55 protein-coding genes (1 of these 55 cut by a window edge) are annotated in these 55,344 nt (G+C 73.3%); 22 read left to right on the top strand and 33 right to left on the bottom strand.

What is annotated here, in order from left to right; translation table 11 throughout:
- Both ACZ56L_RS21445 and ACZ56L_RS21440 read left to right on the top strand, forming a co-directional pair.
- Nucleotides 1-790: the 3' portion of an alpha/beta hydrolase gene (locus tag ACZ56L_RS21445; RefSeq protein ID WP_468691513.1), read on the top strand. It extends 767 nt beyond the left edge of the window; only the last 790 of its 1,557 coding nucleotides appear in the window; its start codon lies off the left edge, out of view; its stop codon occupies nucleotides 788-790.
- Between the two features lie 155 nt (nucleotides 791-945).
- Nucleotides 946-2,577: an alpha/beta hydrolase gene (locus tag ACZ56L_RS21440; RefSeq protein ID WP_471065625.1), complete on the top strand. Its 1,632-nt coding sequence runs from the start codon at nucleotides 946-948 to the stop codon at nucleotides 2,575-2,577.
- Nucleotides 2,578-2,665: 88 nt separating this feature from the next.
- Here ACZ56L_RS21440 and moeZ read toward each other — a convergent pair whose 3' ends face one another.
- The 7 genes from moeZ to ACZ56L_RS21405 all read right to left on the bottom strand — a co-directional run bounded on the left by moeZ (nucleotide 2,666) and on the right by ACZ56L_RS21405 (nucleotide 11,934).
- On the bottom strand, nucleotides 2,666-3,844 hold the full coding sequence (gene moeZ, locus ACZ56L_RS21435; protein WP_471065623.1) for an adenylyltransferase/sulfurtransferase MoeZ: 1,179 nt from the start codon (nucleotides 3,842-3,844) through the stop codon (nucleotides 2,666-2,668).
- Between the two features lie 63 nt (nucleotides 3,845-3,907).
- On the bottom strand, nucleotides 3,908-4,717 hold the full coding sequence (locus tag ACZ56L_RS21430; RefSeq protein ID WP_471065621.1) for a spherulation-specific family 4 protein: 810 nt from the start codon (nucleotides 4,715-4,717) through the stop codon (nucleotides 3,908-3,910).
- A complete protein-coding gene (locus ACZ56L_RS21425) occupies nucleotides 4,705-5,712 on the bottom strand; it encodes an NAD-dependent epimerase/dehydratase family protein (RefSeq protein ID WP_189820696.1) in 1,008 nt (335 codons plus the stop codon). Before ACZ56L_RS21425 ends, ACZ56L_RS21430 begins: the two co-directional genes overlap by 13 nt.
- Nucleotides 5,713-6,003: 291 nt before the next feature.
- Nucleotides 6,004-7,248, bottom strand: a complete 1,245-nt coding sequence (locus ACZ56L_RS21420) for a hypothetical protein (RefSeq protein ID WP_471065619.1) — start codon at nucleotides 7,246-7,248, stop codon at nucleotides 6,004-6,006.
- A complete protein-coding gene (locus ACZ56L_RS21415) occupies nucleotides 7,245-9,062 on the bottom strand; it encodes a DUF3492 domain-containing protein (RefSeq protein ID WP_471065722.1) in 1,818 nt (605 codons plus the stop codon). The genes ACZ56L_RS21420 and ACZ56L_RS21415 overlap by 4 nt, the downstream gene beginning before the upstream one ends.
- Before the next feature lie 215 nt (nucleotides 9,063-9,277).
- Nucleotides 9,278-10,699: a DUF3152 domain-containing protein gene (locus tag ACZ56L_RS21410; protein ID WP_471065617.1), complete on the bottom strand. Its 1,422-nt coding sequence runs from the start codon at nucleotides 10,697-10,699 to the stop codon at nucleotides 9,278-9,280.
- A 155-nt stretch (nucleotides 10,700-10,854) separates the two neighbouring features.
- A complete protein-coding gene (locus ACZ56L_RS21405; protein WP_471065615.1) occupies nucleotides 10,855-11,934 on the bottom strand; it encodes an alpha/beta fold hydrolase in 1,080 nt (359 codons plus the stop codon).
- 202 nt (nucleotides 11,935-12,136) lie between these two features.
- Here ACZ56L_RS21405 and ACZ56L_RS21400 point away from each other — a divergent pair, with 202 nt between their 5' ends.
- From ACZ56L_RS21400 to ACZ56L_RS21385, 4 genes are all read left to right on the top strand, one after another.
- Entirely contained in the window at nucleotides 12,137-12,358 is a 222-nt protein-coding gene (locus tag ACZ56L_RS21400) for a hypothetical protein (protein WP_345228557.1), read from the top strand.
- A gap of 245 nt (nucleotides 12,359-12,603) precedes the next feature.
- Nucleotides 12,604-13,245, top strand: a complete 642-nt coding sequence (locus ACZ56L_RS21395) for a TetR/AcrR family transcriptional regulator (RefSeq protein WP_345228558.1) — start codon at nucleotides 12,604-12,606, stop codon at nucleotides 13,243-13,245.
- Between the two features lie 147 nt (nucleotides 13,246-13,392).
- Entirely contained in the window at nucleotides 13,393-13,620 is a 228-nt protein-coding gene (locus ACZ56L_RS21390) for a DUF3107 domain-containing protein (RefSeq protein ID WP_345228559.1), read from the top strand.
- Nucleotides 13,621-13,801: 181 nt separating this feature from the next.
- Complete coding sequence (locus tag ACZ56L_RS21385) at nucleotides 13,802-14,071, top strand: hypothetical protein (RefSeq protein ID WP_345228560.1); 270 nt, start codon at nucleotides 13,802-13,804, stop codon at nucleotides 14,069-14,071.
- 82 nt (nucleotides 14,072-14,153) lie between these two features.
- On the opposite strand, the gene ACZ56L_RS21380 is transcribed toward ACZ56L_RS21385, so the two are convergent.
- Entirely contained in the window at nucleotides 14,154-14,903 is a 750-nt protein-coding gene (locus ACZ56L_RS21380) for a ferritin-like fold-containing protein (protein WP_345228561.1), read from the bottom strand.
- Nucleotides 14,904-15,429: 526 nt separating this feature from the next.
- Here ACZ56L_RS21380 and ACZ56L_RS21375 point away from each other — a divergent pair.
- Nucleotides 15,430-17,367, top strand: coding sequence for a DEAD/DEAH box helicase (locus tag ACZ56L_RS21375; RefSeq protein WP_471065611.1), 1,938 nt, complete (start codon nucleotides 15,430-15,432; stop codon nucleotides 17,365-17,367).
- An 82-nt stretch (nucleotides 17,368-17,449) separates the two neighbouring features.
- On the opposite strand, the gene ACZ56L_RS21370 is transcribed toward ACZ56L_RS21375, so the two are convergent.
- Both ACZ56L_RS21370 and ACZ56L_RS21365 read right to left on the bottom strand, forming a co-directional pair.
- Nucleotides 17,450-18,331, bottom strand: coding sequence for an alpha/beta fold hydrolase (locus tag ACZ56L_RS21370; protein WP_345228563.1), 882 nt, complete (start codon nucleotides 18,329-18,331; stop codon nucleotides 17,450-17,452).
- 97 nt (nucleotides 18,332-18,428) lie between these two features.
- A complete protein-coding gene (locus ACZ56L_RS21365; protein WP_345228564.1) occupies nucleotides 18,429-19,355 on the bottom strand; it encodes an NYN domain-containing protein in 927 nt (308 codons plus the stop codon).
- A 223-nt stretch (nucleotides 19,356-19,578) separates the two neighbouring features.
- Here ACZ56L_RS21365 and ACZ56L_RS21360 point away from each other — a divergent pair, with 223 nt between their 5' ends.
- A complete protein-coding gene (locus ACZ56L_RS21360; protein ID WP_345228565.1) occupies nucleotides 19,579-19,731 on the top strand; it encodes a hypothetical protein in 153 nt (50 codons plus the stop codon).
- A 117-nt stretch (nucleotides 19,732-19,848) separates the two neighbouring features.
- On the opposite strand, the gene ACZ56L_RS21355 is transcribed toward ACZ56L_RS21360, so the two are convergent.
- From ACZ56L_RS21355 to ACZ56L_RS21345, 3 genes are all read right to left on the bottom strand, one after another.
- Nucleotides 19,849-20,454, bottom strand: a complete 606-nt coding sequence (locus tag ACZ56L_RS21355) for a MarC family protein (RefSeq protein WP_345228566.1) — start codon at nucleotides 20,452-20,454, stop codon at nucleotides 19,849-19,851.
- A gap of 183 nt (nucleotides 20,455-20,637) precedes the next feature.
- Entirely contained in the window at nucleotides 20,638-21,504 is an 867-nt protein-coding gene (locus ACZ56L_RS21350) for a PHP domain-containing protein (protein WP_468686171.1), read from the bottom strand.
- A 266-nt stretch (nucleotides 21,505-21,770) separates the two neighbouring features.
- Entirely contained in the window at nucleotides 21,771-22,409 is a 639-nt protein-coding gene (locus tag ACZ56L_RS21345) for a DUF6758 family protein (RefSeq protein ID WP_345228568.1), read from the bottom strand.
- A gap of 203 nt (nucleotides 22,410-22,612) precedes the next feature.
- On the opposite strand from ACZ56L_RS21345, the gene ACZ56L_RS21340 reads away from it, so the two are divergent.
- A complete protein-coding gene (locus ACZ56L_RS21340; RefSeq protein WP_401756198.1) occupies nucleotides 22,613-23,881 on the top strand; it encodes an MFS transporter in 1,269 nt (422 codons plus the stop codon).
- 136 nt (nucleotides 23,882-24,017) lie between these two features.
- A complete protein-coding gene (locus ACZ56L_RS21335) occupies nucleotides 24,018-24,371 on the top strand; it encodes a peptidoglycan-binding domain-containing protein (RefSeq protein WP_471065606.1) in 354 nt (117 codons plus the stop codon).
- A gap of 199 nt (nucleotides 24,372-24,570) precedes the next feature.
- Here ACZ56L_RS21335 and ACZ56L_RS21330 read toward each other — a convergent pair whose 3' ends face one another.
- A complete protein-coding gene (locus ACZ56L_RS21330; protein ID WP_345228571.1) occupies nucleotides 24,571-25,155 on the bottom strand; it encodes a suppressor of fused domain protein in 585 nt (194 codons plus the stop codon).
- A gap of 542 nt (nucleotides 25,156-25,697) precedes the next feature.
- On the opposite strand from ACZ56L_RS21330, the gene ACZ56L_RS21325 reads away from it, so the two are divergent.
- Nucleotides 25,698-26,810 carry a magnesium and cobalt transport protein CorA gene (locus tag ACZ56L_RS21325; RefSeq protein WP_401756204.1) on the top strand — a complete coding sequence of 371 codons (1,113 nt, stop codon included), beginning with the start codon at nucleotides 25,698-25,700 and terminating at the stop codon, nucleotides 26,808-26,810.
- A 35-nt stretch (nucleotides 26,811-26,845) separates the two neighbouring features.
- Nucleotides 26,846-27,388 (top strand): hypothetical protein, encoded by a 543-nt coding sequence (locus tag ACZ56L_RS21320; protein ID WP_471065603.1) that lies wholly within the window; start codon nucleotides 26,846-26,848, stop codon nucleotides 27,386-27,388.
- On the opposite strand, the gene ACZ56L_RS21315 is transcribed toward ACZ56L_RS21320, so the two are convergent.
- Nucleotides 27,385-28,152, bottom strand: a complete 768-nt coding sequence (locus ACZ56L_RS21315; protein WP_401756210.1) for a hypothetical protein — start codon at nucleotides 28,150-28,152, stop codon at nucleotides 27,385-27,387. The genes ACZ56L_RS21320 and ACZ56L_RS21315 overlap by 4 nt on opposite strands.
- A 208-nt stretch (nucleotides 28,153-28,360) precedes the next feature.
- Between ACZ56L_RS21315 and ACZ56L_RS21310 the strand changes: the two genes are divergently transcribed.
- From ACZ56L_RS21310 to ACZ56L_RS21300, 3 genes are read left to right on the top strand one after another with little or no spacing between them, the layout of a single operon-like run.
- Nucleotides 28,361-29,632, top strand: coding sequence for a magnesium transporter MgtE N-terminal domain-containing protein (locus ACZ56L_RS21310; RefSeq protein WP_345229160.1), 1,272 nt, complete (start codon nucleotides 28,361-28,363; stop codon nucleotides 29,630-29,632).
- Entirely contained in the window at nucleotides 29,622-30,233 is a 612-nt protein-coding gene (locus tag ACZ56L_RS21305) for a DUF1003 domain-containing protein (protein ID WP_345228575.1), read from the top strand. The genes ACZ56L_RS21310 and ACZ56L_RS21305 overlap by 11 nt, the downstream gene beginning before the upstream one ends.
- Nucleotides 30,234-30,276: 43 nt before the next feature.
- Nucleotides 30,277-31,410, top strand: coding sequence for an Mrp/NBP35 family ATP-binding protein (locus ACZ56L_RS21300; RefSeq protein ID WP_401756216.1), 1,134 nt, complete (start codon nucleotides 30,277-30,279; stop codon nucleotides 31,408-31,410).
- A gap of 118 nt (nucleotides 31,411-31,528) precedes the next feature.
- On the opposite strand, the gene ACZ56L_RS21295 is transcribed toward ACZ56L_RS21300, so the two are convergent.
- The 5 genes from ACZ56L_RS21295 to sigE all read right to left on the bottom strand — a co-directional run bounded on the left by ACZ56L_RS21295 (nucleotide 31,529) and on the right by sigE (nucleotide 36,788).
- Nucleotides 31,529-32,206: a hypothetical protein gene (locus tag ACZ56L_RS21295; protein WP_345228577.1), complete on the bottom strand. Its 678-nt coding sequence runs from the start codon at nucleotides 32,204-32,206 to the stop codon at nucleotides 31,529-31,531.
- Between the two features lie 243 nt (nucleotides 32,207-32,449).
- Entirely contained in the window at nucleotides 32,450-32,920 is a 471-nt protein-coding gene (locus tag ACZ56L_RS21290) for a sec-independent translocase (protein WP_345228578.1), read from the bottom strand.
- 150 nt (nucleotides 32,921-33,070) lie between these two features.
- Nucleotides 33,071-34,834, bottom strand: a complete 1,764-nt coding sequence (locus ACZ56L_RS21285) for a S1C family serine protease (RefSeq protein ID WP_471065600.1) — start codon at nucleotides 34,832-34,834, stop codon at nucleotides 33,071-33,073.
- A 122-nt stretch (nucleotides 34,835-34,956) separates the two neighbouring features.
- A complete protein-coding gene (locus ACZ56L_RS21280) occupies nucleotides 34,957-35,997 on the bottom strand; it encodes an anti-sigma factor family protein (RefSeq protein WP_471065598.1) in 1,041 nt (346 codons plus the stop codon).
- Nucleotides 35,994-36,788, bottom strand: a complete 795-nt coding sequence (gene sigE / locus ACZ56L_RS21275) for an RNA polymerase sigma factor SigE (RefSeq protein WP_345228581.1) — start codon at nucleotides 36,786-36,788, stop codon at nucleotides 35,994-35,996. The genes ACZ56L_RS21280 and sigE overlap by 4 nt, the downstream gene beginning before the upstream one ends.
- Before the next feature lie 151 nt (nucleotides 36,789-36,939).
- On the opposite strand from sigE, the gene ACZ56L_RS21270 reads away from it, so the two are divergent.
- On the top strand, nucleotides 36,940-37,605 hold the full coding sequence (locus tag ACZ56L_RS21270; protein WP_345228582.1) for an O-methyltransferase: 666 nt from the start codon (nucleotides 36,940-36,942) through the stop codon (nucleotides 37,603-37,605).
- A gap of 147 nt (nucleotides 37,606-37,752) precedes the next feature.
- Here ACZ56L_RS21270 and ACZ56L_RS21265 read toward each other — a convergent pair whose 3' ends face one another.
- Nucleotides 37,753-37,920 (bottom strand): DUF3117 domain-containing protein, encoded by a 168-nt coding sequence (locus tag ACZ56L_RS21265; protein ID WP_003966491.1) that lies wholly within the window; start codon nucleotides 37,918-37,920, stop codon nucleotides 37,753-37,755.
- Between the two features lie 112 nt (nucleotides 37,921-38,032).
- On the bottom strand, nucleotides 38,033-38,176 hold the full coding sequence (locus ACZ56L_RS21260; RefSeq protein ID WP_401756229.1) for a hypothetical protein: 144 nt from the start codon (nucleotides 38,174-38,176) through the stop codon (nucleotides 38,033-38,035).
- A gap of 77 nt (nucleotides 38,177-38,253) precedes the next feature.
- Between ACZ56L_RS21260 and chcB the strand changes: the two genes are divergently transcribed.
- Nucleotides 38,254-39,054: a 2-cyclohexenylcarbonyl CoA isomerase gene (gene chcB / locus ACZ56L_RS21255; RefSeq protein ID WP_401756232.1), complete on the top strand. Its 801-nt coding sequence runs from the start codon at nucleotides 38,254-38,256 to the stop codon at nucleotides 39,052-39,054.
- Nucleotides 39,055-39,106: 52 nt separating this feature from the next.
- Here the strand turns inward: chcB and ACZ56L_RS21250 are convergent, their stop codons facing one another.
- Nucleotides 39,107-39,691 (bottom strand): DNA-3-methyladenine glycosylase I, encoded by a 585-nt coding sequence (locus ACZ56L_RS21250; protein ID WP_468686179.1) that lies wholly within the window; start codon nucleotides 39,689-39,691, stop codon nucleotides 39,107-39,109.
- On the bottom strand, nucleotides 39,688-40,182 hold the full coding sequence (locus tag ACZ56L_RS21245; RefSeq protein WP_468686180.1) for a DivIVA domain-containing protein: 495 nt from the start codon (nucleotides 40,180-40,182) through the stop codon (nucleotides 39,688-39,690). The genes ACZ56L_RS21250 and ACZ56L_RS21245 overlap by 4 nt, the downstream gene beginning before the upstream one ends.
- Nucleotides 40,183-40,342: 160 nt before the next feature.
- On the opposite strand from ACZ56L_RS21245, the gene folP reads away from it, so the two are divergent.
- A complete protein-coding gene (gene folP, locus ACZ56L_RS21240; RefSeq protein ID WP_471065595.1) occupies nucleotides 40,343-41,203 on the top strand; it encodes a dihydropteroate synthase in 861 nt (286 codons plus the stop codon).
- A 118-nt stretch (nucleotides 41,204-41,321) separates the two neighbouring features.
- On the opposite strand, the gene ACZ56L_RS21235 is transcribed toward folP, so the two are convergent.
- Nucleotides 41,322-42,083: an LOG family protein gene (locus ACZ56L_RS21235; RefSeq protein ID WP_345228587.1), complete on the bottom strand. Its 762-nt coding sequence runs from the start codon at nucleotides 42,081-42,083 to the stop codon at nucleotides 41,322-41,324.
- 69 nt (nucleotides 42,084-42,152) lie between these two features.
- Nucleotides 42,153-43,232 (bottom strand): succinyl-diaminopimelate desuccinylase, encoded by a 1,080-nt coding sequence (dapE, locus tag ACZ56L_RS21230; RefSeq protein ID WP_345228588.1) that lies wholly within the window; start codon nucleotides 43,230-43,232, stop codon nucleotides 42,153-42,155.
- A 650-nt stretch (nucleotides 43,233-43,882) separates the two neighbouring features.
- On the opposite strand from dapE, the gene ACZ56L_RS21225 reads away from it, so the two are divergent.
- Together ACZ56L_RS21225 and ACZ56L_RS21220 are read left to right on the top strand one after the other, a co-directional pair.
- On the top strand, nucleotides 43,883-44,827 hold the full coding sequence (locus ACZ56L_RS21225) for a hypothetical protein (RefSeq protein ID WP_468686181.1): 945 nt from the start codon (nucleotides 43,883-43,885) through the stop codon (nucleotides 44,825-44,827).
- Nucleotides 44,828-45,249: 422 nt separating this feature from the next.
- Entirely contained in the window at nucleotides 45,250-45,711 is a 462-nt protein-coding gene (locus ACZ56L_RS21220) for an ATP-binding protein (protein WP_345228590.1), read from the top strand.
- 90 nt (nucleotides 45,712-45,801) lie between these two features.
- Here the strand turns inward: ACZ56L_RS21220 and dapC are convergent, their stop codons facing one another.
- Nucleotides 45,802-46,902, bottom strand: coding sequence for a succinyldiaminopimelate transaminase (gene dapC / locus ACZ56L_RS21215; RefSeq protein WP_345228591.1), 1,101 nt, complete (start codon nucleotides 46,900-46,902; stop codon nucleotides 45,802-45,804).
- A gap of 111 nt (nucleotides 46,903-47,013) precedes the next feature.
- Nucleotides 47,014-47,334, bottom strand: a complete 321-nt coding sequence (fdxA, locus tag ACZ56L_RS21210) for a ferredoxin (RefSeq protein ID WP_018956287.1) — start codon at nucleotides 47,332-47,334, stop codon at nucleotides 47,014-47,016.
- Between the two features lie 144 nt (nucleotides 47,335-47,478).
- On the opposite strand from fdxA, the gene ACZ56L_RS21205 reads away from it, so the two are divergent.
- A complete protein-coding gene (locus ACZ56L_RS21205; RefSeq protein WP_471065592.1) occupies nucleotides 47,479-48,483 on the top strand; it encodes a GNAT family N-acetyltransferase in 1,005 nt (334 codons plus the stop codon).
- 54 nt (nucleotides 48,484-48,537) lie between these two features.
- Nucleotides 48,538-49,392 (top strand): transglutaminase family protein, encoded by an 855-nt coding sequence (locus ACZ56L_RS21200; protein ID WP_468686183.1) that lies wholly within the window; start codon nucleotides 48,538-48,540, stop codon nucleotides 49,390-49,392.
- A gap of 212 nt (nucleotides 49,393-49,604) precedes the next feature.
- Here ACZ56L_RS21200 and ACZ56L_RS21195 read toward each other — a convergent pair whose 3' ends face one another.
- The 5 genes from ACZ56L_RS21195 to ACZ56L_RS21175 all read right to left on the bottom strand — a co-directional run bounded on the left by ACZ56L_RS21195 (nucleotide 49,605) and on the right by ACZ56L_RS21175 (nucleotide 55,174).
- The gene (locus ACZ56L_RS21195) at nucleotides 49,605-51,863 is read right to left on the bottom strand and encodes a peptidoglycan binding domain-containing protein (RefSeq protein ID WP_471065589.1); all 2,259 of its coding nucleotides are present in this window, start codon (nucleotides 51,861-51,863) and stop codon (nucleotides 49,605-49,607) included.
- Between the two features lie 229 nt (nucleotides 51,864-52,092).
- Nucleotides 52,093-52,671 carry a DUF6113 family protein gene (locus tag ACZ56L_RS21190; protein WP_471065587.1) on the bottom strand — a complete coding sequence of 193 codons (579 nt, stop codon included), beginning with the start codon at nucleotides 52,669-52,671 and terminating at the stop codon, nucleotides 52,093-52,095.
- Entirely contained in the window at nucleotides 52,668-53,558 is an 891-nt protein-coding gene (gene mshB / locus ACZ56L_RS21185) for an N-acetyl-1-D-myo-inositol-2-amino-2-deoxy-alpha-D-glucopyranoside deacetylase (RefSeq protein ID WP_471065585.1), read from the bottom strand. The genes ACZ56L_RS21190 and mshB overlap by 4 nt, the downstream gene beginning before the upstream one ends.
- Before the next feature lie 123 nt (nucleotides 53,559-53,681).
- Nucleotides 53,682-53,876, bottom strand: a complete 195-nt coding sequence (locus tag ACZ56L_RS21180) for a DUF2304 family protein (RefSeq protein ID WP_345228597.1) — start codon at nucleotides 53,874-53,876, stop codon at nucleotides 53,682-53,684.
- A 233-nt stretch (nucleotides 53,877-54,109) separates the two neighbouring features.
- On the bottom strand, nucleotides 54,110-55,174 hold the full coding sequence (locus tag ACZ56L_RS21175) for a hypothetical protein (protein WP_471065583.1): 1,065 nt from the start codon (nucleotides 55,172-55,174) through the stop codon (nucleotides 54,110-54,112).
- Between the last annotated feature and the right edge of the window lie 170 nt (nucleotides 55,175-55,344).

Here is a 55,344-nt window from a genome sequence, read left to right as displayed (position 1 = left end):
GGACCCCACCCAGAAGACCGAGCAGAGCTCCCTGGGCCAGGCCAAGGGCTTCCAGCTCGCGCTGAACAACTTCGCCAAGGACTGCGTGGCGCGCGGCGACGAGTGCAAGCTCCAGGGCAGCACGCCGCGGGAGATCGAGGACGACATCGTCGCCCTCCTCCAGCGCCTCGACAAGAAGCCGATCCCGGGCACGCCCGGCCGTGAGCTGACGCAGAGCCAGGCCACCAACGGCATCGTCCAGACCTTGTACTCCAAGGAGTTCTGGCCCTACCTGGAGCAGGGCCTCGACGAGGCGGACGGCGGCGACGGCGCGCTGCTGCTGGTCCTCGCCGACTCCATGAACGGCCGCAACGAGGACGGTACGTACAGCAACATCGGGGCGGCCAACGCCGCGATCAACTGCGTGGACTCCAAGGAGCGCTACGACCTGGCGTACGCCAAGTCGAAGGTCGCCGAGTTCAGGGCCGCCTCCCCCGTGTTCGGCGACTTCCTCGCCTGGGGCCTGTCCGGCTGCGCGTCGTGGCCGGTGCCCGGCCAGTGGGAGACGCCGGACGTGAGCGCGCCGGGCGCGGCGCCGATCGTCGTGATCGGCAACACCGGTGACCCGGCGACGCCTTACGAGGGCGCGCGGAAGATGGCCGAGCAGTTGGGCAAGGGCGTCGGCGTGGAGCTGACGTACAAGGGCGAGGGCCACGGCGCGTACAACGGCGGCAGCACGTGCGTGAAGTCGGCCGTGGACGACTACCTGCTGGAGGGGAAGGTCCCGGCGGCCGGCAAGGTCTGCGAGTAGGACCGCGCGGAGGGCCGCCGGACCGGTGACGGCCGGTCACCGCAAGGGATTTCCGTGACTGTCAGTGGTCGACCCTAGGATGTTGGCACCTGCTTTCGACATCGGGGCAGGTGTCGGACGAATGCGTTACGACGCGCGGCGGGGGGGGATCGGCCATGGCACGGCGGGGAGCGGGACGGCGGGCGGGACACACCAGGGCGGGGGCGAGGGCAAGTGCCCTGGCGGTGGCGGCGGTTCTGGCCGCCGCCACCGTCGGCGGATGCGCCTCGAACACGGAGCCGGACCGGCCGGAAACGGGCGGGACCGGCTCGGCCGCCGGGCCCACGGGCAGTGCCCGGCCGCCCGCCCCCGATCCGAAGTCCGGGCTGCCGGCGGCCCTGACCGGCCAGAAGCTGGTCTGGAAGGAGTGCGCCCCGCCCACGAAGGCGCAGGGCAACGAGGCGCAGCGGCCCGGCCGGGAGTGGCAGTGCGCCACCGCCGAGGTCCCGCTGGACTACGCCGCCCCGAAGGGCGAGACCCTCCACGTCGCACTGGTCCGGGCGCGCGCGACGGGCGGCGACGACAAGCGGATCGGCTCGCTCCTGTTCAACTTCGGCGGGCCCGGCGGGTCGGGGGTGGCGTCGCTGCCGCAGATGGGAGACCTGTTCGCCGCCCTGCGCGAGCGGTACGACCTGGTGGGCTTCGACCCCCGGGGCGTGGCGGAGAGCTCGGAGGTGGTGTGCCGGGACGACAAGGAGACCGACGTCTCGCTGGCCCTGGACTCCACCCCGGACACCCCGGCCGAGGAACGGGCCTACTTCGCGGACGCCAAGGCGTTCGGCGAGGGCTGCGCGAAGCGCTCCGGGAAGATCCTCCCGCACGTCGGCACGGACGACGCCGCGCGCGACCTGGACGTCCTGCGCCAGGTCCTGGGCGACCGGAGACTGCACTACTTCGGCTTCTCCTACGGCACCGAACTGGGCGGCGTCTACGCCCACTTGTTCCCGGGGAAGGTGGGGCGACTGGTGATGGACGCGGTCGTCGACCCGTCCGCGGACGGCGTGGCCGGAGCCCGCAACCAGGCACTCGGCTTCCAGCGGGCCCTGGACAACTACTCCAGGAGCAGCGGAGCGAGCGCCGAGGCGGGCACCGACCGGGTGCGGCGCCTGCTGGACCGCCTGGACCGGAAGCCGCTCCCGGCGTCCGGAGGGCGCGAACTCACCCAGAGCCTCGCCCTGATCGGCATCATCGCCCCGCTCTACAGCAAGGAGAGCTGGCCCGCCCTCACCCGGGCCCTGAAGGCGGCGGAGGACGGCGACGGCACCCTGCTGCTCCTGCTCGCCGACTCCTACAACGACCGCGACTCGCAGGGGCACTACAGCACCGCACATCACTCGCAGCGCGCCATCTCCTGCGCCGACACCGCCGCCCGGCCGACCGCCGAGCAGGTCCGCGCCACGCACCTGGCGGACTTCCGGGAGGTCTCCCCGGTCTTCGGCCCGTTCCTGGCCTGGGACCTGGCGGGCTGGTGCGCCTCCTGGCCGGTGCGGGGCGCGCACACCGACACGGACGTCTCGGCCCCCGGCTCGGCACCGGTTCTGGTGGTCGGCGGCACCGGGGACCCCGCGACACCCTTCGAGGGCTCGCAGCGGATGGCGGAGGAGCTGGGCAAGGGCGTCGGCGTGCACGTCACGTTCAGGGGCGAGGGCCACGGGGCCTACCCGACGGGCAACGCCTGTGTGGTGCGGACCGTCAACGCGTATCTGCTGGACGGGAGAATACCGGCGGCGGGCACCGTCTGCTCGTAGTGGCCGCCCCGCCCGCTCGCCCGTTCGGGACAAGCCGGAGGGGCCGGGCAGCCCCTGGCCGCCCGGCCCCTCGGCACATCCGGCCGGCCTAGTAGACCGGCTTCTCCGGCTCGATCTGGTGGACCCAGCCGATCACGCCGCCGCCGACGTGCACGGCGTCGGCGAAGCCCGCCGACTTCAGCACGGCGAGGACTTCCGCACTGCGGACACCCGTCTTGCAGTGCAGGACGATCTTCTTGTCCTGCGGCAGGCTCTCCAGGGCGGTGCCCATCAGGAACTCGCCCTTGGGGATCAGCTTCGCGCCGGGGATCGAGACGATCTCGTACTCGTTCGGCTCGCGGACGTCGATGATCTCGATCTTCTCGTCGGTGTCGATCCACTCCTTGAGCTGCCGGGGAGTGATCGTGGAGCCGGCGGCGGCCTCCTGGGCCTCCTCGGACACGACGCCGCAGAAGGCCTCGTAGTCGATGAGCTCGGTCACGGTCGCGTTCGGGCCGCAGACCGCGCAGTCGGGGTCCTTGCGGACCTTGACCTGGCGGTACTGCATCTCCAAGGCGTCGTAGATCATCAGGCGGCCGACCAGCGGGTCGCCCACGCCGGTGAGGAGCTTGATGGCCTCGGTGACCTGGATGGAGCCGATGGACGCGCAGAGCACGCCGAGCACGCCGCCCTCGGCGCAGCTCGGCACCATGCCCGGCGGCGGGGGCTCCGGGTACAGGCAGCGGTAGCAGGGACCGTGCTCGGACCAGAAGACCGAGGCCTGGCCGTCGAAGCGGTAGATGGAGCCCCATACGTACGGCTTGTTCAGCAGCACGCACGCGTCGTTGACCAGGTAGCGCGTCGCGAAGTTGTCGGTGCCGTCGACGATCAGGTCGTACTGGGAGAAGATCTCCATCACGTTCTCGGCTTCGAGCCGCTCTTCGTGCAGGACGACGTTCACGTACGGGTTGATGCCGAGGACCGAGTCCCTCGCGGACTCCGCCTTCGAGCGGCCGATGTCGGCCTGGCTGTGGATGATCTGGCGCTGCAGGTTCGATTCGTCGACCTCGTCGAACTCGACGATGCCGAGCGTGCCGACTCCGGCGGCGGCCAGGTACATCAGAGCGGGGGACCCGAGGCCGCCGGCGCCCACAGCGAGCACCTTGGCGTTCTTCAGGCGCTTCTGCCCGTCCATCCCGACGTCCGGGATGATCAGGTGGCGGGAGTACCGACGGACCTCGTCGACGGTGAGCTCGGCAGCGGGCTCGACCAGGGGTGGCAGCGACACGGGAACTCCGGTGGTCGGTCAATCAATACGGTTGTTCGTCGTGTAACACTGCCACGCCCCTTCTCATTCCGAGACACCCGGTCCGATGCGCGAGACGATTTCGTCCCAGTACCCGGGCAGGGCCTCCCAGGGGCTGCCGGCCGGGTCGTCGGCGCCCGCCCGCTCGGTCCGGTCGGTGAACCAGATGGTGCCCGCCCCCTGCCAGCGGGCGATGCGCAGCGCCTCGTCCAGATGGGTGCGCGGCACGCCGTGCACCAGGTGGCAGAAGCGGGAGGCCGGGTGGGCGGCCGTCCACGGGGCCGCCTGCGACCAGCGGTAGTCCGTCCACGGCCCGGAGAAGGTCACCAACTGGTCGGCGGTCTCCGCGTATCCGGCATACGGGTGGGTGCCGTGGCCGAGGACCAGCCGGCCGCCGTCCGGGGCGTGCGTGCCCGCCAGCATCGACCGCAGGGCGGCGGTGAGCCGCCGGATTTCGGACAGTTCGTCCCGCCCTGTGGGACAGCAGTCCAGATAGAAGCCGTCGACCCGGTACCAGTCCAGGAAGCGCTGCGCGTCCGCGACCAGCTCGCCGAACGCCCGCACCCCGTAGGTCAGGTCCAGGTGCCCCAGCACCCGCAGCCCCGCGTTGCGCAGCCGCCCGGAGGCGTCGAGGCAGTGCGGGTCGGGGCGTGCGCCGGGCCCGTCGGCGACGTTCAGCACCGTCCAGTGCAGGGGCGCCGCGCGGCCCGGCCCGGCGTGCACCCGGGAGAAGCGCAGGAGTTCGGCCCACTCGACCGGCGCGAGCAGCGGGTGGGCGTAGCCCGGTACGCCGATCCCGAGCCGGTCCGCCCCGATCGCGGGGCGGACGGCGGGGGAGGTGCTCAGATGCGGCACGCCGCCTCCATCCAGATGTCCGCGAGCGATTCCTCCAGGTTGATCCGGGGCCGCCAGCCCAGCCGGTCGCGGGCGGTGCGCACGTCGGCCTGCTGCCAGCTCCCGCAGCCGTCGGGGTACGGGTACGGGGCCGCCCCGAGGTGCTCGGTGAGGGCGTCGCCGGAGCGGGGGGCGCCGATGGTCGGCACGCCTCCGTTGCGCACGGCGGCGCTGGCCGCAGCCGAGCTGGAGTACCCGCTGGGGGCGTCCAGTTCGTGCAGGGCGCCGCCGTATCCGGCGACCCGGGCGAGCACGGCGGCGGCGTCGCGCAGCCGCACCGCGCGGCCGGTGCCGATGTTCACGACGCCCTGGGCGGCGGACAGGGACGCGGCGTGCACGGCGCGCGCCACGTCCCGGACGTCGACGAAGTCGCGCTGCACGCCGAGACCGGAGAGCTTGAGCTCGCCGTCCCCGGACTGCATGGCCCGGCGCATCGCCTCGGCGAGCCGGCCGAGCGGCGATCCGGCGGGCGTGCCGGGGCCGACCGGCGAGAAGACCCGCAGCACGACGGCGTCCAGGCCCGAGCCGAGCACCAGCTCGGTGGCCGCCAGCTTGCTGACGCCGTACGGCCCGCCGGGGCGCGGCACCGCGTCCTCGGCGGTGGAGGAGCCCGGCTGGGACGGCCCGTACTCGGCGGCGCAGCCGAGCTGGACCAGGCGCGCCCCGCAGCCGCTGCGGCGCAGCGCCTCGCAGACGGTGGCGACGGCGACGGTGTTGTGCCGGGTGAGGTCGCGGGCGCCGCCCCGGGTGGCGCCGGCGCAGTTGACCACGACGCCGGGGTGCACGGCGTCCAGGAACCGGGTCAGGGCGCCGGGGCTGCCGGTGGCGAGGTCGAACCGCACGTCGGCGTCGTCGCCCCGGCCGAGTGCGGTGAGCTGGACGGCGGGGTCGGCGAGGAGCCGGTCCGCGACGAAGCGGCCGAGGTATCCGTTGGCGCCGAGCAGGAGGACCCTCATCGCGCCTCCTCCCCTCGGTGCCGACGGGCGTGCACGGACTGCACGGACAGGGGGGGTGGGGGGGTCATGTGACGTTCTCCTTGAGGGTGTTTGTGCGGGCACTGCGGGTGGGACGGGTGGTGCGGCGGCTGCCTCGGCGTCGGCTCCGGGGCTGCCAGGAAGGTGGCTCGGTCGGGTCGTACGACTGCGGGGGCCGTACGTCGGAGGGGCGGGCCGGCACGGCGACCGCGCGGCCGGCGGGCGCGCGCGGGGCCCACCGGGGGCGTGCCCGCGCGCTGTCGCGCCGGCCGGTCAGGCGCGCCGCCCGGCGTGGGCGGAGGCCCGTGACAGGGCGACGGCGGCGTGGGCGAGGAGCCCGAGGGCGGCGGCTCCGCAGGCGAGAGCCGGGACGGCGCCCGCGCCCCACTCCCGTACGGCGGCGCGCACGGGTGCCGCCAGGACCTCGCAGCCGGGGACCCGGGACGCCAGCGGCGCGGCGAGGGCGAGGGCTTCGACGACGCAGGCAGCGGTGAGTCCGGCCGCGCCCGCCCGGGGCATGCCGTGCACGGCGAGCAGTCTGGCCAGGAAGAGCAGGGACCCCACCGCGAGCGCGGACACCGCGAAGGCGCCGCCGAAGCCGAGTCCGGCCGCCCCGTACAGCAGCGCCGCCAGGGTCGCCGCGTACAGGCCGAACACCCCGAGGAGCAGCGGCCGCACGGCCGCCCCGAAGTCCTCCGTGCCGCGGCTCGCGCTGAGCCGGCGGCGCGCCTGCACGGACAGCAGCCGGGCGCACCAGGCGGCGGGCGCGAGGGCCGCGGCGAGCCCGACGAGGGTGGCCGGTTCCGGCGCCCAGAGGGGGCCCTCGCCGAGGAGGCGGGACAGCAGGCCGTCGCCCAGGACGGCGTACAGCAGCAGCCAGCAGGTACGCGTCCACGGCGCGTAGCCGTCGGCCCGCAGCGGTCCGCGCCGCAGGCACAGGGCGACGGCGGCGAGCGTCGCGACCGCCCCGGCGACGGTGACCGCGATCCCGGGCCCGCCGGTCAGGAGGTCCCCGGCGAGCAGGGTGAGGGCGCACAGGACGCCGGGCAGGAGGGCGTACGCCGCCCAGGCGGCCGGCAGCGGATCAGTGTGCGCCGGGGCGTGCGCCGGGGCGTCCTGCTCGTCGGCGCGCGGCACCCGCGCGTAGAGCTCCTCGGCGAGGGAGAAGACGTCCCGGTGCCGGAAGCGGGCGGCGGTGCGGTCGGTGACGCCGTGCGCTTCGAGGCCCGCGGCGATCTCCAGGGGGTCCACGGCCCGTTCGCAGAGTTCGCGGTGGCGGTGCATGAGCACCCTGACCGGATCGACGGGCCCGCCCCGGGAGGCGCCCGCTCCGGCGCCGTTGCCGGCGTCCGGCGCCGAGGCGGCCCCCGGCCGCGGGGGCCGCGCGGGCTGGACGAACCGCCCCCGCCCCGCCGGCCGCACCGGGACCGGTGCCGTCGTGGGCCGCACCGCGGACACGTCCGTGCCGCGGGCGGGGGTCTCCGCCCTGCCCGCCGGGTCTGCCGTCTGCGTGGTCATGGGCGTGCCTCCCGTACGGGGTCGGTGGGGTCGGACAGGTGCTCCGCGCGCGGCGGGCCGGGTTCGGCCAGGAGGGCCACGGCGGCACACGGCTCCCGGGGCGGCGGCTCGGACGCGGCCCGGCCCGGCGCGCGCCCGGTGTCGAGCGGCGCACCGCCCCGCCAGGCGCCCGGTACGTACGCCTCCGCCGGGAACGCGAACGGCAGCGGGTCGGCGTCCCGCGTCTCCCGGCGCACCGGGGAGTGCGACACCAGTTCCAGGTAAATGCCGCGAAATGCCGCGAGGTTCTGCTCGACGGTGAACAGTTCGAGTGCCCGCGCGCGCCCCGCCGCTCCCAGCCGCGCCCTGCGCTCCGGGTCCCGCAGCAGTGCGAGGCAGGCGTCCGCGAGGGCGCGGGGGTCGCGCGGCGGCACCACCAGGCCCGTGCCGCCGATGACTTCGACCACCGCGCCGACGTCCGTGGAGACGGTGGCCCGGCCGCAGAACATCGCCTCGACGAGGCTGATCGGGAAGCCCTCCACGACGCTGGAGAGCACGACCGCGGAACCCGCCGCGTACGCGTCCTCCAGGTTCGGGACGCCGGGGCCGCCGATCTCCTCGAAGGCGACCGGACACCCGCCCTCCGGGTGCGCGTCGGCGGCCCCGTCGGGGAAGAGCCGGGCGGCCAGCGCCCGGCAGTGCGCGAGGTAGCCGCGTCCGGTGCGGTCGTCGTCGGCGACCGGCGCGGCGACGATCCGCAGCCGGGCGCCGGGCTCGGCCGCGCGCACCGCCGCGAAGGCGTGCAGCAGCGTCACCAGGTCCTTGGCGGGGTCCACCCGGCCCACCCACACCAGCGTCCCGTCCGCGCGGTCCCGGTCCGCCCCCGCGCGCTTCCGGTCCGCGGCCTCTCCGACGGCCGTGAACCGCTCGGCCTCCATCCCCGGGTACACCGTGCGCAGCTTGGCCCGGTCCGCGCCGCAGCGCTCCTGCCAGCGCCGGGCGTGCGCGTTGCCGGGGGTGATCACGGCGGCCTGCGCGTACACCTCGGCGGCCAGCAGCCCCTGGAAGGAGGCGAGCAGCGTCCGTACCGAAGCGCTCAACTCGGCCTCCTGCGCGGCCAGGTAGTGCGCCCGCAGCCGCACCCCGTACTCGGTCACCAGCAGCGGCACCCCGAAGAAGCGCTTGGCCAGCAGCCCCGGCAGCGCCGCCGGGCCGCCGGACGCCGCGTGGCAGAGGTCGACGGCCCCCAGGCCGCCCTCCCCCGCCTCGTACCAGTCGAGCGACAGCGGGCGCAGGGCGCGCTCCAGGAGGTCGGCGAAGGCCAGGTAGTCGGGCACCTTCGCGATCTGCACGACCCGGGGCGCGCCCGGCGCGCGACAGGCGCGCTCCAGGGCGCGCACGGCGCGTTCGGAGCGCAGCGCGGCGTGCAGCCCGCCCTTCTCGCGGGCGAGTTCGGCCAGCCCGTACAGCCCTGTGGAGAAACGCTCCGCCACTGTCGGGTCCGCACCGGCGGTCTCCCCCGCGCAGACCGCCGAGACCAGTGCGCCGAAGTGCTCGTCGAAGCGGCGTCGTTCGCGCCGGCCGTGGGCGCGGGCGCCGAGGCGGCCGTGCGAGATCCCGAAGTCGGCCTCCGAGGTCCACAGCGGGGCCGTGCGCACCCGCTGCACCTGCGGCGGCAGTTCCAGCCAGCCCTGTTCCTCCTGGTCCGCGCTGCGGCTCAGGGCGTAGAGGTCGAACGCGTGCCGCGCGAGTCCGCGCACGAGCCGGTCGCACCAGAACCTGGATTCACCGGTCGCATACGGGTAGCCACCCTCCGTAAGCAGTCCGATCCGCACGCGCACACCCCCGATCTCCCTTGTGGACAGCCGCCGTTGGTCCGGCGACTCGCAGCGGGACCGACCGTATGCGGACATGCCGGTGGCGCGATGGACGGTTGTCCATCGCACCACCGGAAGGGGTGAAGAGTCGTAACTTTCCTGCGCGGTCGGCGTTTGGTCGCGCTAGAGAGGTGTGCGCGTGTGCCGCACGGGGCACCGGCCGGCGGCCCCGATCAGTTCTCGGGATGCACCCACGGGTTGGGCCTGCACACCCTGTCGCCGGTCTTCAGCGTCTTCGTCTGCTGCATCATCACGGGCGCGAGCGCGCCGTCCTTGGCGCAGTACTCGTGGTTGCGCCCGAGCCGGTGGCCGACCTCGTGGTTGATGAGCATCTGCCGGTACGGCAGGAGCAGCGAGTCCCCGAAGGTCGGTGAGCCCCCGGCCCACCGGAAGGCGTTGATCATCACGCGTTCGGTCCGCGCGGAGTCGCAGGAGACGTTCCCGGAGAGCGTCTCCAGGTCCGACTTCAGGCACCAGATGCTCGTGGTGACCGGGGAAGCGAGCGTGACCACGAAGTCGGCGCGCCCTTCGGACACCCGCTCGAACGTCATGTCGCCCTTCCCGGCCCAGCTCCGTTTGTCGTTCAGCGTCCGCTGCACGGCCTCGGCGAAGAACTTCCCGTCGAGACCGAGGTCCTTCTCGACCTCCACGCGATACGTCTTCTTGGTCCCCTTGCCGGGCGCGGGGTCCTCGCCCGGCACGACGTCGAAGGCGTTGGGCCCCTTCGCGTCGGCGTCCATCGGCAGCTTCTGCGCCATGCGCTGCTCGTACGTCAGCGGGGCGGCCGGGGCCTTCCCGGGCTCGCTGCCCTGCGGCGAGGTGCGGTCCTGGTCGCGCGAGGAGCCGCCGGCGAGGTCGCGGCCGGCGACGCCGGGACCGGTGGCCCCGCCCGTGCGCCCGGACTGCGACTGCGGGCCGGCCACCATCACCGCGAGGGCGGCGGTCACCGCGGCCGCGGACACGCCGATCACGGTACGGGCCGGCCACCGCGCGGAGCGGGGCGCGGTGCCCTCGGGGCCGTCCGCGTCCGGGCGGCGGGCCCTGGCGTCGTCCCGGTCGGTAACGGTGTCGTACGGATCGCGGGGCCCGGCCCCGGCCCCGGCTCCATGCGACTGCGGCTGCGGCTGCTCGAAGGCTTCGACGAAGTCCGGACGCGGCCCGTCCGGGCGCTGCCGCTGCCCCGGGCGGCCCGGCCCCCGCTGTACGGGAACGCGCGCGCCGAGACCGACGCCGGTGGACGACTGCTGCGTCCTGGCCTCCGGCTGCCGGGGCCGCTGCCGCGGGCCCGACGGCTGCTGCGGCACGAAGGCCGCCGTGTCGCGCGCCGCCCCGACCCAGTCGCCGTAACGCCCGGCGCCGGTGTCGGTGACCGCACGGCGATTGGAGCCGGTGTCGGCGACCGCACGGCGGCCGGAGCCGGTGTCCGTGATCCCGTGGCGCCCGGCGCCGGTGTCTCCCCAGCCGCCTCCGGGCTCCCGCTGTTCGGGATGCCCGCCCCGCACCTGGGCCTGGGCCCGGACCGGGTTCTGCGGTCCCCCCGCAAGGTGGCGCGGCTGGAAACGCGGTCCCGCTCCGGTGTCCTGAACGCGCGGCACAGCTCCGGTGTCACCGCGGCGACGCCGCCCGGTACCGGGTGCGGCGGGCTCGCCCGCGGCGCCTCGGGGGGTGGCGTCGCCGCCGGGTATGCCAGGTGTCTCATCGGCACCCTCCGGTGCGGCACCTCGGCGACTGTGACGTCCCACGCGGCGGATCAGCTCCTTGTTTCCGTGTGCGTGTGCGCTTCCGTGTTCGATTCCGTACGCGTTTCAGTGTGCGGGTCCGCGTGCGCCGCCGTCCGCCCGGGGGCGTGCTGCTCCCCGGACGTCCGCGCCGGTGCGGGCCGGTGCTCCCGTACGAGATCGAGGAAGGCCTCCGCGACCGCCTCGGGGTACTCCATCATCGCCACGTGCCCGGCGTCCGGAAGGGCCAGGAGCCGGGAATCGCGGAAAGCGGCCGAGGCCCTGCGGGCCATGCGGAAGGACACCAGTTGGTCGCGCCCGCCGTACACCAGCAGGGTGGGGGCGAGCACCCGCTCCGCCTGTTTCCACAGTCCGTGCTGGCCGCCGAGGGTGTACGCGTCCACGATGCCCCGCGCGGAACGGGTCATCGCCTCCCAGAAGTACGGCAACTGGAGCCGCCGTTCCATCTCGTCGACGGCGGCACGGAAGCCCTCCTCAGTGACCTGGGCGGGGTCTCCGTAACACAGGCCCGTCACGCTGCGCGTGCGCTGTTCGGCCGTCCAGTCGCGGCTGAGCTTCGCGAAGAGCCCGGCGACGCCCGGGATGGCGAGCAGCCCGGTGGGGATGGCGGCCCGCTGCACCCGGAGTTCCGGCAGCGCGGGCGACACCAGGGTGAGCGTGCGCACCAGGTCGGGGCGGACGGCGGCGACACGGGTGGAGACCGCGCCGCCGAGCGAGTTGCCGAAGAGGTGGACCGGGCCCCGGCCGGCGGCGTCGAGATGACGGATGACGGCCCGCGCGTGCCCGGTGATCGAGTAGTTGCCGTCCTCGGGCGGCGGGGAGTCGCCGAATCCCGGCAGGTCGACGGCCTCGCCGGCGACGACGCCGTCGAGCAGCGGCATCAGCGCCGACCAGTTCTGCGAGGAGCCGCCGAGCCCGTGGACGTACAGGGCGGGCGGCAGGTCCTGCTGCGCCGGGGGCCTGGAGCGCACGTTCAGCGTCAGCCCGGGCAGGGAGACGGTCCGCAGTTCCTCCCCCTCGGCGACCCTGACGGTACTGACCATCGGCAGCGGGGCGGCCGCGGTGGATTCCGGCAGATCGGTCGAAGACATGGCGCCAATGTTACGAGACGATCACGCAGCGGCTCCTGTGTCCGCGGTCACAGACCGTCCATCGCCCACCGCGCGCCCGGACCGCACGGCACACGGCACCGTCCGCCCCGGACCGCATGGCGCACGCCACCGTCCGCTCCTACGCTCGAAAGAGGGCGCGCGTCCGCACATGACGGGCCGCGTGCCGGAAAGGCGGAAGACCATGACTGTGGATCCCACCGAACCGGACGACTTCACCGCGGGCCCCGACGAGACGCCGGAGCTCACTCCCGAGACCCCCGAGGCGGACGCCGCCGAGCAGCACACCGACGTACGGCCGGAGACGGACGACCCCTTGCCGAGCACGGAATCCGGCTCCGCCGACCCCGCAGACCTCGCGGAGCAGACGCGCGTGGTGACCCTGGACGAGGACGACTACCGCTGAGCGGTGCGAGCACCGCGGGGAGGAGTCCCCTGAACGGGCCGACGAGGGCGGTCACCGCCGAGCGGACCCACTTCTCCGCATTTCGGCCGCCGCCCGCCCCTCCCGCGGTGTCCGCTCCGTGAAATTGTCCGTCCGCACCGCGCACAGGGGGGTTACCCAAAAGTACGATGGGCGACCGCGGCGCACATCACACGGAACAGCCGTGCGGTGAGAAGTCCGTGTAATGGAAAGACATGGGAGGCGGCGTGACAGCCACCGAGCAGACAGAGGCGGCACGTCCGCGGGGCACCCGCCTGCCACGCCGAGCCCGACGCAACCAGCTCCTGGGCGCGGCCCAGGAGGTCTTCGTCGCGCAGGGCTACCACGCGGCGGCGATGGACGACATCGCCGAGCGCGCCGGGGTCAGCAAGCCGGTGCTCTACCAGCACTTCCCCGGCAAGCTCGACCTGTACCTGGCGCTGCTGGACCAGCACTGCGAGTCGCTGCTCCAGGCGGTCCGCACCGCTCTCGCCTCGACCTCGGACAACAAGCTGCGCGTCGCGGCGACCATGGACGCCTACTTCGCGTACGTCCAGGACGAGGGCGGGGCCTTCCGCCTGGTCTTCGAGTCGGACCTGACGAACGAGCCCGCCGTGCGCGAGCGCGTGGACCGGGTCTCGCTCCAGTGCGCCGAGGCGATCAGCGAGGTGATCGCCGAGGACACCGGCCTGTCGAAGGACGAGTCGATGCTGCTGGCCGTGGGCCTGGGCGGGGTCTCGCAGGTGGTGGCCCGCTACTGGCTGTCCAGCGGCAGCACCATTCCGCGCGAGACGGCGGTCCAGTTGCTGACCTCGCTGGCCTGGCGCGGCATCGCGGGTTTCCCGCTGCACGGCTCCGAGCAGCACTGACGCACCGCACGGCCGACGGCGCCCGGAGCGGGCGTGTTCGCTCCCGGCGTTGCCCGGAAAGCGAATGACGTGCCCGCTCCGGGCTAATGTGTCTGGACGTACGGCGCGGTGGACCGCGCCGACCCGGATCGTCGGAGGGACATAGCCGTGGAGGTCAAGATCGGCGTGCAGCACGCACCCCGGGAGATCGTTCTGGAGAGCGGGCAGTCTGCCGAGGAGGTCGAGCGCGCCGTGGCCGACGCGCTGGCCGGCAAGGCACAGCTGCTCAGCCTGAACGACGAAAAGGGCCGCAGGGTCCTGGTGCCGGCGGACCGCATCGCCTACGTGGAGATCGGCGAGCAGGCGCAGCGTCGCGTGGGCTTCGGCGCCCTCTAGCAGTCGCACCGGTTACGTGCGCGGGGCCCGGCGGGATCAACCCGCCGGGCCCCGCGCACGTCTGCACTCCTGCCGGGCCGTTCAGGGTCCCGGGCGCTGAGGAGGGTTGCATTCCGCACCCTCCGGGTAAGACGGGCTACGACCCATTTGCCCACGTAGCAGTGCACAGGAGGGAACCGCGTTGATCTTGGAAGCTCTCGGCTCCGTCGTCCTGGGACTCGCCCTCGCCTGGGCCGCCCTCGCGCGGCTGCCCGAACGCCTGCCGTCCCGTCCGCTGGTCCTCACGGCGGGCCTCTTCGGCTCCCTGTTCGGCGCCTGGGTGGCCCACACGTCCGTCGGCCCGGGGCACCCCTTCGCCACCCTCGTCGGGGCGGCCGCGGTGGGAGCGGTGGCGCTCTCGCTGCTGCTGCGCCCCTCCGGACGCATCCGCCGCCGGTCCGCCGCGGCGTAGCGGACGACGGGGCCCGGCCTTTCGGCCGGGCCCCGTACCGTCGCGCCGCCGGCCTCGGCCCGGCGGTTCCGGCGCGCGAGGGTCAGGCCGCCAGCCCCAGCGCCGCCATCCGCTTGGTGTGCGCCTCGGTGATCCGGGAGAACATCCGGCCGACCTCCGCGAGGTCGAAGCCGTCCGCCACCCCGCCCACCAGCATGGTCGACAGCGAGTCGCGCTCGGCGACCACGCGCTGCGCCTGCGACAGCGCCTCGCCCATCAGCCGCCGCGCCCACAGCGCGAGCCGCCCGCCGACCCGCGGGTCGGCCTCGATGGCGGCGCGCACCTTCTCGACGGCGAAGTTGCCGTGCCCGGTGTCGTCCAGGACGGCGAGCACCAGCGAGCGGGTGTCGGTGTCCAGGCGGGCGGCGACCTCCCGGTAGAAGTCACTGGCGATCGAGTCGCCGACGTACGCCTTGACCAGGCCCTCCAGCCAGTCGGACGGGGCGGTCAGGAGGTGGAAGTCGTCCAGGGGCTTGGCGAAGGGCTCCATGGCGGCGGTGGGCTCGGCGTCGATGGCCGCCAGGCGGTCGCGCAGGCGCTCGAAGTGGTGGAACTCGGCGGAGGCCATCTTCGCCAGTTCCGCCTTGTCGCCCAGCGTCGGTGCCAGCTTGGCGTCCTCGGCGAGCCGCTCGAAGGCCGCCAGCTCTCCGTACGCGAGGGCGCCGAGCAGGTCGATCACCGCGTTGCGGTAGGTCGGCTCCACACTGGCCGTGGCCCAGTCCTGGGCGGCGATTCCGGTGGGTGCGGGGGCTTCGGTAGCGGCGGGTTCGGCGGGGGTGTCAGGCGTCTCCATGAACCGCACAATAGCCCGCGCGCAGGGGGAGGTAAGGGCCTGGTCAGTGCGGTGGGCACGGAACGCGCCCCGGGACACGTCCGCACCGCCGCCCCACTATTCCTACGAATTCACCCAACACACATGCGCGAATCCGGGGTACAGTGGTAATGCGCCTGCTGAGCATTCCCCGCGTACGCACCCCTGGTGCGCGCGCTCTGTGCAGGCCATCCGCATGAGGATGCCCGGTCGGTGGCCCGATCGGCTCCGACCCGACAGCCCTCCGTGCGATCGGTGCACAAGCACCACCGCAGACGAGGGAACCCTCAGCGACACGAGCGCTAGAGCAACGGCAGTGGTCCCGCGCCACCCGGTCCTCCCAAGGCCGGATGAGACCCAGGCACGGTACGACCCCCGTTGTTCGCCCCGAGTCGCGTCTCACAGAAGAGGCAGCACCCTGACTACGTTCCGTGACCTCGGCATTCTTTCCGAGACGGCCGAAGCCCTCGAGGCAGTCGGCATCACGTCCCCCTTCCCCATCCAGGAGATGACGCTTCCCGTCGCCCTCTCGGGCAGCGACGTCATCGGCCAGGCCAAGACCGGTACGGGCAAGACCCTCGGTTTCGGTCTCCCGCTCCTCGAGCGCGTCACCGTCCCCGCGGACGTCGAGGCGGGCCGGGCCAAGCCCGAGAAGCTCACCGACGCCCCGCAGGCCCTGGTCGTCGTCCCCACCCGCGAGCTGTGCCAGCAGGTCACCAACGACCTGCTGACCGCCGGCAAGGTGCGCAACGTCCGGGTCCTCGCGATCTACGGCGGCCGGGCGTACGAGCCCCAGGTGGAGGCGCTCAAGAAGGGCGTCGACATCATCGTCGGCACCCCGGGCCGTCTGCTCGACCTGGCGGGACAGAAGAAGCTCGACCTGTCCCACATCCGCGCGCTCGTCCTGGACGAGGCCGACGAGATGCTGGACCTGGGCTTCCTGCCGGACGTCGAGCGGATCATGAACATGCTGCCGGCCAAGCGGCAGACCATGCTCTTCTCCGCGACCATGCCCGGCGCCGTCATCGGCCTGGCCCGTCGCTACATGTCGCAGCCCACGCACATCAGCGCCACCTCGCCGGACGACGAGGGCGCGACCGTCAAGAACATCGCGCAGCACGTCTTCCGCGCCCACAACATGGACAAGCCGGAGCTGGTCTCCCGCATCCTCCAGGCCGAGGGCCGCGGCCTCGCGATGATCTTCTGCCGTACCAAGCGGACCGCCGCCGACATCGCCGAGCAGCTGGAGAAGCGCGGCTTCGCGTCCGGCGCCGTGCACGGCGACCTCGGCCAGGGCGCCCGCGAGCAGGCGCTGCGCGCCTTCCGCAACGGCAAGGTCGACGTGCTGGTCTGCACCGACGTGGCCGCCCGCGGCATCGACGTCGAGGGCGTGACGCACGTCATCAACTACCAGACGCCCGAGGACGAGAAGACCTACCTGCACCGCGTGGGCCGCACCGGCCGCGCGGGCAACAAGGGCATCGCCGTCACCCTGGTCGACTGGGACGACATCCCGCGCTGGAAGCTCATCAACAAGGCGCTGGACCTCCCGTTCGACGAGCCGGAGGAGACGTACTCCACGTCCCCGCACCTGTACGAGATCCTCTCCATCCCCGCGGGCACGAAGGGCATACTGCCTCGGGCCGAGCGGACCCGTGCGGGTCTGCGCGCGGAAGAGGTCGAGGACCTGGGCGAGACGGGCGGCCGCGGCCGCAAGTCCGCGCCCGCCGCCGCTGCCGCCGCCGTGGTCGAGGACCGTCCGGCCCGCACGCGCACCCCGCGCCAGCGTCGCCGTACGCGTGGCGGCTCGGAGCTGGGACCGGAGACGACCGCGGCCCCCGTGACCCCCGCCGCTGAGGCCACCGAGGCCGCCGAGGCCCCGGAGGCGTCGGAGCCGCGCACGCCGCGCCGCCGCCGTCGCACCCGGGCCGCCGTACCCGCGGTGGCGGAGGCTCCCGTGGCCGAGGCCGCCGAGCCCGTGGCCGTCGCGCAGACCCCCGTCGCGCAGACTCCCGTCGCCGAGGCCCCCGTCGAGGAGGCCCCGGCCAAGAAGACCGTCCGCAAGCGGACCGTGAAGGTCACCGCGCCCGCGCCGGAGGCCGACGAGGTCCCGGTCAAGCGCGCTCCCCGGGCCCGGGCGCCGCGTGCCAAGGCCACGCCGGCCGTGGAGGCGGCGCAGGCGGTCGAGGCTCCGGTACGTCCGCGGCTGAAGCGCCCGGTGCGTGCGCGGGTCTCGGCGGAGCCGGAGGTCGACTTCCAGATGGCCCCGATGCCGGAGCCCGAGCCGACGCAGCCGCGCCGCCGCACGTCGACGCGGGCGTCCTCCGCCGCGTCCGCCTCGAAGCCGAGTTCGGAGAAGCCGAAGTCCGTGGAGTCGGCCGCGGAGGGCGAGGCCAAGCCGCGCCGCCGCCGCACGACCCGCAAGCCGGCCCAGCAGGAGAGCTGATCCCCGGCACGACGCCCTGACGCCGACGGCCCCGCTCCCCCTCACCGGGGGGCGGGGCCGTCGGCGTGAGCGGGGCCGTCGGTCAGGCGAAACGGTTCCAGAAGGCGACGAGGGCCTCGGCCGTGTCGTGCGGGTTGTCCGTGTTGGGCGAGTGGCCGGCGTCCTTGACGACCGTGCGGTGCGCGTCCAGGCGCACCGCCATGTCGTCGAGGAGCGGCACGGGCCAGGTGTCGTCCTGCGTCCCGGAGACCACGTGCACCGGCAGCCCGGTGGCCCGCACCTCGGCGACCCGGTCCGGCTCCACCCTGAGCGCGCGCGCCGTCGCGATGAGCTGGGCGGGGCTGTGCAGCAGCCAGCGGCGGCGCAGGGCGGCCTCCAGGGCCGGGTCCTCCGTCGTGCGCGCCGCCTCCCCGGGCTCCTCCGGGGCGGGGGTCTCCAGGGCCTGCACGGCGTCCCAGACCTCGCCCATGGTCATGAACCCGAGGGCCTGGGACAGCAGCGCGGCCTTCTCCTGCTGCGCGGGGTCGATCTCGGCGGGTCCCGAGGACATGAGGGTCAGGGTGCGGAAGGGCGCCGGGTCGAGAATCGCGGCGGCCCGGGCGATCTGGCCGCCGAGGGAGTGACCGAGGAGGTGGAGCGGGCCCGCGCCGTCGAGCGCCTGCGCCTGGGCGAGGACGTCCGACGCCAACTCGCCCTGCGCGTAGGGCGCTTGGTCCTCCTTCGGCCCCGGCGACTCGTACTGTCCCCGCCCGTCCACCGCGACCGCGCGGTACCCGGCGTCGGCGAGGGGGCGCAGGACGGTGATGAAGTCCTCCTTGCTGCCGGTGAAGCCGGGGAGGAGGAGGGCGGTGCCCCGGGGCGTCCCGTCCGGTCTCGCGTCGAGTACGGCGAAGGCGCCGCGCTCCGTGCGGAGGGGAGCGGCGTGGACGCCGGGGGGCGGGGTAAAGGTGGGCGGCCTGCTCATGCGGTCGAGGCTACCGGTGGGTTCGCGGCAGGCGGCGCTCCCCGGCACGCCGGGCGCCGCGCGCCCGCGCCGCCCGGCGACGGGCCCCGGCCCCGCGCTAGTACTGCGACTGCAAGTGCTGCCAGAACCCGTCCCGCAGCGACCTGCGCAGGTCCGAGTGCCCCCGCAGCGACCGCTGGAGCATCCGCTCCGCCTCCACCAGGAGTTCCTGGTCCACCGGCCCCGGCAGGTACGGCCGTCCCGGCAGCAGCTCGCCCAGCTCCTGCCGCCCGCGCTCGGCGAGCCACTTCGCGGCGATCTGCGCGCCCAGGAAGCGCACCTCCTCGCGCTTGGGCGTCGGCCCGTTCTCCTGCTCGTAGGTGGTCACCGGACGGCGGGTGACGTACGGCTTGCAGAAGTCGAGGTCGAAGGTGCGCTGGCTGTCGACCTCCCAGAGCAGCGGCTCGGCCTGGTTGCGGCCGTCGCCCGCCTCGATGCCCCAGAGGTGGACGCGCGCCCCGTAGCCCTGTGCCGCCTCGACCGCCGAGACGAGGTCCTCGTCGCCGCCGACCAGGGCCGCGTCGCTGATCGCGCGGTGCCGGGCGAGGGACTCCAGGTCCGTGCGGATCAGGGAGTCGACGCCCTTCTGCTGGTTGTTGGCGTTGAGGTTGCCGAGGCGGACCTTGACGTCGGGGAGTTCCGCGATGGACTGCTGCTCGGTGGTGTGGATGCGGCGCCGGGCGCCGTCGTACCAGTACACCCGGAGCAGCCGGCTGTCGGCGAAGATCGTGCGGGCCTTGTCGATGAAGGCCTCGATCAGGCCCTCCGCGTCCAGGTCGAAGGAGCGCCGGTCCTCGGTGCCGGTGACCAGGAGGCCGGCCGCCGCGTAGACGTAGCCCGCGTCCACGAAGATCGCGTGGGTGGAGGGGGTCTTGGCGACCTCCGCGAGCACGCGCGTGAGGAGTTCGTTGGTGCGGTCCAGCCGGGCGGAGATCCTGGCGAGGTCGGTGGGGTCGGAGAGGCCCGAAGGCTGTGCGTCGTCCATACGGGTCCCATTGTCCGGGGCGCCGAGACCGGCGCACAACCGGCGCTCCCCGCGCCCTCTACCGGAGGGTAGTTAGCCTGGCGAAAATTTTCTTTAGTGTAGGGAATGTTTTTCGGGGGAGACTGGTTGTACCCCTTGGAACGCAACGGCAACCCCGCCCACGCGTGCCCCTTACATTCACCCCCAGTTCTCCAGCAGGAGGATCAGACGAAGGGAGAAGCGCATGCGCTTCGAAATCATGCGCCTGGACGATGTGGACGGCACCGCCGTCGACAGCACCGTCGTGGACGCCGCCTCCGTCAACCGGATCGTGCAGCAGGCCGCCGCTGTCGGCCAGCGCATCTACATCCGCCCGGCCGTCACCACGGCCTCGTAATACGTAAGACGACGCAAGACGACGCAGTGGACAGACATGAAGAGGAACGCCCCCGTGCACGAACGGCACGGGGGCGTTTTCCGTGGCCGCGGCCACACGGCCGGGCCGCCTTGGAGCTCAGCTCCCCTGGATCACCTGCGTGACCCCGTTGATGATCTGCTGCACGGCCAGCGCGGAGAGCATCATGCCCGCGAGCCGCGTCACGAGCACCACACCGCCCTCCTTGATCACACGGATGATCACCAGCGAGAAGCGCATCGCCAGCCACAGCACCAGGTGCATCGCGATGATGGCCGCCCACACCGAGATCTGACCGGTGAGGCCGTCGTTGTGCTGCACCGCGAGGATCACCGAGACGATCGCGCCGGGCCCGGCGAGCAGCGGCATGCCCAGCGGCACGAGGGCGATGTTGACGTCCTTGGTCTGCGTGGGCTCCTCGTTCTTGCCGGTGAGCAGGTCCAGCGCGATCAGCAGCAGGAGCAGCCCGCCCGCGATCATCAGCGCGGGGACGGAGATGTGCAGGTAGTCGAGGATCTGCTGGCCGATGATCCCGAAGACGGTGATCACGCCGAAGGCGACGGCCACCGCCTGCCAGGCCATCCTGCGCTGCACCTTGGCGGGGCGGCCCGAGGTCAGTCCGAGGAAGATCGGGGTGATCCCCGGGGGGTCCATGATCACGAAGAGGGTGAGGAACAGGGAGCCGAAGACGGCGAAGTCGAGCACAGGAGAGCCTTGCGGTCAGGGCCGTGCGGGCGGGCGCGGGCGCACGCGGACACGGCTCCGTACGGAACATGAGGGGGGTGGGGGTTTTGTCGTACGACACCGGGGAGCCCGGCGTCGGCAGGCGCGCCCGGGGCGAACGGGTGCCCGGGACGTGCGCGGCGCACAGGCCGCGCCGAACGCGCCCTACGCGCGCGGGCGTCCGCCCGCGCCCGGCACCGGGAAGGCGCCGGTCGCACGGCGGGTGATCTCGCCGTAGACGTCGGGGTGGGTGGTGTAGTCCCCGAGCCGGACGGTCTTGCGGGAGCCGTGGTAGTCGCTGGAGCCGGTGACCAGGAGGTCGTGCTCGGCGGCGAACGCACGCAGGCGGGCCCGGTCGGACTCGTCGTGGTCCATGTGGTCGACCTCGATGCCGTCGAGACCGGCGGCGGCCAGCTCGGCGATCGAGGTCAGCGGCACCGTGTCGCCGCGCTTGGCGGCGCCGGGGTGCGCGAAGACGGTGACGCCGCCGGCGGCCTTGACCAGGCGGACGGCGGTGAAGGGGTCCAGCTCGTGCTTGTCGACGTACGCGCGCCCGTCGTTGGCCAGCCACTCGGAGGTGAAGGCGGCCGAGACGTCCCGGACGACGCCGAGTTCCACGAGGGCCTCGGCGATGTGCGGGCGGCCGAGGGAGGCGTCGCCCGCGATCCGGGCGACCTGCTCCCAGGTGATCGGCACGCCGAGGTCCTGGAGCTTGGCGACCATGCCCCGGGCGCGCGGCACCCGGTCGTCCCGGACGAGCTCGCGCTCGCGGGCGAACTCGGGCTCCTCGGGGTCGAAGAGGTACGCCAGCATGTGCAGGCCCGTGCCGTCGAGGCGGCAGGACAGCTCGGCGCCGGTGACCAGGGTCAGACCGGCGGGGAGGTGGGCGATCGCCTCGGCGTGACCGCGCACCGAGTCGTGGTCGGTGAGGGCGACGACGTCGAGCCCGGCGGCCGCCGCGTTGCGGACCAGTTCGGCGGGGGTGTCCGTGCCGTCGGACGCCGTGGAGTGGGTGTGCAGGTCGATACGCACGCGCTTGGCTCCAGGGGGGCGGGACGGACAGAGGGGACGTTCAAGGGTAACTGGGATTCGAACACCCCAGATCAAACCCCCGGCCACCCTCGGCGCAAGCTCCCGGCCGTCCTCGGCGCAAGCCGCCGACCGCCCTCGGCCCAAGCCCCGGCCACCCTCCGCGCAAGCCGCCGACCGCCCTCTGCCCAAGCCCCCGGCCGCCCTCGGCCCAAGCTCCCGGCCGCCCCGGCCGAACCCCTGCGTCTCCAGCAGAAGCCTCGGCCCGTCTACAGCAGAAGCCTCGGCGACAGCGCCCCGCACGGCAGCAGTTCGACCTCCGCCCCCGCGTCCCGCAGATCGGTGAGCACCAGCTCGTCGTACATCAGCAGCCCCGACTGCTCCGGCCACACGACGGCCCACAGCCACAGCCCGCGCGCCTCCCCCGCGAACACCGCGCGGTCGGCGGGCGTGCCGGAGACGTGCCAGAGCGGGGTGGGGCGGCCGGCCGCGAGGAGCTTGGTGTGCGGCGGCTTCTCCATGGCGATGTGCGGCCCGGGGTCGGGGCCGTCGATGCCCGCGTACCTCGCGCCGAGTCCGACCCCCAGCTCCTCGGCCACCAGCAGGAGTTCGCCGAATCCGCCGAGCGGTCCGGGGCCCGAGCAGGCCACCGCCGTGGCGCGTCCGCCGCTGCGGTCGTCGCCCGCGTACGCGATCCCGCTGAACAGCCAGCCCACCGGCAGCGGCCATGGCATCCACACGGGCACCCGCGCCCGGTTCACCGCGACCGAGAGCGCTTCGACGCTGGGCGGCAGCACCGGCTGGAGCGGATTGACCGCCCCGTGAACGCCGCACTGCCAGGTATCGGCGAAGAGACCGGGCGCCCTGACCCGGCCTCCGCACTTCGGGCAACTGGGTTCGCCCCTCATAGCGCCCAACAGTCCTCCCCGGTCGACGCCGCGTCAAGGACGATCACCCGTCCGGCGCGCACCGCCTTCCGGCACGCCCTGCCGCGCTCCCCCGATGTCTCCCCCACCCCTTGCCGCCCAAAACTAGATGTAGCTTGCATTCATTAGCCGACCTAACTTATTGTTTGTATATCGCAACGATCTAGTGGAGAGCGAGAGAAGCCATGCAGCACGGTGCGGGCAAGCCAGGAGCTCCCGAAACCGCCCCCAGCGACTCGTTGGCCGAGGGCGCGGGCAGCATCCTGCGCCAGCCGAAGGCGGTCTGGGCGACGGCCGGCGCGTCCGTCGTCGCCTTCATGGGCATCGGGCTCGTCGACCCGATCCTGCCGTCCATCGCCAAGGGCCTGGCCGCGTCCCCCAGCCAGGTGTCGCTGCTCTTCACCTCGTACTTCCTGATCACCGCCGTCGCGATGCTGGTCACCGGCTTCGTCTCCAGCCGGATCGGCGGCCGCAGGACGCTGCTCGCCGGACTCGCGCTGGTCGTCGTCTTCGCCGCGCTCTCCGGCACCTCGGGTTCGGTCGGCGAGCTGGTCGGCTTCCGGGCGGGCTGGGGCCTGGGCAACGCGCTCTTCGTCTCCACCTCGCTCGCCGTGATCGTGGGCGCCGCGGCCGGCGGCAGCGCCGCCGCGATCCTGCTGTACGAGTCGGCGCTCGGCCTCGGCATGGCGTGCGGCCCGCTGCTCGGCGCGGCCCTCGGCAACGCGAGCTGGCGCTACCCGTTCTTCGGCACCGCGGCCCTGATGGCCGTCGGCTTCGTGTGCATCACCGCGTTCCTGAGGGAACAGCCGAAGCCCGCCCGCAAGACCTCGCTGCTCGACCCGCTCAAGGCCCTCGGCCACGGCGGACTCGCCTCGGTCGCCGCCTCCGCGTTCTTCTACAACTACGCGTTCTTCACCATCCTGGCCTTCACCCCGTTCGTCCTGAACATGACGCCGTACAAGTCCGGCGCGGTCTTCTTCGCCTGGGGCCTGCTGCTCGCGGTCTTCTCGGTGCTGGTCGCCCCGCGGATGCAGCAGCGGTTCGGCTCGCTGAAGGTGCTGGGCGCCTCACTGGTCCTGCTCGCCGTCGACCTGCTGGTCCTGGGCTTCGGCAGCCACTCGACCGCCGTCGTGGCGACGATCGTCTCCGGTGCGTTCATCGGCGTGAACAACACCGTCTACACGGAACTGGCGCTCGGCGTCTCGGACGCCCCCCGGCCGGTGGCCAGCGCGGGCTACAACTTCGTCCGCTGGTTCGCGGCGGCCGCCGCCCCCTTCCTCGCCCCGAAGATCGAGGAGTGGAGCAACGTCCACGTCCCGTTCGTGGTCGCCGCGGTCACGGCGGTGCTCGGCGCGGCGGTCGTCCTGGTCCGCCGGAAGGCCCTCGCCCAGGAGGCCGAGGAACTCCAGCCGGCGCACGCCACCGAGGACGGCGTGAGCGTCTTCGCCGGCTGACCACCGCCGCCGCGCGCCCCGGGTTTCCCCGTGCGTTGCCCGTTTCCCGTTCCGGTGGGCGACGCCCGGGGGCTGGCCAGGCATACCGTCCGCGGCCCACGGTCGTAGCGCAGAACTCCGTACGAAGGGGAAGCGCATGAAGAAGCTGTTCACCGCCCTGGCCTCGGCCGTCCTGGTCCTCGGGCTGGGCGTCGGCGCCGCCGGCACCGCGGGGGCCGTCGCACCCGCCGCCGCACCGCAGGTCGTGGCCAGAAGCTGCGGGTACTACAACGGCACCCAGCTCACCGTCCGGGGCCACACCGGAGACCGGGTCCGCGAGGTGCAGTGCCTGCTGGTGCACGTGTGGGGCATCGGCGTCGGCCCGCAGGGCGTCGACGGGAAGTTCGGGGCGAACACCGAGGGCGCGGTGCGCCAGTTCCAGCAGTGGTACGGCGGACTCGCCGTCGACGGGAAGGTGGGCGTGAACACCTGGGCGGCGCTGCGCAGTTAGCGGCAGCCGTACGAACGCGGGGCCCGGCCGGCAGGACCACCGGCCGGGCCCCTTCGCGCGATGCACCCGCCTTCCGTTCAACAGGCTTCCGCGACACGCCCGCCTTCCGCGCGGCACGCCTCCCGCTCCCGCGACACGCCCGACGACGTACCGCGGTCGAACCCGACAGCGAATTCCGGCCGGTTCCCACCGCCCGGAATCAGTCCAGCGGGACGCCCGCGCGCAGCGGGTCGCGAAGGTCCGTGCCGTGCGCGAGCCAGCGCTCCTGGAGTTCCTGCGCGCCCTTCACGCGCTTCCACGCCGCCTCGTTCTGCGTCATCGGCAGCAGGGGCAGGAAGCGGACCGGGTCCATCGGGTCGTCCAGTTCCAGGTCCTCCACCAGCCCGCCGCCCTCCGCCACCAGTACGGAGCTGAAGGGCGCCCCCGGCCACAGCGGCCCGCCCACGTCAAGGGACGCCCCTGGCGCCACGATCAGGCCCTCCACCTGCGGGGACGCGGCCAGGACGGCGAGCGGCCGCAGCACCTTGTCGGTGTCGGCGAGCCCGGCCCGCACCGACAGGACCAGCTCGGCGCGCGGGCCCTTGACGGGGTCGGCGAGGGCGGCCGTCGGGTCGGTCATCGGGGCGGCCGACATGCCGAGGGTGGCGTACCGGACGAGGTCGCCGTCCAGGAAACGCAGCACCTCGATCCGGTCCGTGCCGAGGAACGTGACGGCCGCGCGCGCGTCCGGTTCGCCCAAGGCCGTCCGCAGTCGGGCTTCCACCAGCGCAAGAACATCTCCCATGGTCCGCGAGCATAGGCGGCGTATGGAACGGGCAAAGGAGAGCCGTGGCGGGGCTTGACACCGAGGACGGCTGGTAACCTGGGCCGCTGAATCGGGGCAGCTCGCAGAAGCGTTGCTTTCCAGCCCCGTGGGCCTGAAGGAATCGTCGTCCCTCACGGGGGACCGGCCGGAGGAGGTGGGACTGCGGTGGACCGAAGTCGGCCCGGTAGTACCAACCGCTCTTCCGTACCCCCTCTGCCCCACGCGGCCTGAAGCGTCGCACGCGGTCCGAGGTTTCGTACCCGGCCCTTCGAGCACGGAAACATCCGCGCTCCTCGGGACGCACGCAGGGCTCCGCGCCCGACGGGCACGACGGAAGAGCACATCGATCTCACCTGATTTGCCTGATCCGTGTCTGAGCGAACGCCGTCACCGCGACCTCGCGGTGCCGCCCGCTTTGCCGACGTGCACGCTGGAACGCCACGACGCCGTGGCGCCGCACGTCTCCATTCCGGGCAGTGCCACGCGACCCGCCCGACGGCTTCTCCGTGAAGGAGCCCGCCATGTCGATGATCCGTGACCTGCGCGCAGTGGTCCGTCCGTCCCTGCGCAAGAGCCCCACCGTCTACACCAACTACGACGCCACCCGCGACCACTCCGCGAGCAGTGCCGTCGTGGACTGCGCCGTCTACCGCGACGGCCGCCGCATGAAGGAGTGCACGACCCCGCACGAGGCGATGATCCGCGTACGGGAGTCCGGCGAGGGCTTCGCGTGGATCGGCCTGCACGAGCCGACCGAGGCGGAGTTCGCGGGCATCGCGGCCGAGTTCGGGCTGCACCCGCTGGCCGTGGAGGACGCGGTGCACGCGCACCAGCGGCCCAAGCTGGAGCGGTACGACGACACCCTGTTCACCGTCTTCAAGACCATCCACTACGTCGAGCACACCGAACTGACCGCGACCAGCCAGGTCGTGGAGACCGGCGAGGTGATGTGCTTCACCGGCCGGGACTTCGTGATCACCGTCCGGCACGGCGGCAAGGGCTCGCTGCGGACGCTGCGCCACCGCCTCCAGGACGACCCGGAACTCCTCTCCAAGGGGCCCTCCGCCGTTCTGCACTCGATCGCCGACCACGTGGTCGACGGGTACATCGCGGTCGCCAACGCCGTGCAGGACGACATCGACGAGGTGGAGATCGATGTCTTCTCCGCCCCGGCCAAGGGCAGCTCGCGGGGTGCGGACGCGGGCCGGATCTACCAGCTCAAGCGCGAGGTCCTGGAGTTCAAGCGGGCGGTCGCCCCGCTCCTGCGCCCCATGCAGCAGCTCAGCGAGCGGCCGATGCGGCTGATCGACCCGGACATCCAGAAGTACTTCCGGGACGTGGCCGACCACCTGGCCCGGGTCCACGAGCAGGTCGTGGGCTTCGACGAACTCCTCAACTCGATCCTCCAGGCCAACCTCGCGCAGGCGACGGTCGCCCAGAACGAGGACATGCGCAAGATCACCTCCTGGGCGGCGATCGTCGCCGTGCCGACGATGATCTGCGGCGTCTACGGCATGAACTTCGACCACATGCCGGAACTCCACTGGAAGTACGGCTACCCGATGGTGCTGGGCGGCATCGCGCTGGTGTGCCTGGGCATCCACCGCGCCCTCAAGCGCAACGGCTGGCTGTAGGGGGCGGGTGGCGGAGAGCTGAGTAGGGTGACCCCATGTCGCAGCCCCCGGCCCCCCGCCAGAACCTCCTCGACCAGGCCCTGCTCGACCAGGCCCTCGTCGAGGAGGCCACCAAGAAGTCCGGGCTCGTCTGGGTCCGGGGAACCGGGCCCGCCCGGGCCCTGTGGCACGTCTGGCTCGACGGGGCCCTGCACCTCGTCGGGGACGGGCCGGGCGAGCAGCCGTTCCCCGGCCTCGACGACGGCTCGGTCGCGCAGGTGACCGTACGCAGCAAGGACAAGGGCGGGCGGCTCGTCGCCTGGACCGCCCTGGTCAAGGAGCTGACCGCCGGCACCGAGGAGTGGGACGCCGCCGTCGCGGAGCTGAAGGGCAAGCGCCTGAACGCCCCCGACGCCGAGCGGATGACCGACCGCTGGGCCCGTGAGTGCCGCGTCCTGCGCCTCACCCCGCAGCCCGGCCTCCAGCCGCTGCCCGAGGGCGATCTGGCCGCCGCCCCGCTCCCGTCGTCCGCGACGACCCGCCGCCCCGTCCCGGCCGGCCTGCCGAAGCTGCTCCTGAAGCGGAAGCGGAAGCGCTAGTCGCGGGCCTTGGGGAGCTGGCGGCCGTAGTCGACCGTCAGGTCCTTCGGGGGCGGGGTCAGAGGGAAGTCCTTGTCCCAGTCGGCGAGCTGGACCACGCCCGCGCCGCCCGCGCGGGCCAGGCGCAGCGGATAGGGCTTCTTTTCGAGGGACACGGCCAGGGCGCCGCCCTGGCCGTCCTCGCCGCCGACGACCTTGATGGTGCGCATGCCGGTGATCGTCTCGCGGTCGCCCTTGGTGGGGGTGCCGTTGAGGCCGAGGAGACCGTCGAGCAGCACGGCCTTGTCGGTGAAGCCGCGGAACTGTTCGTACGCCGGGTCGCCCTTGGGCACCTTGACGTACTTGTCCTCCAGCTTGTCCGCCGCCTCCTCGTCCTCCTTCTTGAAGGTCGCGCCGGGCTTGGTGGCGTCGTGCCGCCAGAAGTCGGCGCCCGCCTTCATGAAGAGTTCGTCCCGGATGCGGAGCAGCTCGAAGGTGGAGTCCTTGGTGGTGACGGAGCCGGTGCCGCCGGTGTCCTTCAGCCGCATGTTCAGCTTGTACGTGCCGCCCTTGCTGATGAACGTGCCGGTCAGGCGTACCGCGGTGGCCGCCTTCGCCGTCGCGCGGGCCTTGCCCTCGATCTCGGCGGCGCTCAGCCTGCCGACCCCGTTGGTTCCCTCGTCCAGGTCCTCACCGCACCCCGCGAGCCCCGCCGCGAGACCGGCGCACACCGCACCGGCGAGTACGGCCCTGCGTGCGCGGGCTGCCGGGGGGAATGCGGTCACGGTCGGCACTGCCTCTCCTCAAGGGGTCCGGTGGTCCGGTTTGGCAGAGGGCAGCGTACCCGGGCCGTCCCCGTCGGCAGGCAGGCAGCCGTACGGGCCGCCCGGCAGAGCGGCAGTGATCGTCACGGGCTAGCCTGAAGCCGGTGTCCGGCGTATTTGCAGACAAATGCGCGAGCGTGTGAAGGATGAGGACGAGGAGGCGGTCGGTATGGCGGCAGGGGCGCCCCGCGTCTTTGTCTCGCACCTGGCCGGGGTGCCGGTCTTCGACCCCAACGGCGACCAGGTGGGGCGGGTGCGCGACCTGGTGGCCATGCTGCGGGTGGGGCGCAGGCCCCCGAGGCTGCTGGGGCTGGTGGTGGAGGTGGTGAGCCGGCGGAGGATCTTCCTGCCGATGACCCGGGTGACCGGTGTCGAGTCCGGCCAGGTCATCACCACCGGCGTCGTCAACATGCGGCGCTTCGAGCAGCGGCCCACCGAGCGCCTGGTGCTGGGCGAGCTGCTCGACCGGCGGGTGCGGCTGGTGGAGGACGGCGAGGAGGTCACCGTCCTGGACGTGGCCATCGCGCAGTTGCCGGCCCGCCGGGACTGGGAGATCGACAAGGTCTTCGTCCGGAAGGGCAAGATCGGCGCGCTGCGGAGGAAGGGCGAGACCCTGACGGTGGAGTGGTCGGCCGTCACCGGGTTCTCGCTGGAGGAGCACGGGCAGGGCGCGGAGAACCTGCTCGCCGCGTACGAGCGGCTGCGCCCCACCGACCTGGCCAACGCCCTGCACCACCTCACCCCCAAGCGGCGTGCCGAGGTGGCCTCGGCGCTCGACGACGACCGGCTGGCGGACGTGCTGGAGGAGCTGCCGGAGGACGACTCGATCGAGATCCTCGGCAAGCTCAAGGAGGAGCGGGCCGCCGACGTCCTGGAGGCGATGGACCCGGACGACGCCGCCGACCTGCTCTCCGAGCTGCCCGAGGAGGACAAGGAGCGGCTGCTGACGCTGATGCGGCCGGACGACGCGGCCGATGTGCGCAGGCTCCTGTCGTACGAGGAGCGGACGGCCGGCGGTCTGATGACCACCGAGCCGATCGTGCTGCGGCCCGACGCGACGGTCGCGGACGCGCTCGCCCGCGTACGGCAGCAGGACCTCTCCCCCGCGCTGGCGGCGCAGGTGTACGTGTGCCGGCCGCCGGACGAGACGCCCACGGGCAAGTACCTGGGCACCGTGCACTTCCAGCGGCTGCTGCGGGAGCCACCGGGGACCCTGGTCAGCTCGGTGGTGGAGTCCGACCTTCCGCCGCTGTCGCCGGACACCCCGCTGCCCGCCGTGACCAGCTATCTCGCCGCGTACAACATGGTCGCCGCCCCCGTCGTGGACGAGGGCGGGGCGCTGCTGGGCGCGGTGACGGTGGACGACGTACTGGACCACCTGCTGCCGGAGGACTGGCGGGAGACCGAGTTCAACCCGGGGGGTGTCGTCGGTGGCCGCTAAGCCAAACAGGCAGGGGGGCGAGCCCCGGGGTGGTGAGGGCAGGGAGCGCACGCGTCCCCAGACCGGCGCGAGCGCGCTTCCGCGCGCCTCCCGCGTACGACTGGATCAGCCGAAAGCGCCCCGTACCCGCCTGCTGCCCGAGTGGGACCCGGAGGCGTTCGGCCGTTTCTCGGAGCGCATCGCCCGCTTCCTCGGGACGGGCCGGTTCATCGTCTGGATGACCGCGGTCATCATCGTCTGGGTGCTGTGGAACGTCTTCGCGCCGAAGGACCTGCGCTTCGACGAGTTCCCCTTCATCTTCCTGACGCTGGCGCTCTCCCTCCAGGCGTCGTACGCGGCCCCCTTGATCCTCCTCGCGCAGAACCGCCAGGACGACCGGGACCGGGTCACGCACGAACAGGACCGCAAGCAGAACGAGCGCTCGATCGCCGACACCGAATACCTCACACGGGAGATCGCGGCGCTGCGGATGGGCCTCGGCGAGGTCGCCACCCGCGACTGGATCCGCTCCGAACTCCAGGACCTGGTCAAGGAGTTGGAGGAGCGGCGGACCGTATTCCCGGCGGAGGCGGTGCACCGGAGTGACGAACCCGACCGTTGACCGGGCTTCCCGCTCCCCGGCCGGGCCGCCGTAGTATCGGAGCATGGTTACGGAAGACGCGGTGCGCGAAGCACTGGCGACGGTGAACGACCCCGAGATCCACCGGCCGATCACTGAACTCGGCATGGTGAAATCGGTCGAGATCGGTGCGGACGGAACGGTCGCCGTCGCGGTCTATCTGACCGTCTCCGGCTGCCCGATGCGCGAGACGATCACCACCAACGTCCGTGCGGCCGTCGAGCGGGTCGAGGGCGTCACCGCCGTCACCGTCGAGCTCGACGTGATGAGCGACGAGCAGCGCAAGGAACTCGCGGGCGCGCTGCGCGGCGGCACCGCCGAGCGCGAGGTCCCCTTCGCCCAGCCCGGCTCGCTGACCCGGGTGTACGCGGTGGCCTCCGGCAAGGGCGGCGTCGGGAAGTCCTCGGTGACCGTCAACCTGGCCGCCGCGATGGCCGCCGACGGGCTCAAGGTCGGCGTCGTGGACGCGGACATCTACGGCCACAGCGTGCCCCGCATGCTGGGCGTGGAAGGCCGCCCCACCCAGGTCGAGAACATGATCATGCCGCCGTCGGCGAACGGCGTGAAGGTCATCTCCATCGGGATGTTCACCCCGGGCAACGCGCCGGTCGTGTGGCGCGGCCCGATGCTGCACCGCGCGCTCCAGCAGTTCCTGGCGGACGTGTACTGGGGCGACCTGGACGTCCTGCTGCTCGACCTGCCGCCGGGCACCGGTGACATCGCCATCTCCGTGGCGCAGCTCGTCCCGAACGCCGAGATCCTCGTCGTCACCACCCCGCAGCAGGCCGCCGCCGAGGTCGCCGAGCGCGCCGGGTCCATCGCCGTGCAGACGCACCAGAAGATCGTCGGCGTGGTCGAGAACATGTCGGGCATGCCGTGCCCGCACTGCGACGAGATCGTCGACGTGTTCGGCACGGGCGGCGGCGAGCGCGTCGCCGAGGGGCTGACCAGGACCACCGGTGCGACCGTCCCCGTCCTGGGCTCCATTCCGATCGACGTGCGCCTGCGCGAGGGCGGCGACGACGGCCGTCCCGTCGTGCTGACCGACCCGGACTCCCCGGCCGGTTCCGCGCTGCGGGCCATCGCGGGCAAGCTGGGCGGCCGGGCGCGCGGGCTGTCGGGGATGTCGCTGGGCATCACGCCGCGCAACAAGTTCTGACCCGCTCGCGGGTACGTGGGTAAGGGGCGGCCTCCGGGAGGCCGCCCCTTACGCGTGTCCGCTCAGCCCTCGTACGTCACGCGGACCTGTTCAGTCCTCGTACGTCACGCGTGCGTGCTCAGCTCTCGTACGTCGTGATGTCCTTGACCACCGAGAAGCCGAGCCCGTACGCGCTCATGCCGCGGCCGTACGCCCCGATGTGGACGCCGGACCCCGTGGACCCGGCGAGCACCCAGCCGTACTCGGACTCGCGGTAGTGGAAGGGCGTCGGCACCCCGTCGACCGGCAGCGACAGCGCCGACCAGTCGGGGCCCTCCAGGTCGTCGGCCAGCTCGAAGGAGACCTCGGTCTGCTGGTCCAGCCAGTTGTCCCGCATCGAGTGGTCGAGCTGCGCGGGCCAGGTCTGCGAGAGCAGCCCGGCCCCGGCCAGCCAGGCGGCGGAGGACACCGTGGTGGCCTCCAGGGTGCCCGTGCCGTCACCGCTGCGGCGTACCGGGGAGGCGGCGACGGTCACCACGACCGCGAAGCGCTCCTTCTCGGGCCCCTCCTCGCCTGAGGTCTTTATCGTCGGCTCGTCGCCGTGGCCCATCGCGCCGTGCTGGACGGTGCCGTCGGCCGCGGTGCCGACCTGCATCAGCCAGCGGCGGCCGATGAAGGCCTCGTCCAGTCCGTACCAGGGGAAGGGGGCGCGCAGATAGCCGTCGACCGTACGCCGGGCCGCCGGAACCCCTTCCGTGGTGGATCCACCGGGCGCACCGGAATTCTCCTGCGCCCCTGCCCGACTCGTCGTCTCCATCTGCCCGGCCGCCTCCTCGATCGTCGAGTCCGGTGCGGCCCGCCCCCCTCGGGCGTCCTGCTACCGGAACAGATGGAGAATAGCCAACCCTCCGCCGACACCTCCGCCGACGGGCCGTCAGCACCCCGAACCCGAGGGGCGGGAGGGGCACGCCCCTTCCGCTGCCGGCCCGCTGCCGGGAGTCCCCGGGCAGCAGAAAGGGGCCGTGCGCCTCGGCGCCGGCCCCCGGGTCCCCGTGCCCCCTCAGGTCGTGTCGGGGTCGAACACCGGCCGTTCCTCCTTGCGGAGGTTCGCCGGGGCCGCCGGCCCGTCCTTCTTCGTCAGATCCGCCCTGGGCGCCTCGGTCCCGGGGTCGTCGGACGGCGTGCGCGCGGCGGGCCGCGACTTCCCGTTCACCACGTCCGTGACTTCCTGCAGCTCTCCGCGCAGGTCGAAGCTCTCCCGGATCTCCTTGAGCCCGAGGTCGTCGCCGCCGTGCTCGGCGAGCTGCTTGCGCACGAAGGTCTTCGGGTTCAGGTCCTCGAACTCGAAGTCCTTGAACTCCGGTCCCAGCTCACTGCGGATGTCCTGCTTCGCGCTCTCCGAGAACTCCCGGATCTTGCGGATGGTCCGCGTGGCGTCCTGGATCAGCTTCGGCAGCTTGTCCGGGCCGAAGATGAGCACGGCGAGCACCGCGAGCGTCAACAGCTCCAGTCCGCCTATGTCTGTGAACACCTTGCAGCTCCTTGGATTCTCCGGGCTCGTTCCACGGTACCCGCCCGAGCTGTCCGGACGGTACCTCCAGGTGACGCCCGGCTGCCGCCCGCAGGGCCGTTCGGCGTCGTCCGGCCCCGTCCCGGCGGTGTGCGCCGGATGCGGCAAAGGTCAGGAATCTCCTGCCGATCCGAGCACCAGGGCCACCATCCGCTCCTTGCCGTCCCGCACCAGGGTCAGGCCCATCCGCTCCCCCGGACGCTTTGACCTGATCTTGACGATCAGCTCCTCGCCGCTGTGCACCCGCTGCCCGTCGACCTTGGTGATGACGTCGCCGGGCTTGATGCCCGCCTTGGCGCCGGGGCCGCCCGGGGTGACCGCCGGGGTGTCGTTGGCACCCTTCGCGCCGACCTTGGCGCCGTCGCCGGTGAACTTCATGTCGAGGGAGACGCCGATCACCGGGTGGGTGGCCCTGCCGGTGCTGATCAGTTCCTCGGCGACCCGCTTGGCCTGGTTGATCGGGATGGCGAAACCGAGGCCGATGCTGCCCGCCTGGCCGCTGTCGAGGCCGCCGGTGTCGGGGCCGCGGATGGCGCTGTTGACGCCGATCACCCGGGCCTGGGAGTCGACGAGCGGTCCGCCGGAGTTGCCGGGGTTGATCGGGGCGTCGGTCTGGAGGGCGTCGACGTAGCTGACGTCACTGCCGTCGCCCTTCTCGCCGCCCGCGGTGATCGGACGCTGCTTGGCGCTGATGATGCCCGCGGTGACGGTGTTCTGGAGGTCGAAGGGGGCGCCGATGGCGACCACCGGATCGCCGACGCGGACGTTGTCGGAGTTGCCGAGCGGCAGCGGCTTCATCCCGGAGACGCCGGTGACCTTCACCACGGCGAGGTCGTAACCGCTGTCCTTGCCGACCAGCTTGGCGCGGGCGCTCTCGCCGCCGCTGAAGGTGAGGGAGATGACACCGCTCTTGCCGGCCGGCTCCACCACGTGGTTGTTGGTGAGGATGTGGCCCTTGTCGTCGAGGACGAACCCGGTGCCGGTGCCCTTGCCGCTGCTGCCGCTGACGTGGAAGGTGACGACGCTGGGCAGGGCGCTGGCGGCGATGCCCGCGACGGTGTCGGGCGCGCGGTCGGCGGGCGCCTTCCCGGCCTGCGGCAGGCGTACGGAGTCGCCGCCGAAGCCGTCGTTGCGCTCGATGTACGCGCCGACGCCGCCGCCGACGCCGCCCGCGACCAGCGCGATCACCAGGGCCCCGGCGAACAGTCCGCCGCGCCGCCGCTTCCTGGACGGCTCCCCGCCGTACGTCAGGGCCTGCGGAGGGGCCGCGCTCCACGGGTCGTACTGGAGCCACTGGGACGGCGGGTGGCCCTGCGGGCCGGTGCCGTGCGGGGGGTGGGGGGTCTGCCGGTGTTCCGGCCCCCGCTCGCCGGCGAGCTGCGCCGGCGGTACGGGGGCGTCCTGGGCCGGGGCCGGGCGCTGCACCGGAGGCGCGGGGGCCCAGGGTCCGGGCTCGCCGTAGGGCGGTGTGCCGTACGGGTCGGGATCGTGCAGGGGCCTGCCCCCGCCGCCGGGCCCGGGGACCGGAGCACTGCCGGCGGGCTCGCCCGCCGGAACCTCGCCGTGGCCCGGGACCTGCCCGGCGGCCGAGTGGCCGGTGGCGCGCCGCGCCGGTATCGCCTCCTGGGACACGCCCGCCGGGGGCACGTCATGGCGGAGCGCGGCGTCCGCCGGGGGCCGCGCCGCGTCCGGGACCTGGTCTGGGCCTTGGCCCTGCCCCTGGCCCGGAGCGTTCCCGTTCGCGGAGGACGCCGCGTCCGGCCGTGCGTCCGGAGCCCGCTCCGGTGCCGGCGGGGTCGTCCCGTCCGTGGGCTTCCCCGGCGCGGGGCGGCTCCACCACTTCGCCCGTGGTCCGCCGGGCCTGCCCTCGTCCATGCTCTCCCCCGCAACTGGCCTGGGCCCCAGCCCAAGGCGGCGGGAACCGGTCTGCGCGCCCGTTGGCGGGCACCCCTGCCCTGGATTCAACCAGGTTTGCGACGGCGCGCGCAGAGTGCGGGTCAGCGACTGCGGGAAACGGAGAGCTCGGACGCGGGCGGCGCGGCCAGGTGCCCCGGCGCCGACGGTGTCGCCGTGGGTGCGGGCGTGGGCCCGCGGCCCTTCAGCGGCAGGGCGTACGAGGTGTCCGCGAGGGGGGCGGGGAGGGAGACGGGGAACATCCGCAGCCCCCGGTCCCAGCGGCCCTGACCGCGCAGCAGCCCGTGCGGCGGCCCCTGCTGGGCCCCGGACGAACGCGCCGTCAGTCCGGCGGCGTACGGAACGGGAGGCGCGGCGGCCGTGCCCGCCCGGTTGCCGGACGTGGCCGACAGAAGCGTCGCTCCGCCGGCGTTCGCCGTACCGAGTCCGGCCCCGCCGACACTGGCCGCACCGCCCTGACGGCGGCTGCTGTCGGTGCCGCCGGCCGGGGTCGCGGCCCGGGTCGGCACGAGGCCGCCCGCCCGCTCGCCCCTGGCGGTGGGGTTGCCGGAGGTCTCCGCGGGCAGTGCGCCGCCGAGCGCGATCGCGGCCAGGGACACCGCGCTCGCCGCGGCGAACGCGAACCTGCGCGGCCTGCGCCCGCCGGACCGCTCGCTCTCGGGCCTGCCGACCTCGTGGATGCGGAAGCCCCGGTCACGGGAGGCGTCGGGCAGGACGCCCGGGTGGCCGCCCCGGGGCTCGTAACCGATCCGGCCGCCGAAGCCCAGCGGGTCCTCGGGGGCGTAGACCCCGAAGGCCGTGCCCTCGCCGAATCTTCTGCGGCCCGGAGGCCCGTCGCCCGGTCCGTCCGTGTCCTTGTGGTCCTCGTGGTCCCGGGGGGTCTCGGGGCCGCCCGGCAGGCCCTGGAGCCGGGCCAGGAAGCCCGCGGAGGGGGCAGGGGGGGCGCTGCGCGCGAAGACATCCTTGAGCCTGCGCTGCGCGTCGGCCTCGGCCTTGCACTTGGCACAGGTCGCCAGGTGGGCCAGGACCCGCTCGCGCGCGTCGTGCCCGAGTTCGCCGTCCACCAGGGCGGCGAGCCGGTCCCCGAGGTGCTGTTCCGCCGGGGTGGGCCGGGATCCGCTCACCCGAGACCCCCCTCTCCGGCAGGAGAGGGCACGAGGGGCAGGCCCGCGCCCACCGACGCCATCGCGCGCTGCTCGGCACGGGCCTGGGGGGAACGGTGCTTGAGCGCCTTGCGCAGGTGGGAGCGGCCGCGGTGGATGCGGCTGCGGACCGTGCCGAGCTTCACGCCGAGGGTCGCGGCGATCTCCTCGTACGACAGTCCCTCGATGTCGCAGAGCACGACGGCGGCCCGGAACTCGGGCGCCAGGGTGTCCAGCGCCTGCTGCACGTCCGCGTCGAAGTGGGTGTCCTGGAAGGCCTGCTGGGGCGACGGGTCGCGGCTGGGCAGCCGCTCGGCCGCGTCGTCGCCGAGCGAGTCGAAACGGATGCGCTGCTTGCGGCGCACCATGTCCAGGAAGAGGTTGGTCGTGATCCGGTGCAGCCAGCCCTCGAAAGTGCCGGGCGTGTACGTCGACAGCGAACGGAAGACCCGGACGAAGACTTCCTGGGTCAGGTCCTCCGCGTCGTGCTGATTGCCCGTCAGGCGGTAGGCCAGGCGGTAGACGCGGGTGCTGTGCGTGCTGACGATCTCCTCCCAGGTGGGAGGCGTCCACGTCTCCTCCGCGTCCGAGAAGTCAGCGAAGGCCGCCGTCGTGGCGACGGGGGCGGTGGAGGTGGAACGGTCAGCGGTGTCGGTCACGGATTTCGGCTCGCCCGCAGACCTGAAGAAGCGTTTGAGCACTCCTCCCCGATCACCGGCCGCAGCCGCACCTCCCCTGTCGGCTCTGGTGGTGTCCAGTGGAGCCCCTACCATAACCACCTCGCCCGTTAGCTCCGGATAAGAGTCTTTGCGTGAATTTTGGGACCCTTGCCGGTCCCGGTCCCCGTGTTCCATCTGTCCCCCCGTCCCCTCCCAACGACCGGTCCCATCTGCGAGTTCCCGACTCCAGCGGATACAGTCACCGTTGCGCCAACTACGGGGACAGGAGAGGGTCATTACCGCCAACCGGCAGACGAGCTGGGCGTTCGCCGACGCCTACGTCGCCGAGGACGACACTCTGCGCTGGGCCCGGGACCGGGCCCGGGACGCGGGCGTCCCCTCGGTGTCCCCGGGCACCGGTGCCGCGCTGCGGCTGCTGGCCGGAACGGCGGACGCCAAGGCCGTCGCCGAAATCGGTACGGGCACCGGCGTGTCCGGCATCTACCTGCTGCACGGGATGCGCCCCGACGGAGTGCTGACCACCGTCGACCTGGAGCCCGAGCGGCAGGGCTTCGCCAAGCAGGCCTTCCGCTCGGCAGGCTTCGCGGGCAACCGGGCGCGCTTCATCCCCGGCCGCGCCCTGGACGTACTGCCGCGGCTGGCGGACGGCGGGTACGACCTCGTCTTCTGCGACGGCGACCGGCTGGAGTCGCTGGACTACCTCGCTGAATCGTTGCGGCTGCTGCGGCCCGGCGGCCTGGTGTGCTTCGAGGGCGTCTTCGCGGACGGCCGCACGGTGGACTCCGCCGCCCAGCCCGCCGAGGTGCTGCGGCTGCGGGAACTGCTGCGCACGGTGCGCGAGTCGACCGAACTGGTGTCCTCACTGGTGCCGGTGGGCGACGGGCTGCTGTGCGCGGTGCGCAGGGGCTGAGCGGGCCGGCTCCGCTCCTGGGAGGCCACCGCTGCCCCCCCCGGGGGCACGCCCTCGCCGCCCCCGGAACGCACCACTGCCCCGGTGACACGCTCACGCGTGGCCGGGGCAGTGGAGAGATGTAGAGCGCTATTCCGCCTTCAGGCGTTAGCCGACGACCTTCTTCAGGGCGTCGCCGAGTGCATCGGCCTCGTCCGGAGTCAGCTCGACGACAAGTCGACCGCCGCCTTCGAGCGGAACGCGCATGACGATGCCCCGCCCCTCCTTGGTCACCTCGAGCGGGCCGTCGCCCGTCCGCGGCTTCATGGCCGCCATGCTCGTTCCCCTTCCTGAAACCAGCTCACGCAGCCGACAACCCAGGTGTCACCGGCATCGAACACATTGCTTCCAGGCCATTATCCCGCATCGCAGGACCCAATGACCAACATCAGTCGGCATCGCTTGCGCAACGCACAGCCGCAAAACCACTCAATTCGGCGATCAGGCTGCGATACTTCGCCGCTTCGCACCACTCCCGGACGTGTTTTTGTTTGACGCAGGTCACATGTGCAGCGTTCGAGATCTCCGACATGCTGGCCTGTGCATGCCCAATTTCCGCTGCCGGGAGCCGGCTCAGCGCTCCCGAAGGCCTCCAGGAGGGGACCGACGATGCCCGACACCGTGCTCTACGAGGTGACCGACGGACTCGGGACGATCACGATCAATCGTCCCGACGCCATGAACGCGATGAACACCGAGGCCAAGGTCGCCCTGCGGGAGGCGGTGCTGGCCGCGGCCGCGGACCCGGCGGTGCGGGCGGTCCTGCTGACGGCGGCCGGGCGGGCGTTCTGCGTCGGCCAGGACCTCAAGGAGCACATCTCCTCGCTGGCCGCCGACCGCGAGGCGGGCACCGGCACCACCATGAGCACCGTGCGGGAGCACTACAACCCGATCGTCCGGGCCCTGACCGGGATGCCCAAGCCGGTCGTCGCGGGCGTCAACGGGGTCGCCGCCGGTGCGGGCCTGGGCTTCGCGCTGGCCGCGGACTACCGGATCGTCGCCGAGACCGCCGCCTTCAACACGTCCTTCGCCGGGGTCGCGCTGACCGCCGACTCGGGTGTGTCCTGGACGCTGCCGCGGCTGATCGGCCACGGCCGGGCCGCCGACCTGCTGCTCTTCCCGCGTTCGATCACGGCGCAGGAGGCCCTGGAGCTGGGCCTGGTGAACCGGGTGGTGCCGGCCGCCGCGCTGGCCGCCGAGGCGACGGCCGTGGCGCGGGCGCTCGCGGAGGGCCCGACGGCCGCGTACTCCGCGCTGAAGGCGTCGCTGGCGTACGGATCGTCGCACGGACTCGCCGAGACGCTGGAGAAGGAGGACGAGCTCCAGACGGCGGCGGGCGCTTCGGAGGACCACGCGATCGCGGTCCAGGCGTTCATCGACAAGGCCCGGCCCACGTACCTGGGCCGCTGACCGGCTCCTCCTCGTACGCCCCGAAACTCGTACGTCCCGAAAGGCGGGGGCGTCAGGAGCCGCCGCCCCGGGCCACGCAGTCGGCCAGGTGGTCGTCGACCAGGCCGCAGGCCTGCATCAGGGCGTAGGCCGTGGTGGGGCCGACGAAGCGGATGCCGCGCTTCTTGAGGTCCTTGGCGAGCGCCGTCGACTCCGGGGTGACGGCGGGGACGTCCGCGAGCGTGCGGGGGGCGGGGCGGCCGGCCGGGCCCGGGGCGTGGGACCAGACCAGCCGGTCGAGGTCGCCCTCGGGCCATTCGGCGAGGACGCGCGCGTTGGCGAGGGTGGCCGTGATCTTGGCGCGGTTGCGGATGATGCCGGGGTCCGCGAGGAGGCGGGCGGCGTCGGTGTCCGTGAAGCGGGCGACCTCCGCGATCCGGAAGCCCGCGAAGGCGGCGCGGAAGCCCTCGCGGCGGCGCAGAATGGTCAGCCAGGACAGGCCGGATTGGAAGGCCTCCAGGCACAGCCGTTCGTAGAGCGCGTCGTCGCCGTGGACCGGGCGGCCCCACTCCGAGTCGTGGTACGCCGTGTAGTCCTCGGTGGCCAGGCCCCAGGGACAGCGCAGGGCGCCGTCGGGGCCGGGGGCGGCTGCGGTCATGGCTTGGGCTCCTCGGCGGCGGGGGGCGCGTCCTGGCGGTCGGGCGTGGCGGACGGCGACGCGGGGGCGGGGTCCGGCGCGGGCGCGGACTCGGGTGCGGGGTCCGGCGCGGGTGCGGGCATGGTGTCAGAAGGGGCGGGGGGCCCGGAGGCGTGGCGCTTGGCGAAGAGGTCGGGCCCGCCGACCGTGGTGGCCTGGGCGCCCGCGAGCGCCGCTTCGAGTTCGGCGATACGGGAGTCCCGCTCGGCCAGTTCCGCGCCGACCCGGCCCAGGACGTCGTCCACGTCGGCCATCCGGTACCCCCGCACGGCCAGCGGCAGGCGCAGCGCCTCGATGTCCGCGCGGCCGATCGGGCGGGTCAGCGGCAGCGGGTCCACGAGGTGGTCGGGGGCGGCCTCGGGCAGCGGCCCCTGGTCGCCGCCGGCGCCGACGACGGCGAGCGTCACGGCAGCGACGACCACCACCATCGCCAAGAGCAAGAACACGAACACGAGCGTCTCCCCGGGCACGGGCCCGCACAGTTGACCTGCGCGGCGACCTGATCAGTACGGAATCCTTCCGGCCCCGATCGTGCCACGCGGGTGTGACAGTTAAGGTCGCAGACGGCCTCCATCAGGGCCGTACAGGTCCGTGACGAGGAGGAATCTGCAGATGCTGCGGCTGGGACGGCGCGTTTTCGAGACGCACGAGCCGGTGATCATGGCGATCGTGAACCGCACCCCGGACTCCTTCTACGACCAGGGCGCGACCTTCCGCGACGAACCCGCGCTCGCCCGCGTGGAACAGGCGGTGTCGGAGGGGGCTGCCATCATCGACATCGGCGGGGTCAAGGCGGGCCCCGGCGAGGAGGTGAGCGCCGAGGAGGAGGCGCGGCGGACGGTCGGTTTCGTCGCGGAGGTGCGGCAGCGGCACCCCGAGGTCGTGATCAGTGTCGACACCTGGCGGCACGAGGTCGCCGAGGCGGTCTGCGAGGCGGGCGCCGACCTGCTGAACGACGCGTGGGGCGGCGTCGACCCCGAACTCGCCCGGGTCGCCGCGCGGTACGACGTCGGGCTCGTGTGCACGCACGCGGGCGGGGCCGAGCCGCGCACCCGGCCGCACCGGGTGACGTACGAGGACGTCATGGCGGACATCCTGGACGTCACGGTGGGGCTGGCGGAGCGGGCCGTGGCGTTGGGGGTGCGGCGCGACGCGATCATGATCGATCCCGGGCACGACTTCGGGAAGAACACCCGGCACAGCCTGGAGGCGACACGGCGGCTCGGGGAGATGGCGGAGACGGGGTGGCCCGTGCTCGTGTCGCTGTCGAACAAGGACTTCGTCGGGGAGACGCTGGACCAGCCGGTCAAGGAGCGGGTGATCGGGACGCTGGCGACGACGGCCGTGTCGGCGTGGCTGGGGGCGCGGGTGTACCGGGTGCACGAGGTGGCGGAGACGAAGCAGGTGCTGGACATGGTGGCGTCGATCGCGGGCCACCGGCCGCCGGCGGTGGCCCGCCGGGGGCTGGCCTGACCCCCACCCTTCCCCGGCGGAGGAGCCGGCCCGGCCCTCCCGCCGACGGGTGGCGGCGGCCGGGGCCCGTCCCGGACGCCCTCCCCGCGCCCCCCTGGGGGCACGGGGGGCGCGTGGGTCAGGAGGGGGTGGGAGAGCCGGTTTCCTTGGTGACGAGGGCCACGGCCTCCTCCACGTCGTCCGTGACGTGGAACAGCAGCAGGTCCCGCTCCGAGGCCTTGCCCTGGGCGATCACCGTGTTGCGCAGCCAGTCGACCAGGCCGCCCCAGTACTCCGTCCCGAACAGGACGATCGGGAAGCGGGTGACCTTCTGGGTCTGGACCAGGGTCAGGGCCTCGAACAGCTCGTCGAGGGTGCCGAAGCCGCCCGGAAGGACCACGAAGCCCTCCGCGTACTTCACGAACATCGTCTTGCGGACGAAGAAGTAACGGAAGTTGACCCCGATGTCGACATGCGGGTTGAGCCCCTGTTCGAAGGGGAGCTCGATGCCCAGGCCGACCGAGACGCCGTTCGCCTCGCGGGCGCCCTTGTTGGCGGCCTCCATGGCGCCGGGGCCACCGCCGGTGATCACCGCGAAGCCCGCCTCGACGAGGGCGCTGCCGATCCGTACGCCCGCGTCGTACTCGGGGGTGCCGACGGGGGTGCGGGCGGACCCGAAGACACTGATGGCGCTCGGGAGTTCGGCGAGCGCGCCGAAGCCCTCGACGAACTCGGACTGGATGCGCATGACCCGCCAGGGGTCGGTGTGCACCCACTCCGAGTCGCCCTCGGTGTCGAGGAGACGCTGGTCCGTCGTGCCGGGCTGGACCTGTTCCCGGCGGCGCAGGACCGGACCGAGCCGTTGCTCCTCGGGCGTCCGTCCCTCTTCAGGATGCGTCATGCCGTGCTCCCTTCGCTGCCGTACGTTGTCCGGTCAGGGTAGGTCCACAGGTGTGACGAATGAGGAAATTCAGGCCGTCAGCCAGGCGTGGAGTCGCTCCTCGCCCTGCCGGATCCTGGCGACCTCGACGCGTTCGTCGCGCTTGTGGGCGAGGAGCGGGTCGCCGGGGCCGTAGTTCACCGCCGGTACGCCCAGCGCGCTGAAGCGGGCGACGTCCGTCCAGCCGAACTTGGGGTTGGCCCTGCCGCCGACCGCCGCCATGAACGCCTGCGCGGCCGGGTGGGAGAGGCCGGGGAGGGCCGCCGGGGAGTGGTCGTCCACGACGAACTCCGCGATGTCGCAGTCGGCGAAGACCTCGCGGACGTGGGCGAGGGCCTCGTCGGGCGAGAGGTCGGGGGCGTAGCGGTAGTTGACGGTCACCGAACAGGCGTCGGGGATGACGTTGTTGGCGACGCCGCCTTCGACGCGGACGGCGTTGAGTCCCTCGTGGTACTCCAGGCCGTCGATCACCGGGCGGCGCGGCTCGTACGCGTCCAGCTTCGCGAGGATCGGCGCGATCTTGTGGATGGCGTTGGAACCCATCCAACTGCGCGCGGAGTGGGCGCGCTCGCCGGCGGTGTGCAGGACGACGCGCAGGGTGCCCTGGCAGCCGCCCTCCACCTCGCCGTACGACGGCTCCAGGAGTACGGCGAAGTCGGCCGTGAGCCAGTCGGGGTGGGCGGCGGCGACGTGGCCGAGGCCGTTGAGGTGGGCGGCGACCTCTTCGTTGTCGTAGAAGACGAAGGTGAGGTCGCGGTTGGGCTCGGGGACGGTGGCGGCGATCCGGAGCTGGAGGGCGACGCCGGCCTTCATGTCGCTGGTTCCGCAGCCCCAGAGCACGCCGTCCTCGTCGAGGCGGGAGGGGACGTTGTCGGCGATCGGGACGGTGTCGATGTGCCCGGCGAGGACGACGCGTTCGGCGCGGCCGAGGTTCGTGCGGGCGACGACGTTGTTGCCGTGGCGGTCGACGGTGAGGTGGGGGTAGGCGCGCAGCGTCTGCTCGATGGCGTCGGCGAGGGGCTTCTCGGTGCCGCTCTCGGAGCGGAAGTCGACGAGCTGGGCGGTGACGTGGGCGGCGTCACGGGTGAGGTCAAGGGGGGTTTCGGACATGGGTCCGAGCCTAGTGCGGGGCACTCCGGTCAGGGGTGCGGGGAACTGAGCGACCACCCCCGCCGCTCCCGCACGGTTCCCACCGTGGGTGGCGCCCCGTTCAGGGGCGCGGGGAACTGCGCGACCAGCCACGACGCTCCTGTACGGAACCGTTCCCCTTGGCCGCGCGGCGAGCGCTTTAGGGAAAGGGGCGGGTCCGGGGCCTCTCTGCCCGAGCCGGGCGGGGCTGATGCGTCCGGTACGGGGCTGGGGTCTCGACCTTGGCGGAGATGCTTGCCCGGCGCAGGCGCTCACGTGAGGGGGCGGCACCCGGGCGGGCCGGGAGCGGGAGGGGCCGCCCCCTTGCCCGCCCTCCCCCAAGCTCTCGGCTTCGCTCGAGCAGGGGGTACCCCCCTCGCCCCCTTGGGGCGGCCCCGTCGCCCAAGGGGGCTGGGGGCGAAGGCGGGCTGCGATGGCCGAGAGGAAGGGGGCTCAGGGGCGAAGGCCAAAGGAGCGGGGGCGGCAGGGAGGCTGCGATGGCCGAGGAGACGGGGGGGGAGGGGCGGCTCCGGCGTCCAAGGGGACGGAGGCTGAGGGGGGTTGGGGGTGTGAGGGGTCGGGTGGGGGATGTGTGGGGAGGAGGGAGGGTGAGGCTCCAGTACCTTGGGGGCGTGGCTCAGGTTCGTGGTTCTTCGCCCCTTCGCCGCCGCGCCGTACGCATCGGCGCCGGTGTCGCCGTGCTCCTGGCGCTCGCCGGATACGTGGCCGTGCAGTTCTTCGCCGGCGGCCAGGGCGACACCCGGTGTTCCGTGCGGGGTGGCGCGGAGAGCGGCGCCCGGTACGAACTCACCACCGAGCAGGCCGTCAACGCGGCGACCATCTCCTCCGTGGGCACCTCGCGCGGCATGCCCGAGCGCGCGGTGACCATCGCGCTGGCCACCGCCCTCCAGGAGTCCGCCCTGCGCAACATCGGGCACGGGGACCGGGATTCGCTCGGCCTGTTCCAGCAGCGGCCCTCGCAGGGGTGGGGCACCGAGAAGCAGATCCTCGATCCCGCGTACTCGGCGGGCCGCTTCTACCAGCACCTCACCGAGGTCCCCGGCTATTCGCGGCTCCCGCTGACCGTGGCCGCCCAGCGCGTCCAGAAGAGCGGTTTCCCGCAGGCGTACGCCAAGCACGAGCCGGACGCCGCCCTGCTGGCCTCCGCCCTCACCGGCCGCACCCCCGCCTCGCTGTCCTGCGAGTCCCGCCGCGGCGACGACAGCGCGCCGGGCGATCCGGCGGAGGTCAGGAAGCGCCTGGTACGGGACTTCGGCGCCGGGGTGCTCCCCCGCAGCCGGGCGGCGGCGGGCGCGCCCGAGGCCCGTACCGTCGTCGTGCCCGTGCCGGCGGGGTCCGGAGCGGGCAGGGCGGCGGCCTCCGACGTGAACGCCTCCCCGCAGCAGCGGGGCTGGGCGCTGGCCCACTGGGCGATGGCGCACTCCGCCGAACTGCGCATCGGCCGCATCGCGTACGCGGGCCACGAGTGGCGCACCTCGGAGGCATCGAAGGGCTGGCAGAAGGTTCCGGCGGACCGGGCCGGCACGGGCGAAGTACGGATCACCACCTCCCCGTAGCGCGAGTTCGCCCGCCGGTTCACCCGCACCGCGACCCGTCCGGACAAAAAACCGATAACGGGCAGATCACTTCTCGGTCAAGGCCGGGTCACCGTCCGAACACCGGGCGATCACCCGTCCACCGTGTCACTCGAAGGGGGTGCCCGGGCCGCCCCGGAAGAACGCGCGCCCGCACCCCGCCCCACCTCGGGCTCCGTCCGGGAAATCCCTTGGGCGGAAAGGGAAGGAAGCACCTTTCCCATCCGGCGGGCGCAGCGCCTTTGACCGTTTTTATCCGCACCGGACCAGGTGCCGCATTGCGAACTCTTTACCTCGGCCCACCGCAACCTCCCCCGCCCTCCGAGCGGTTGTCATGGCGTCCGATCGCCGGACAGACAGCGCCTCACAAGCGTCCACAACGTCTTCTCCCGCTAAGGAGCACCATGTCCCTCCCCCTGGCTCGTCGGATCGCCCGCGCCGCCCTGCTCAGCGCCGCAGGCGCAGCGTCCGTGGTCGGTGCGGCCGGCTCCGCCAGCGCGGTCGACCTCCCGGCTGCCCCGAACCTCGGTGGCCTGACCGCGCTGGACGGCGCCGGTCTCGGCGACACCGTCGACGGTGCGTCGCAGAAGGCGTCCAACGTGGCGGGCGACACCGGCAGCGCTGCCGTCAAGAAGGCCGTCCCGGCCGCCGGCAAGACCGTCGGCAAGGCCGGCAAGACCGCCACCCCCGCCGCTCAGAAGGCCGCCGGTGACGTCGCCGGAAGCGCCGGTGAGGTGCTCGGCGAGACCGCCAAGACCGCCACGGACGGCGGCCTGCCCACCGGCGGCCTGCCCACCGGTGGTCTGCCGACCGGCGGCCTGCCGGGCGCCGGCACCCTGCCCGTCCAGGGCCTGCCGCTCGGCTGAGCCGCGCCGCTCCTGACGAAGGGGCCCCGGGAGGGCGAATCTCCCGGGGCCCCTTCGCGTGCGTACGGCGGACGTGCGTGACGGGGGGGCTCAGCCCGCCAGGCGGGCCACCGCCGCGGCGACGCGCTCGTCCGTGGCGGTGAAGGCGACGCGCACGAACCGGGCGCCCGCCGCGCCGTAGAAGTCGCCCGGCGCCACCAGGATGCCCAGCGACGCGAGGTGGGCGACCGTCTGCCAGCAGTCCTCGTCGCGGGTGACCCACAGGTAGAGGCTGGCCTCGCTGTGCTCAACCCGGAAGCCGTGCGCGACCAGCGCCTCGCGCAGGGCCGTGCGGCGGGCCGCGTACCGTTCGCGCTGCTCGGCCACGTGCGTGTCGTCGCCGAGCGCGGCGACGGTGGCGGCCTGCACCGGGGCGGCGGTCATCATGCCGCCGTGCTTGCGGATCTGCAGCAGGTCGCCGAGGACGGCCGCGTCACCGGCGACGAAGGCGGCCCGGTAGCCCGCGAGGTTGGAGCGCTTGGAGAGGGAGTGGACGGCGATGACGCCCTCGTACGTGCCGCCGCAGACGTCCTCGTGCAGGACGGAGACCGGGTCGGTCTCCCAGCCCAGCTCCAGGTAGCACTCGTCGGCGACCAGCAGGACGGAGTGCTCGCGGGCCCAGGCGACGATCCGGGTCAGCTCGTCCTTGCCGATGACCTCGCCGGTGGGGTTCGAGGGCGAGTTCAGCCACAGCAGCTTGACCCGGGCGGGGTCGAGGTCGGCGACCGGGTCGTCGTAGACCACGTGCTCGGCGCGGGCCAGCCGGGCGCCCACCTCGTACGTCGGGTAGGCGAGCCGGGGGAAGGCGACCTGGTCGCCGGGGCCGAGCCCGAGCTGGGTCGGCAGCCAGGCCACCAGCTCCTTGGAGCCGACCACCGGCAGGACGTTGGCGTGCCGGACCCCGCGGGCGCCGAGCCGCCGCTCGACCCACCGCACCAGCGCGTCGCGCAGTGCCTCCGTGCCCCACACCGTCGGATAACCGGGCGAGTCCGCGGCGGCGACGAGTGCCTTCTGGATCAGGTCGGGGACCGGGTCGACGGGGGTGCCGACGGAGAGGTCCACGATGCCGTCCGGGTGGGCCGCGGCCGTCTTCTTGTACGGCTCCAGCTTGTCCCAGGGGAAGGCGGGGAGGCGGTCGGTGACTGAGGACACGGTGCGGTTCGCTTTCTCGTACGGAGCGGGGAGAGGGGCGCAAAAGCCCCGGCCCCGTACGGCGGCGAAGGCCGTACGGGGCCGGGGCCGGCACTCAGTGGCGCCTGCCGCCTACTGGTTCTGCGGCGGCAGCGCGGCGATGAACGCGTGGTCGCGCTCGATCAGGCCCAGCTTGGAGGCACCACCGGGCGAACCGAGGTCGTCGAAGAACTCGACGTTCGCCTTGTAGTAGTCCTTCCACTCCTCCGGAGTGTCGTCCTCGTAGAAGATCGCCTCGACCGGGCAGACCGGCTCACAGGCACCACAGTCGACGCATTCGTCCGGGTGGATGTACAAGGACCGCTGGCCCTCGTAGATGCAGTCGACCGGGCACTCCTCGATGCACGCCTTGTCCTTGACGTCGACACAAGGCTGCGCGATGACGTAGGTCACGCTGTCGTTCCTCCTCGATAGGGCGCGGCGGGCCGAGCTTCTCCGGCTCCGTCCACGGGCGCGCGGGAGCGCGGCGTCGTGCGATGCCCGCACCTAGTATCTCCGTTCCCGGGCACGATCCGAACAGGAGGGGTGGACAGAGCTGTGGAATTCACTGCCGGCGGACGACTTGAGGTCCGGCTGACGCCGGATGACGTGGGCAAACGGGTATCAGTCCGGCGTCTGACCGGGGACTCTGCCGCGGGCGCCCGATTCGCGGACGTGGTCGGCGTGCTCACCTCCTGGACCGACGGTGTGCTGTCGATCACACGAAAGAATGGTGAAACGGTACGGCTCGACGCCTCCGCGGTGGTCGCCGCCAAACTCGTGCCCGCCGCCCCCGCGCGGCGGCGCGGCCCCGCCGCGACCTTCGCCGAGCTGGCCGCGGTGACCGCGCGGGCGTGGCAGCCGCTGGAAAGCGAACGGCTCGGCGGCTGGACGCTGCGGGCCGCGAACGGTTTCACGCGACGCGCCAACTCCGTGCTGCCGCTGGGGGACCCGGGGCTCGCGACGGACGAGGCGCTGGCGTACGTGCGCACGTGGTACGAGTCCCGGGGGCTTCCGGCGTACGTCCAGGTGGCGACCGGCGCCGAGGGGACGCAGGAGCTGCTGGGGGCCGAACTGGCCGACAACGGCTGGGAGCTGGAGATGTCGGCGCTGGTGCGGATCGCGGCGCTGGCGCCGGTCGGGGACCTGGACGCAGGCCCCGCCGAGGCAGACGTGGTGCTGACGCGGGCGGCGGACGCGGCGTGGCTGGCGCGCTATCAGCGCTTCGAGACGCCCGGGCCCGAGGTGGAGAAGGTGCTGCACAGCGGGCCTTCGGTGTGGTTCGCGACCGTGCCGAGTACGGAGCCGGGGAGGGCGGCGGCGATCGGGCGGTGCGTGGTGGACGGGCGGTGGGCCGGATTCTCGGCCGTCGAGGTCGATCCCGCGTACCGGCGGCGGGGGCTGGCGACGGCGGTGATGGCCGTGCTGGCGCGCAGGGCGCTGGACGAGGGCGCGTCGGCGGCGTGGCTCCAGGTGGAGGCGGACAACGAGGGGGCGCGCGCGCTGTACGAGGGGATGGGATTCGCCACCCATCACCGTTACCACCACTACCGGGCGGCCTAGCGCGGGCACGACCGGACGGGCACGACCGATTCACGGAACGGGTACGAGGGTTTCATGGACGACGCAGCAGACGGCACTGCCGGTGGTGGACTTCCCGACTGGCGGGCGCGGTTCGCCGAGGAGGCGCGGGCGGAGCGCCCCGATCTGGCGACGCTGTGCCTGTTGATCGGCGCGGTCGCCGATCCGGAGCTCGGGCAGGCCGGGATCGACGAGGCGCAGATCGAACTGGACCGGCTGGCGGGGCTGCTGCCGTTCCGCCCGGCCGGGCCCCGGTCGTGGGCGGCGGCCCTGGGGGAACTCCTGGGCGCGCGCTGCGGGTTCGAGGGCACGCCCGGGGACTACCAGCGGCTGGACTCCTCGCTGCTCCCGGCGGTGCTGAAGCGGCGGCGGGGGCTGCCGATCCTGCTGTCGGTGGTGTGGCTGGAGGTGGCCCGGCGGGCCGGGGCCCCGGTGTACGGGGTGGCGCTGCCGGGGCACTTCGTGGTGGCGTTCGGCGAGCCGGGCGGGCAGGTGCTGGCGGATCCGTTCAACGGGGGCAGGCTGCTGACCGGGACGGACGCGGAGCTGCTGGTGGCGGGGGCGACGGGGGAAGGGCTGGACGCGTCGATGCTGCGGGCGGCCGATCCGCTGGACATCGTGCTGCGGGTGCTGAACAACATCCGGGCCTGGGCGGCGGCCAGGCCCGAGCGCAGCGACGTACAGCTGTGGGCGGTGGAGCTGGCGCTGCTGCTGCCCGCCCATCCGGCGCGGCTGCGCTACGAGAGGGCCCGGCTCCTGGTGGAGCGGGGCGACTTCCTGGGCGGGGCCCGGGAGCTGGAGGCGTACGCGGACGTGGTCCAGGCGGTGGAACCGTCGTCCGCGGAGGCGATCAGGGGGCGGGCCAGGGCGGCCAGGGCCCGCCTCAACTGACCGTTCGGGGCCACCGGCGATCTGGCGGGTGGTGGCGTCGAGCCGGTTGCGGAAGTTCGCCGGGGCGGTCCGCGTCGTGCGTGCGGCGAGCGGCGTTCCCCGTGGGCGGCGGGCCGGGCGACGGCGGCCCGGGGCTGCCGCGACTCGACGGTCGTGCGGACGAGTCGCCCCCGTACCGCCCGGGCGGCACGGGGGCTCCGGTGGCACGGGGGTCACGGATTCAGGTCGATGGCCTGCGTCCGTTCGGCGGCCGTCTTGCCGACCAGCGCCTTCTGCATGGCGTCGCGTACGTCCTCCATGGAGACCGGACGCTTGCCGGAGGGGTCGTTGACCATGACGTTGTCGAAGGTGGAGCCGCACAGCTCCTTGAGCACCTTCAGGTCGTACACCGGCGTCAGCTTCCCGTTGACCGCCTTCATCGACAGGATCTTCGGCAGCGACTTCGCGGGCCCGAGGGGGATGGACTGGCCACCCGCCGTGATCTTGACGTTGGCCGACATGGCCGGTTCGGCGAACTCCTTCATCGCGCGGTCGAGTTCGGCCTGGGTGACCGTCGGCTGCTTGGCGACGGCGGGCAGTTCGACCGGGACCGTCCTGCCGCTGCGCACCTGCGCGAGGTAGGCGTCGCGCACCTTCGCCATCGACGCCTGGACGTCGAGCGCCTTGCCGGGCTTGCCCGGTACGGCGACCGCCTTGCCGGGCACGAACTTGACGGTGCCCTCCGACGCCGTGCCCGAGGTGCCCGCCAGCGACGTCAGCGCGACCGTCAGCTTCTCCTCGTCGACCGGGATCACCGGCTGGGCGATGCGCGCGCCGCCGAACAGGGAGCCGACGACGGACACCGGGTTGTAGTCGGTGCCGGACGCGCCGCGCACCGTCTCCTGGCCGTCCAGGGACAGGCCGGCGTTGGCGGGGGCCAGCTCCGTCCTGCGGCCGTCGACGCTGAGCTGGAGGGGCAGCGTGGCCCGCTTGCCGAGCGCCGCGTCCAGCTTGACGACGGCCTCGTCCTTGGTGCCGCCGCCGATGTCCACGCCGAGGACGGTGGTGCCCTTGGGCACGTCGGTGTGGTTGAGCAGCAGCCCCGCGCCGTACACGCCGCCCGCGATCACGACCACGCCGACGGCCAGCAGGACCACCTTGGAGCGGCCCTTCTTCGCGGGAGCGGCGGGCTTGGGCGCGGGCGGCGGCGCCGGTTCGTCGCGTACGGGAGCGCCCTGGCCGGGGCCGGACGCGCCCGGCGGGTCCGGCAGCCGGGGGGCGGGACGGGGCCCGGTGGGGAACTGCGGGCGCGGCCCGTCGGGCTGCACCACCGGGACACCGCTGGTCAGGGTGTCGCCGGAGACGTGTCCAGGGGGCGCCATGGGGCCGGGGCCCGGGCGGTCGTCGCGGGGGTCGGTCTGCGGGGTGAGGACGGCGGTGTCGTCGCCCGGACCGCCGACGCCGTTCCCGCCGGTGAGCGGGTTCGTACCGTACGCGGGGGGCGCGCCCTGACCGGGGCGGGCGTCGGGCCAGGGACCGGAAGCGGAACCCGAACCGGGCACCTGGTGCCGTCCGGTGGTGTCCATGCCCGGCATCTGGTGCTGGCCCGTGGTGTCCATGCCGGGCATCTGGTGCTGGCCGGTCGTGTCCATGCCCGGGACCCTGTGCTGACCCGTGGTGTCCATGCCCGGGACCCTGTGCTGACCCGTGGTGTCCATGCCCGGGACCTGGTGGCGGCCGGTCGGCTCGGGGGTGAAGTCCCGGCCGCCGGTGGGGGCCTTGGGGGTCAGGGGGCTGCTGCCGCTGGCCGGGCCCGTGGTCGGGCCGGTGGGGCCCGCGACGGGGCCGCTCTCCGGGAGGCCGGCGCCGTCGGTGAAGTACGGCAGGCCGCCGCCCTGGGCCGGGGCGGGAGCGGCCGGACGGTCCGGCGTGGGCTGCGGCGTCACCGGGGACTTGCGCGGCGCGAACCAGTCGCTGGCCGGCTTCTCGTCCCCGGAAGCGGAACCCGCCGCGGAGCCCTCCGCGCCCTGCTCGCGCACGGTGGCGCCCTGCACGCGGGTCGGCAGCGGCGGCTGGTCCGAGGCGGCGGAGGCGGCCGGAGCGGCGGACGACGCCGTGGGCGCGGCGGAGAGCGGCTCGGAGGGCGGCCACACGGTCTCGCCGGTGCTCTCGGCGTCCGCGGCCCCACCGGCCGACGACCCGTCACCCTTGCCGTCCGCCATGGGCTTGCGCATGACGACGGGCGGGATCGGGCGCGACCCGGGAATGTTGATGCGGATGCGGGTGGTCAGGGTCGTCTCGGTCCTGGGCTCGTCCGGCTCCACGGCCTCGGCGGGCTCGTCGTGCGCGTCCGCGCCGGTCCCGGCGTCGGTCCGGCCGTCCTGGTGGAGCGAGGGGTACGGGCTCTGTCCGTACGGCGTCGTACCCGAGGGGTACGCGGTTCCACCGCGCCCCTGCGCGCCGGAGGACGAACTGTCAGTTTCACGACTCAAGGCAGGTTCTCCCGGTTGGCTCCACCGCTCGTTCTCTTGACCATGTGCTGCGGGCGGCTCGGCGGCGCGCACCACCATACTGGCCGCCGTCGGCCCGGACCCCGCCGCCGTGGATACGGGCAACACCCGTACAACAGCGCGGGCGGGGACGGTGCGGCGGGACCGGCTGCGGAGATCGGGCGGGGAAAAAGCGGAGGGAAACAGAAGGAAGGGGGAAGGAAGGGATGCGTCAGTTCCCCGGCCGGGCCGGGTCCTTGGCGGGGACGGGCAGTCGGGGCATCGTGGCGCAGATCACAGCGAGCACGACGCCGCCGATGAGAAAGATGCTCGCCCCGGTGCCGCCGCCGACCAGGAGGTCGCCCTCGGTACGGCCCGAGGTGGCCGCCAGCACGGCGAGCAGCCAGCCGAGGCCGGGCACGGCCGCGCCCAGCCGGGTGCCGAGCGCGTACGTGCCGCCGTAGAAGAGGCCGCCCGCGGCGAGCAGCGAGAGCAGCAGCCCGGCCGGTGCGAGCACCCCGGCGACCAGCGCCCCGGCGATCCCGGTGAGGGCGCCGAGGACGAGGAGCAGCAGGTAGGCGGGGATACGCCGGGGGTTCACCGGCTGGGTCATCAGGAGCGAGGGGCCCGTGACGGCCGTGGCGCCGGCCCCGGAGGAGGAGGCGGCGGTCCTCGGGGCACCGGTCGACCTGGCGACACTGCGCTTGCCGGCCGCAGACTTCGCGGACGCGGTCCTGCCGGTCGCGGACTTGGCCGATGCGGACTTCGCAGGCGTGGGTTCCGCCCCGGAAGGCGGCTGGTCCCGGCTCACGCGTCGACCCCCGCGAAGAGGTCGGTCTCGACGGGTTCGTCGCCCTCGGGATCGCGGGAGGGGATGACCCGCTCGTAGTACTCGGTGGTGAAGACGGGCTGGGCCAGCTCGTTGGAGAGCAGGAACCAGGGCTCGTGCACGGTGATCTGCGTGGCGTGCGCGCGCATCGCGGCCGTCTTGGCGACGGCGTACGCGGTGCCGTCGATCGCCGTGGTGACGTGCTCCTCGTCGACCACACCCGGCACGTCGTCGACCGGGGCGATGCCCGGGAAGCCGGGGTCCTCGGCGCGCAGCCGGGCGAAGGCGTCCTCGGCGACGGGGCGCGGGACGCGGTTCCAGTACACCTTCTCCACGGCGTGCGGGGCGCCGAAGTCCGGGCGGTAGGTCGGCTCGGCGGCCAGTTCGGTGGCGCGCATGGCGACGCGGTGGGCCTGGATGTGGTCGGGGTGGCCGTAGCCGCCGTCCGGGTCGTACGTCACCAGGACCTGCGGGCGGACCTCGCGGATCACCTGCACGAGGTACGAGGCGGCCCCGTTCACGTCCGCGTGCCAGAAGGCGTTCTCGCGGTGGTTCTGCGGGGTGTTCATCATCCCGGAGTCGCGGTAGTGGCCGGCGCCCGCCAGGAAGCGGTGGTCGGTGACGCCCAGCTCCTTCATGGCGGCGGCCAGTTCGGTGGCCCGGTGGGGGCCGAGCGTGTCGTCCCGGTCGGCGGCGAGGTGGGCGAGGGAGGGCGGAATGATCTCGCCCTCCTCGCCCTGGGTGCAGGTCACCAGGGTGACCCCGGCGCCTTCGGCCACGTACTTGGCCATGGTGGCGCCGTTGTTGATCGACTCGTCGTCGGGGTGGGCGTGCACCAGGAGCAGACGACGGGTGGGGAGCTCGGTCATGGGAACAGCCTACGAGGTGGGCGCTCGCGCGCCCCCCGCGCGCCCCGCCGTCTCCTCCCGCGCCGTGCGGCGCGCCTGCCGGGCCCCCCGCCCCGGTGCGGCCGTCCGGACGGTGCCGGAGGGTCAGAAGCGGAAGTTGCCCAGCACCCCGGCGACGTTCGTGGTGACGTCCTTGATCGTGGGCGCGATGGACGAGCTGGCCAGGTAGAAACCGAGCAGCATGCAGACCACCGCGTGTCCGGCCTTCAGTCCGGATTTCCGGACCAGCAGGAAGACGACGATCGCCAGCAGCACCACCAGTGAGATCGAGAGTGCCACGGCGGTTCACCTCCATGTGAGTACGGTCGGGACGAGGAACGGAGCAACGACAGCACGACGGGTGCCAGCGGGTCTATACCCACCTAGCGCTACGGATCATAACTATCCGCATCCACGCATTGATCGGTGCACGGCAGCACGAGGGGCGCACAGGGGGTGGGGAGTTGGGGAGTGTGGCCGGAAACCGCCCCCGCGACACGCGGAATTGAGGCTCCGGGCGCGTCGGCGGCGGCCTACCAGCCCGGCGGGCGCGAGCTCGGCGGCGGGGGTCCGAACCCACCGCCGCCGGGCGACGGCGCGGGCCCGTACCCGTCGTAGACGTTGGGGGCGAGCCGGGGCGGCGGGTCGCCGGGGACGCCCCGGCGGCCCAGCAGCAGGACCAGGGCCGCCGCGGCCAGCAGGTGGAAGGCCCAGCTCGCGACGGTGAGCCGTTCGACCCCGCCGAGCGCCCCGAAGTCCGCGAACAGGCCCGCCCGCACCGCCAAGGACACCCCGGCCGCCCCGCTCACCCCCACCAGCCCCGCCACCACCAGCCCGAGGGGCCGGGAGTGCACCGCGCGCAGCAGCGCGCCGACCGCCGCAGTGAAGGAGATCACAACGAGAATCAGACAGGCCCAACCCGCCGGAATGCCGAGCAGTTGGAGCCCGTCCCCGCTGCCGGTGAAGCGGTCCGCATAACGGGACAAGGAGCCGGAATCCTGGACGAAGGCGTACACCTCCCAGGCCGCCCCCACCAGCCCCACCGCCACCAGCAGCACCGCGGACACGATTCCCGCCGCCCGCCCCGGGCGCGTCGGGACGCACGCCGGGGCCCCGTCCGTACGCCCGTACGACCCTGGCGCTCCCTGGCCGGAACGCACCGGCCGGCGGCCCGCCGCGACCGTGATCAGCAGGACCGCCGCGAGCCCCAGCACGAGGAACGTGGACACCATGGCCCGCATCCGCAGCCCGTGCGGGTACACCTCTGCGAAGCCGTCCGCCCACAGCGCCGGGACCCGTAGGGCAAGGGTCGTCAGGGCGGTCACGGCGAGGGCCGACGCGGCCACCGGGGAGCGCGGGACGAGGACCGCCACGACGACGTACACGAGGAGAAGGCTCAGGTCGTAGAGCGTGCTGGCGGTGAGGAAGCGGTCGGGGCCGCTGCCCGCCCAGGCCCACCAGAGGCGGGCGGGGTCCGCGACGAGGCGCAGGTCGCGGAGGATCCAGGCGCCCGTCAGGAGGGCCAGGAGCAGGCAGACCCCGCTGCCGGTGAACCGTGCGCCGCGTACCAGTGACTGAGGCTGCCCCGTCGCTCCCATGACTGAATGGTCCCCTCTGGTAAGGGAGTTGAACAAGGGGCCGGAGACCGGCCGGGGGACCCGCCGCTCATGACGGGTGACCGGCCCGGGGACCCGCCGCCACGACGGGCGACCGGCCGGGGGCGTGGCGCGCCCCGGCCGGTCCACGGCACCCGCACGGCCGTACTCCC

Source organism: Streptomyces sp. NPDC039736 (genome assembly GCF_055596485.1).
The sequence above is the reverse complement of the archived record's forward strand: the minus strand, read 5'-3'. Positions and strand labels throughout refer to the sequence as shown.

Bases quoted from the DNA above. Each gene is read 5' to 3' on its own strand.
- ACZ56L_RS21440 (WP_471065625.1), top strand. From the start codon at position 946: ATGGCACGGCGGGGAGCGGGACGGCGGGCGGGACACACCAGGGCGGGG.
- ACZ56L_RS21425 (WP_189820696.1), bottom strand. From the start codon at position 5,712: ATGAGGGTCCTCCTGCTCGGCGCCAACGGATACCTCGGCCGCTTCGTC.
- ACZ56L_RS21420 (WP_471065619.1), bottom strand. From the start codon at position 7,248: ATGACCACGCAGACGGCAGACCCGGCGGGCAGGGCGGAGACCCCCGCC.
- ACZ56L_RS21405 (WP_471065615.1), bottom strand. From the start codon at position 11,934: ATGTCTTCGACCGATCTGCCGGAATCCACCGCGGCCGCCCCGCTGCCG.
- ACZ56L_RS21400 (WP_345228557.1), top strand. From the start codon at position 12,137: ATGACTGTGGATCCCACCGAACCGGACGACTTCACCGCGGGCCCCGAC.
- ACZ56L_RS21380 (WP_345228561.1), bottom strand. From the start codon at position 14,903: ATGGAGACGCCTGACACCCCCGCCGAACCCGCCGCTACCGAAGCCCCC.
- ACZ56L_RS21375 (WP_471065611.1), top strand. From the start codon at position 15,430: ATGACGCTTCCCGTCGCCCTCTCGGGCAGCGACGTCATCGGCCAGGCC.
- ACZ56L_RS21370 (WP_345228563.1), bottom strand. From the start codon at position 18,331: ATGAGCAGGCCGCCCACCTTTACCCCGCCCCCCGGCGTCCACGCCGCT.
- ACZ56L_RS21365 (WP_345228564.1), bottom strand. From the start codon at position 19,355: ATGGACGACGCACAGCCTTCGGGCCTCTCCGACCCCACCGACCTCGCC.
- ACZ56L_RS21360 (WP_345228565.1), top strand. From the start codon at position 19,579: ATGCGCTTCGAAATCATGCGCCTGGACGATGTGGACGGCACCGCCGTC.
- ACZ56L_RS21345 (WP_345228568.1), bottom strand. From the start codon at position 22,409: ATGAGGGGCGAACCCAGTTGCCCGAAGTGCGGAGGCCGGGTCAGGGCG.
- ACZ56L_RS21340 (WP_401756198.1), top strand. From the start codon at position 22,613: ATGCAGCACGGTGCGGGCAAGCCAGGAGCTCCCGAAACCGCCCCCAGC.
- ACZ56L_RS21335 (WP_471065606.1), top strand. From the start codon at position 24,018: ATGAAGAAGCTGTTCACCGCCCTGGCCTCGGCCGTCCTGGTCCTCGGG.
- ACZ56L_RS21330 (WP_345228571.1), bottom strand. From the start codon at position 25,155: ATGGGAGATGTTCTTGCGCTGGTGGAAGCCCGACTGCGGACGGCCTTG.
- ACZ56L_RS21325 (WP_401756204.1), top strand. From the start codon at position 25,698: ATGTCGATGATCCGTGACCTGCGCGCAGTGGTCCGTCCGTCCCTGCGC.
- ACZ56L_RS21320 (WP_471065603.1), top strand. From the start codon at position 26,846: ATGTCGCAGCCCCCGGCCCCCCGCCAGAACCTCCTCGACCAGGCCCTG.
- ACZ56L_RS21310 (WP_345229160.1), top strand. From the start codon at position 28,361: ATGGCGGCAGGGGCGCCCCGCGTCTTTGTCTCGCACCTGGCCGGGGTG.
- ACZ56L_RS21300 (WP_401756216.1), top strand. From the start codon at position 30,277: ATGGTTACGGAAGACGCGGTGCGCGAAGCACTGGCGACGGTGAACGAC.
- ACZ56L_RS21295 (WP_345228577.1), bottom strand. From the start codon at position 32,206: ATGGAGACGACGAGTCGGGCAGGGGCGCAGGAGAATTCCGGTGCGCCC.
- ACZ56L_RS21285 (WP_471065600.1), bottom strand. From the start codon at position 34,834: ATGGACGAGGGCAGGCCCGGCGGACCACGGGCGAAGTGGTGGAGCCGC.
- sigE (WP_345228581.1), bottom strand. From the start codon at position 36,788: ATGGTAGGGGCTCCACTGGACACCACCAGAGCCGACAGGGGAGGTGCG.
- ACZ56L_RS21265 (WP_003966491.1), bottom strand. From the start codon at position 37,920: ATGGCGGCCATGAAGCCGCGGACGGGCGACGGCCCGCTCGAGGTGACC.
- ACZ56L_RS21260 (WP_401756229.1), bottom strand. From the start codon at position 38,176: ATGTCGGAGATCTCGAACGCTGCACATGTGACCTGCGTCAAACAAAAA.
- chcB (WP_401756232.1), top strand. From the start codon at position 38,254: ATGCCCGACACCGTGCTCTACGAGGTGACCGACGGACTCGGGACGATC.
- ACZ56L_RS21250 (WP_468686179.1), bottom strand. From the start codon at position 39,691: ATGACCGCAGCCGCCCCCGGCCCCGACGGCGCCCTGCGCTGTCCCTGG.
- folP (WP_471065595.1), top strand. From the start codon at position 40,343: ATGCTGCGGCTGGGACGGCGCGTTTTCGAGACGCACGAGCCGGTGATC.
- ACZ56L_RS21235 (WP_345228587.1), bottom strand. From the start codon at position 42,083: ATGACGCATCCTGAAGAGGGACGGACGCCCGAGGAGCAACGGCTCGGT.
- dapE (WP_345228588.1), bottom strand. From the start codon at position 43,232: ATGTCCGAAACCCCCCTTGACCTCACCCGTGACGCCGCCCACGTCACC.
- ACZ56L_RS21220 (WP_345228590.1), top strand. From the start codon at position 45,250: ATGTCCCTCCCCCTGGCTCGTCGGATCGCCCGCGCCGCCCTGCTCAGC.
- ACZ56L_RS21200 (WP_468686183.1), top strand. From the start codon at position 48,538: ATGGACGACGCAGCAGACGGCACTGCCGGTGGTGGACTTCCCGACTGG.
- mshB (WP_471065585.1), bottom strand. From the start codon at position 53,558: ATGACCGAGCTCCCCACCCGTCGTCTGCTCCTGGTGCACGCCCACCCC.
- ACZ56L_RS21175 (WP_471065583.1), bottom strand. From the start codon at position 55,174: ATGGGAGCGACGGGGCAGCCTCAGTCACTGGTACGCGGCGCACGGTTC.